The 55,389-nt window shown below is 71.1% G+C and carries 48 protein-coding genes, 3 tRNA genes and 2 pseudogenes (2 of these 53 only partly in view); 24 read left to right on the forward strand and 29 right to left on the reverse strand.

Features of this window, described 5'->3' with window-relative positions:
* A protein-coding gene (gene ubiG, locus QM699_RS15055) for a bifunctional 2-polyprenyl-6-hydroxyphenol methylase/3-demethylubiquinol 3-O-methyltransferase UbiG (protein WP_415011891.1) crosses the window boundary here: on the forward strand, positions 1–557 show its 3' portion. It extends 193 nt beyond the left edge of the window; only the last 557 of its 750 coding nucleotides appear in the window; its start codon lies beyond the left edge, outside the window; the stop codon is at positions 555–557.
* 12 nt (positions 558–569) lie between these two features.
* Here ubiG and QM699_RS15060 read toward each other — a convergent pair.
* From QM699_RS15060 to QM699_RS15075, 4 genes are all read right to left on the reverse strand, one after another.
* Positions 570–646, reverse strand: a tRNA-Pro gene (locus QM699_RS15060).
* A 46-nt stretch (positions 647–692) separates the two neighbouring features.
* Positions 693–1,160, reverse strand: a complete 468-nt coding sequence (locus tag QM699_RS15065) for a DUF192 domain-containing protein (protein WP_415011892.1) — start codon at positions 1,158–1,160, stop codon at positions 693–695.
* Complete coding sequence (locus tag QM699_RS15070) at positions 1,157–1,660, reverse strand: cold-shock protein (protein WP_415011893.1); 504 nt, start codon at positions 1,658–1,660, stop codon at positions 1,157–1,159. The genes QM699_RS15065 and QM699_RS15070 overlap by 4 nt, the downstream gene beginning before the upstream one ends.
* A 276-nt stretch (positions 1,661–1,936) precedes the next feature.
* Positions 1,937–2,887: a YihY/virulence factor BrkB family protein gene (locus QM699_RS15075; RefSeq protein ID WP_415011894.1), complete on the reverse strand. Its 951-nt coding sequence runs from the start codon at positions 2,885–2,887 to the stop codon at positions 1,937–1,939.
* Between the two features lie 95 nt (positions 2,888–2,982).
* Here QM699_RS15075 and QM699_RS15080 point away from each other — a divergent pair, with 95 nt between their 5' ends.
* Positions 2,983–3,360, forward strand: a complete 378-nt coding sequence (locus QM699_RS15080) for a type II toxin-antitoxin system VapC family toxin (protein ID WP_415012768.1) — start codon at positions 2,983–2,985, stop codon at positions 3,358–3,360.
* Between the two features lie 165 nt (positions 3,361–3,525).
* Here the strand turns inward: QM699_RS15080 and rpoD are convergent, their stop codons facing one another.
* From rpoD to QM699_RS15100, 4 genes are all read right to left on the reverse strand, one after another.
* The gene (gene rpoD, locus QM699_RS15085; RefSeq protein WP_415011895.1) at positions 3,526–5,634 is read right to left on the reverse strand and encodes an RNA polymerase sigma factor RpoD; all 2,109 of its coding nucleotides are present in this window, start codon (positions 5,632–5,634) and stop codon (positions 3,526–3,528) included.
* Positions 5,635–5,720: 86 nt separating this feature from the next.
* Entirely contained in the window at positions 5,721–7,733 is a 2,013-nt protein-coding gene (gene dnaG / locus QM699_RS15090; RefSeq protein WP_415011896.1) for a DNA primase, read from the reverse strand.
* A gap of 120 nt (positions 7,734–7,853) precedes the next feature.
* Positions 7,854–8,816: a calcium-binding protein gene (locus tag QM699_RS15095; RefSeq protein WP_415011897.1), complete on the reverse strand. Its 963-nt coding sequence runs from the start codon at positions 8,814–8,816 to the stop codon at positions 7,854–7,856.
* Between the two features lie 141 nt (positions 8,817–8,957).
* Complete coding sequence (locus QM699_RS15100; RefSeq protein WP_415011898.1) at positions 8,958–9,287, reverse strand: DUF6476 family protein; 330 nt, start codon at positions 9,285–9,287, stop codon at positions 8,958–8,960.
* On the opposite strand from QM699_RS15100, the gene QM699_RS15105 reads away from it, so the two are divergent.
* From QM699_RS15105 to QM699_RS15125, 5 genes are all read left to right on the forward strand, one after another.
* On the forward strand, positions 9,286–10,302 hold the full coding sequence (locus tag QM699_RS15105; RefSeq protein WP_415011899.1) for an RluA family pseudouridine synthase: 1,017 nt from the start codon (positions 9,286–9,288) through the stop codon (positions 10,300–10,302). The genes QM699_RS15100 and QM699_RS15105 overlap by 2 nt on opposite strands.
* Positions 10,303–10,361: 59 nt before the next feature.
* The gene (gene rpoH, locus QM699_RS15110) at positions 10,362–11,258 is read left to right on the forward strand and encodes an RNA polymerase sigma factor RpoH (RefSeq protein WP_415011900.1); all 897 of its coding nucleotides are present in this window, start codon (positions 10,362–10,364) and stop codon (positions 11,256–11,258) included.
* Positions 11,259–11,366: 108 nt separating this feature from the next.
* Complete coding sequence (locus tag QM699_RS15115; protein ID WP_415011901.1) at positions 11,367–12,638, forward strand: DUF763 domain-containing protein; 1,272 nt, start codon at positions 11,367–11,369, stop codon at positions 12,636–12,638.
* A complete protein-coding gene (locus tag QM699_RS15120; RefSeq protein WP_415011902.1) occupies positions 12,635–13,375 on the forward strand; it encodes an ABC transporter permease in 741 nt (246 codons plus the stop codon). Before QM699_RS15115 ends, QM699_RS15120 begins: the two co-directional genes overlap by 4 nt.
* Before the next feature lie 64 nt (positions 13,376–13,439).
* Positions 13,440–14,420 (forward strand): Hsp33 family molecular chaperone HslO, encoded by a 981-nt coding sequence (locus tag QM699_RS15125; RefSeq protein ID WP_415011903.1) that lies wholly within the window; start codon positions 13,440–13,442, stop codon positions 14,418–14,420.
* Positions 14,421–14,619: 199 nt separating this feature from the next.
* Here QM699_RS15125 and nth read toward each other — a convergent pair whose 3' ends face one another.
* The gene (nth, locus tag QM699_RS15130; protein ID WP_415011904.1) at positions 14,620–15,264 is read right to left on the reverse strand and encodes an endonuclease III; all 645 of its coding nucleotides are present in this window, start codon (positions 15,262–15,264) and stop codon (positions 14,620–14,622) included.
* A 151-nt stretch (positions 15,265–15,415) separates the two neighbouring features.
* Between nth and QM699_RS15135 the strand changes: the two genes are divergently transcribed.
* A complete protein-coding gene (locus QM699_RS15135) occupies positions 15,416–16,276 on the forward strand; it encodes a methylated-DNA--[protein]-cysteine S-methyltransferase (protein WP_415011905.1) in 861 nt (286 codons plus the stop codon).
* A gap of 77 nt (positions 16,277–16,353) precedes the next feature.
* Complete coding sequence (locus QM699_RS15140) at positions 16,354–16,989, forward strand: OmpA family protein (RefSeq protein WP_415011906.1); 636 nt, start codon at positions 16,354–16,356, stop codon at positions 16,987–16,989.
* A 438-nt stretch (positions 16,990–17,427) separates the two neighbouring features.
* On the opposite strand, the gene QM699_RS15145 is transcribed toward QM699_RS15140, so the two are convergent.
* Together QM699_RS15145 and smc are read right to left on the reverse strand one after the other, a co-directional pair.
* On the reverse strand, positions 17,428–17,748 hold the full coding sequence (locus tag QM699_RS15145; protein WP_415011907.1) for a TraR/DksA family transcriptional regulator: 321 nt from the start codon (positions 17,746–17,748) through the stop codon (positions 17,428–17,430).
* Between the two features lie 55 nt (positions 17,749–17,803).
* Positions 17,804–21,256 (reverse strand): chromosome segregation protein SMC, encoded by a 3,453-nt coding sequence (gene smc / locus QM699_RS15150; RefSeq protein ID WP_415011908.1) that lies wholly within the window; start codon positions 21,254–21,256, stop codon positions 17,804–17,806.
* 152 nt (positions 21,257–21,408) lie between these two features.
* Between smc and QM699_RS15155 the strand changes: the two genes are divergently transcribed.
* The 3 genes from QM699_RS15155 (at position 21,409) to QM699_RS15165 (ending at position 23,710) form a co-directional block, all read left to right on the forward strand.
* On the forward strand, positions 21,409–21,786 hold the full coding sequence (locus QM699_RS15155) for an HIT domain-containing protein (RefSeq protein ID WP_415011909.1): 378 nt from the start codon (positions 21,409–21,411) through the stop codon (positions 21,784–21,786).
* Between the two features lie 13 nt (positions 21,787–21,799).
* The gene (locus tag QM699_RS15160; RefSeq protein WP_415011910.1) at positions 21,800–21,949 is read left to right on the forward strand and encodes a hypothetical protein; all 150 of its coding nucleotides are present in this window, start codon (positions 21,800–21,802) and stop codon (positions 21,947–21,949) included.
* 177 nt (positions 21,950–22,126) lie between these two features.
* The gene (locus tag QM699_RS15165) at positions 22,127–23,710 is read left to right on the forward strand and encodes a glucan biosynthesis protein (protein WP_415011911.1); all 1,584 of its coding nucleotides are present in this window, start codon (positions 22,127–22,129) and stop codon (positions 23,708–23,710) included.
* Between the two features lie 39 nt (positions 23,711–23,749).
* Here the strand turns inward: QM699_RS15165 and QM699_RS15170 are convergent, their stop codons facing one another.
* Positions 23,750–23,959: a hypothetical protein gene (locus tag QM699_RS15170; RefSeq protein ID WP_415011912.1), complete on the reverse strand. Its 210-nt coding sequence runs from the start codon at positions 23,957–23,959 to the stop codon at positions 23,750–23,752.
* 382 nt (positions 23,960–24,341) lie between these two features.
* On the opposite strand from QM699_RS15170, the gene QM699_RS15175 reads away from it, so the two are divergent.
* Positions 24,342–25,049, forward strand: a complete 708-nt coding sequence (locus QM699_RS15175) for a methyltransferase family protein (protein WP_415011913.1) — start codon at positions 24,342–24,344, stop codon at positions 25,047–25,049.
* A 20-nt stretch (positions 25,050–25,069) separates the two neighbouring features.
* Here the strand turns inward: QM699_RS15175 and QM699_RS15180 are convergent, their stop codons facing one another.
* The 3 genes from QM699_RS15180 to QM699_RS15190 are packed head-to-tail and all read right to left on the reverse strand — an operon-like array spanning position 25,070 to position 28,389.
* The gene (locus tag QM699_RS15180) at positions 25,070–26,656 is read right to left on the reverse strand and encodes a cisplatin damage response ATP-dependent DNA ligase (RefSeq protein WP_415011914.1); all 1,587 of its coding nucleotides are present in this window, start codon (positions 26,654–26,656) and stop codon (positions 25,070–25,072) included.
* Complete coding sequence (locus QM699_RS15185) at positions 26,656–27,669, reverse strand: ligase-associated DNA damage response exonuclease (protein WP_415011915.1); 1,014 nt, start codon at positions 27,667–27,669, stop codon at positions 26,656–26,658. Before QM699_RS15185 ends, QM699_RS15180 begins: the two co-directional genes overlap by 1 nt.
* Positions 27,670–27,708: 39 nt before the next feature.
* The gene (locus QM699_RS15190) at positions 27,709–28,389 is read right to left on the reverse strand and encodes a winged helix-turn-helix domain-containing protein (RefSeq protein ID WP_415011916.1); all 681 of its coding nucleotides are present in this window, start codon (positions 28,387–28,389) and stop codon (positions 27,709–27,711) included.
* A gap of 129 nt (positions 28,390–28,518) precedes the next feature.
* Between QM699_RS15190 and QM699_RS15195 the strand changes: the two genes are divergently transcribed.
* Together QM699_RS15195 and QM699_RS15200 are read left to right on the forward strand one after the other, a co-directional pair.
* Positions 28,519–30,240: an ATP-binding protein gene (locus QM699_RS15195; RefSeq protein WP_415011917.1), complete on the forward strand. Its 1,722-nt coding sequence runs from the start codon at positions 28,519–28,521 to the stop codon at positions 30,238–30,240.
* Positions 30,237–30,947 (forward strand): response regulator, encoded by a 711-nt coding sequence (locus QM699_RS15200; protein WP_415011918.1) that lies wholly within the window; start codon positions 30,237–30,239, stop codon positions 30,945–30,947. The genes QM699_RS15195 and QM699_RS15200 overlap by 4 nt, the downstream gene beginning before the upstream one ends.
* Before the next feature lie 45 nt (positions 30,948–30,992).
* Here QM699_RS15200 and QM699_RS15205 read toward each other — a convergent pair.
* From QM699_RS15205 to dapF, 4 genes and pseudogenes are all read right to left on the reverse strand, one after another.
* Positions 30,993–34,077 (reverse strand): annotated as a pseudogene (locus QM699_RS15205) (efflux RND transporter permease subunit).
* A gap of 13 nt (positions 34,078–34,090) precedes the next feature.
* A complete protein-coding gene (locus QM699_RS15210; protein ID WP_415011919.1) occupies positions 34,091–35,197 on the reverse strand; it encodes an efflux RND transporter periplasmic adaptor subunit in 1,107 nt (368 codons plus the stop codon).
* A 117-nt stretch (positions 35,198–35,314) separates the two neighbouring features.
* The gene (gene mtaB / locus QM699_RS15215) at positions 35,315–36,565 is read right to left on the reverse strand and encodes a tRNA (N(6)-L-threonylcarbamoyladenosine(37)-C(2))-methylthiotransferase MtaB (protein WP_415011920.1); all 1,251 of its coding nucleotides are present in this window, start codon (positions 36,563–36,565) and stop codon (positions 35,315–35,317) included.
* Positions 36,562–37,428: a diaminopimelate epimerase gene (gene dapF, locus QM699_RS15220; protein ID WP_415011921.1), complete on the reverse strand. Its 867-nt coding sequence runs from the start codon at positions 37,426–37,428 to the stop codon at positions 36,562–36,564. The genes mtaB and dapF overlap by 4 nt, the downstream gene beginning before the upstream one ends.
* Before the next feature lie 328 nt (positions 37,429–37,756).
* Here dapF and QM699_RS15225 point away from each other — a divergent pair.
* From QM699_RS15225 to mdeB, 5 genes and pseudogenes are all read left to right on the forward strand, one after another.
* A tRNA-Lys gene (locus QM699_RS15225) sits at positions 37,757–37,832 on the forward strand.
* Between the two features lie 25 nt (positions 37,833–37,857).
* A tRNA-Lys gene (locus tag QM699_RS15230) sits at positions 37,858–37,932 on the forward strand.
* Positions 37,933–38,331: 399 nt separating this feature from the next.
* On the forward strand, positions 38,332–39,609 hold the full coding sequence (locus QM699_RS15235; protein WP_415011922.1) for a glycerate kinase type-2 family protein: 1,278 nt from the start codon (positions 38,332–38,334) through the stop codon (positions 39,607–39,609).
* 115 nt (positions 39,610–39,724) lie between these two features.
* A pseudogene (locus QM699_RS15240) lies at positions 39,725–40,189 on the forward strand (SRPBCC family protein).
* Between the two features lie 266 nt (positions 40,190–40,455).
* Positions 40,456–43,011, forward strand: coding sequence for an alpha-ketoglutarate dehydrogenase (gene mdeB / locus QM699_RS15245; RefSeq protein ID WP_415011923.1), 2,556 nt, complete (start codon positions 40,456–40,458; stop codon positions 43,009–43,011).
* Positions 43,012–43,203: 192 nt separating this feature from the next.
* Here mdeB and preA read toward each other — a convergent pair whose 3' ends face one another.
* The 6 genes from preA to rpmI all read right to left on the reverse strand — a co-directional run bounded on the left by preA (position 43,204) and on the right by rpmI (position 47,825).
* Positions 43,204–44,505, reverse strand: a complete 1,302-nt coding sequence (gene preA, locus QM699_RS15250; RefSeq protein ID WP_415011924.1) for an NAD-dependent dihydropyrimidine dehydrogenase subunit PreA — start codon at positions 44,503–44,505, stop codon at positions 43,204–43,206.
* A 20-nt stretch (positions 44,506–44,525) separates the two neighbouring features.
* A complete protein-coding gene (locus QM699_RS15255; protein ID WP_415011925.1) occupies positions 44,526–45,071 on the reverse strand; it encodes a DedA family protein in 546 nt (181 codons plus the stop codon).
* Positions 45,072–45,160: 89 nt separating this feature from the next.
* A complete protein-coding gene (locus QM699_RS15260) occupies positions 45,161–46,465 on the reverse strand; it encodes an NAD(P)-dependent oxidoreductase (RefSeq protein WP_415011926.1) in 1,305 nt (434 codons plus the stop codon).
* Between the two features lie 85 nt (positions 46,466–46,550).
* Complete coding sequence (locus QM699_RS15265) at positions 46,551–46,901, reverse strand: hypothetical protein (RefSeq protein ID WP_415011927.1); 351 nt, start codon at positions 46,899–46,901, stop codon at positions 46,551–46,553.
* Positions 46,902–47,249: 348 nt separating this feature from the next.
* A complete protein-coding gene (gene rplT, locus QM699_RS15270; RefSeq protein WP_415011928.1) occupies positions 47,250–47,612 on the reverse strand; it encodes a 50S ribosomal protein L20 in 363 nt (120 codons plus the stop codon).
* 12 nt (positions 47,613–47,624) lie between these two features.
* Complete coding sequence (gene rpmI / locus QM699_RS15275; protein WP_415011929.1) at positions 47,625–47,825, reverse strand: 50S ribosomal protein L35; 201 nt, start codon at positions 47,823–47,825, stop codon at positions 47,625–47,627.
* A 211-nt stretch (positions 47,826–48,036) separates the two neighbouring features.
* On the opposite strand from rpmI, the gene QM699_RS15280 reads away from it, so the two are divergent.
* Complete coding sequence (locus tag QM699_RS15280; protein ID WP_415011930.1) at positions 48,037–48,312, forward strand: DUF3572 family protein; 276 nt, start codon at positions 48,037–48,039, stop codon at positions 48,310–48,312.
* Between the two features lie 141 nt (positions 48,313–48,453).
* Positions 48,454–49,167 (forward strand): HAD family hydrolase, encoded by a 714-nt coding sequence (locus tag QM699_RS15285; RefSeq protein ID WP_415011931.1) that lies wholly within the window; start codon positions 48,454–48,456, stop codon positions 49,165–49,167.
* Between the two features lies 1 nt (position 49,168).
* On the opposite strand, the gene QM699_RS15290 is transcribed toward QM699_RS15285, so the two are convergent.
* Positions 49,169–49,459, reverse strand: coding sequence for a hypothetical protein (locus QM699_RS15290; RefSeq protein WP_415011932.1), 291 nt, complete (start codon positions 49,457–49,459; stop codon positions 49,169–49,171).
* 89 nt (positions 49,460–49,548) lie between these two features.
* The gene (locus QM699_RS15295; RefSeq protein ID WP_415011933.1) at positions 49,549–49,836 is read right to left on the reverse strand and encodes a hypothetical protein; all 288 of its coding nucleotides are present in this window, start codon (positions 49,834–49,836) and stop codon (positions 49,549–49,551) included.
* A gap of 252 nt (positions 49,837–50,088) precedes the next feature.
* Between QM699_RS15295 and QM699_RS15300 the strand changes: the two genes are divergently transcribed.
* On the forward strand, positions 50,089–50,823 hold the full coding sequence (locus tag QM699_RS15300; protein WP_415011934.1) for a L,D-transpeptidase: 735 nt from the start codon (positions 50,089–50,091) through the stop codon (positions 50,821–50,823).
* Between the two features lie 22 nt (positions 50,824–50,845).
* On the opposite strand, the gene rhaI is transcribed toward QM699_RS15300, so the two are convergent.
* On the reverse strand, positions 50,846–52,105 hold the full coding sequence (gene rhaI / locus QM699_RS15305) for an L-rhamnose catabolism isomerase (protein WP_415011935.1): 1,260 nt from the start codon (positions 52,103–52,105) through the stop codon (positions 50,846–50,848).
* A gap of 11 nt (positions 52,106–52,116) precedes the next feature.
* Entirely contained in the window at positions 52,117–54,219 is a 2,103-nt protein-coding gene (locus QM699_RS15310) for a bifunctional rhamnulose-1-phosphate aldolase/short-chain dehydrogenase (protein ID WP_415011936.1), read from the reverse strand.
* 209 nt (positions 54,220–54,428) lie between these two features.
* Here QM699_RS15310 and rhaS point away from each other — a divergent pair, with 209 nt between their 5' ends.
* A protein-coding gene (rhaS, locus tag QM699_RS15315; RefSeq protein WP_415011937.1) for a rhamnose ABC transporter substrate-binding protein crosses the window boundary here: on the forward strand, positions 54,429–55,389 show its 5' portion. 32 nt of this gene lie beyond the right edge of the window; 961 of the gene's 993 nt are visible here — the first part of the coding sequence; the start codon lies at positions 54,429–54,431; its stop codon lies beyond the right edge, outside the window.

Consider the following 55,389-nt stretch of genomic DNA (forward strand, 5'->3'; position numbering starts at 1 on the left):
TGCGGGTGCTCGACATCGGCTGCGGTGGCGGCCTGCTGTCCGAGCCGATGGCCCGCCTCGGGGCCGAGGTGGTGGGCGTCGATGCCGCCGCGCGCAACATCCCGGTGGCGCGGCTGCATGCGGAGCAGTCCGGGCTGGCGATCGACTATCGCCACGGCACCGCCGAGGCGCTGGCCGCGGCCGGCGAGGCGTTCGACGTGGTGCTGAACATGGAGGTGGTCGAGCACGTCGCGGATCCGCAGGGCTACCTGCGCGCCTGCCACGACCTGCTGCGGCCTGGCGGGCTGATGATCTGCTCGACGATCAACCGCAACCCGAAGAGCTGGCTGATGGCGATCGTCGGCGCCGAGCGGGTCATGCGCTGGCTGCCGGTGGGGACGCACGACTGGCGCAAGTTCATCACCCCGGACGAGCTGGAAGCGCTGCTGCGGGGGGCGGGGCTCGCGCCGGTCGACGCGAAGGGGTTCGTCTTCGATCCGCTGGGCTGGAGCTGGTCGGTGTCGGACCGCGACCTGTCGGTCAACTATGTCACCGCGAGCCTGCGGCCCGAGGCCTGAGCGGCGGTCGGCTGGTCGGGGCGACTGGATTCGAACCAGCGACCTGCGGTACCCAAAACCGCCGCGCTACCAGGCTGCGCCACGCCCCGATCTCCGCGCCATGTAGCCCGGCGAGGGCCCCCGGGGAAAGCGGAATCAGCCGTCGCAGCTCCAGGCGGCACCGTGGAGCGCCGGATTGCGGATCTCGGCGCCCGGCTCGACGCCAAGCTCGGCCGCGAGGCCGCCGTTGATCTCGAGCACGTACTGGATGTCGTTGCCGCCGAAGATCGGCGTCTCGTCGTGCGGCCGGGCGTTGGCGGCGATCCGCTCCAGCCGGCCCGCGGCATCGAAGAACAGCATGTCGAGCGGGATCAGCGTGTTCTTCATCCAGAACGCCACCGGCTGCGGCGTCTCGTAGACGAACAGCATGCCCGAGAACTTCGGCAGGCTCTCGCGGAACATCAGGCCCTTTTCGCGGGCATCCTCGGTCGCCATGACCTCGACATGAAAGCGCAGGGCGGCATCGGCATCGCGGAGGTCGAGCTGGTCGGCGGCACAGTCCGCCGCGCGTACCGGCCCCGCGGCAAGGATCGCCGCGACCAGCAGTCCGGCGAGACGGCTCATTCCTGCATCCGCAGCCGCGTCACGTAGTCCCAGCTGCGCACCTCGTAGACCATCGGGCCGCGCGGCCCCGCGGTGACGCGCACCGCCAGCACGTCGCCGGCCACGACCTCGCCATAGCCGTACTGCCGCAAGGTCTCCATGTGCAGGAACACATCCTCGGGCCGGCCATAGACGTTGACGAAGCCAAAGCCCTTGACCCGGTCGAACCACTTCACCCGCGCCGGCTCCAGCGGGCCGGCCGCGTCGCCGTCGGGCATCGGGATCTGGACCTGCGCGGCGACGGGGGCGGTGGGGACGATATCGAGCACTTCGATGGCCTGCCGGCCGCGGTCGGTCGTCTGCACACGAAGGGAAATTTCGGCGCCCTCGGCGACCGACGTGAAGCCGAAGACCCTCAGCACATTGCTGTGCAGGAGGATATCACCCTCCCCATCATCGCCCACGACGAAGCCGTAGCCTTTGGTCGTATCGAACCACTTAACATGACCACGCACAACCATGCGGAGGATTTCCGAGCTCACAGGCGCTCAGAGCGCCCAGTTACATTCAACGCAGTAGGGAACATTGTGGCACAGGATCGGTTGCACCCTCGGCACCGTAACGGTTTGGAGTATCAACGCAACCCGAAATTGGCGATTCTGCGCGAGGGACAGATGCTTTCAACCCTGGATTGCCACTTGCTCGTCAATCGTTTGTCCTGATCGGTCATCTCTCTGTCAGATGCCTGCCCGTTTCCCGCACGCGCCACGACCGGCACTTGCGCCGGGCGGTCGCGCTCAGGCGACGTGGTCGGCCACATACGCCCCGCGGTCGCCCATCGGACGCGGCCGCCCGGTGGTGGTGTCCATCTCGGTCTGCAGCTCCAGCTGGGCGTTCAGCTCGGCACCGAGCAGCACGACGAACGTGCTGGCGTAGAGCCAGAACAGCAGGCCGACGATCGCCCCGAGCGAGCCGTACGTCCGGTTGAAGTCGGGAAACCGCGCGAAGTACGCGGAGAGCGCGACCGAGACGGCGAGCCAGCCGACAGCAGCCATCACCGCGCCCACGGTGATCCACCGCTTCCGCGCCGGTGCCCGCCGCGGGGCGTAGCGATAGAGCGCGCCGATGATGAAGACGATTGCCGCCCCGAGGATCGCCAGCGGCGCCACCCGCGCCAGCGTCTGACCGACCACGCCGATGCTCGTGAAGTTCAGCACGGTAGGCACCGCCACGACGGCGAACAACGCCACGATCTCCACCGCGATGAACGCCAGGGTGAGCGCGAGCGATATCAGGTACTGCACGACGATGCTGCGGGTATCGACCTCGCGATAGACGACGTTCATTCCCTCCATCAGCGCGCTCACCCCCGCCCGGGCGCTCCACAGCACCAGGGCGAACGAGACGAGCGAGGCCACGCCGAGCTTTGCCTGCGGCGCGGCGAGCAGCGCGTCGACCTGCCCCTCGATGGCGGCGAACACCTCGGCAGGCAGCAGCGGCCGCGCCGCCTCCAGCGTCTCGGCCACGTGATGCGGATCGGCGACGAAGCCGTAGGCGGCGATCAGCGCGGCGATCGCGGGAAAGATCGCGAGGATGCCGAAGAACGCCACGCCCGCCGCGATGATCGACAGGTGGTCCGTGGCGATGCCCTGCCAGACGCGGACCAGCACCATCTTCCAGGCCGCCCGTCCCATCTCCGTCGGACGACGCGCCTTCCGGCCCGGAGCCTCGGCTGCACTGTCCTCCATCGACCCCTCCCTCGCGCTTCTCCCCGGGTCAATCGCACCGGCGACGAAGCGTTCCCGACCGGGTTGCACGGCGGCAGGACAGTTCTATAGTGGCAATGCCATGCCCTCGTGGCCCTGCTCCTTGCGGAGCCGGGGCAGATACCCTTGCCTTGGCGCTCGGCCGCGCAGCGGACGCGGCCGTGCCGGCCCCGTGCTATCTCGAGACGTGTATGCTGCTGACCGGCCGTGGTGGCGTGGACGGCCGTCCGGTCGTCGACGACCTTCTTGAAACGTTTGGTGTGCGGATTCTGCCCCTGACAGATACCCACGCCCGCCTCGCAGTCGACGCCTTCCTGCGCTACGGCAAGGGTCGCCATCCGGCCGCGCTGAATTTCGGCGACTGCATATCCTACGCAGTCGCACGGGCGGAGACACGGCCGCTGCTGTTCGCGGGGACAGATTTCTGCCAGACTGATGTGGCTCAGGCCATTTGAACGCAGAGCTTCCCGACGTCCTTCTCATTCAACGATGAGGCAGACAATCGGCTCGTTCCTTGCCGCCGCTCGCACTTGAGAGGCCATCAAGGAACTGACGGACCAGTGAGAAGCTGAGCACTTGAGGGTGAAGCCGGAGTTCCCCGCCCTCACCCTTCGCCTACCCTACTGATCCAGGAAGCTGCGCAGCTTCCGGCTCCGGCTCGGGTGCTTCAGCTTCCGGAGCGCCTTGGCCTCGATCTGGCGGATGCGCTCGCGGGTGACGCTGAACTGCTGGCCGACCTCCTCGAGCGTGTGGTCGGTGTTCATGCCGATGCCGAAGCGCATACGCAGAACCCGCTCCTCGCGCGGGGTGAGCGACGCCAGCACCCGGGTCGTCGTCTCCTTGAGGTTCAGCTGGATGGCCGAGTCCAGCGGCAGGATCGCGTTCTTGTCCTCGATGAAGTCGCCGAGCTGGCTGTCCTCCTCGTCGCCGATCGGCGTTTCGAGGCTGATCGGCTCCTTGGCGATCTTCATCACCTTGCGAACCTTCTCGAGCGGCATCTGGAGCTTCTCGGCCAGCTCTTCCGGCGTCGGCTCGCGGCCGATCTCGTGGAGCATCTGGCGGCTGGTGCGCACCAGCTTGTTGATCGTCTCGATCATGTGGACCGGGATGCGGATGGTCCGGGCCTGATCGGCGATCGAGCGGGTGATCGCCTGACGGATCCACCACGTCGCATAGGTCGAGAACTTGTAGCCGCGGCGATACTCGAACTTGTCGACCGCCTTCATCAGGCCGATGTTGCCTTCCTGGATCAGGTCGAGGAACTGCAAGCCGCGATTGGTGTACTTCTTGGCGATGGAAATCACGAGCCGGAGGTTCGCCTCCACCATCTCCTTCTTCGCCTGTCGGGCTTCCTTCTCGCCCTTCTGCACCTGGTTCACGATGCGACGGAATTCGGAGATGTCGACGCCGACGTACTGGCCGACCTCGGCCATCTCGTGGCGGATCTCGTCGGCCTTGTCGCGGAAGCGGCTGGTCAGCATGTCCCAGCCGCGCGAGCGCAGGGTGCCGACGCGATCGAGCCAGCCGGGCTCCAGCTCGGACCCGCGGTACTCGTCGATGAATTCCTGCCGGTTGATGCGCGCCTGGTCGGCGAGCTTCACCATGCCGCTGTCGAGCGCCATGATCTTGCGGTTGATGCCGTAGAGCTGGTCGACCAGCTGCTCGATGCGGTTGTTGTGCAGACGCAGCGAGTTCACCAGCTCGACGATCTCCGAGCGCAGGCGCTGATACTCGCGCTCCTGCTGCGAGGTGAAGCTCTCGTTGCGGTTCAGCGTCGCCGAGATCCGGTCGTCCTGCATCTCGGCAAGGCGGCTGTAGTCGGTGGCGATGCGCTCCAGCGTTTCGAGCACCTGCGGCTTCAGCGCCGCCTCCATCGCGGCGAGCGACAGGTTGCCCTGGTCCTCGTCCTCCTCCTCGTCCGGCTCGGGCTGCGGCTGCGGCGCCTCCTCCTCCTCGTCGGACAGGACGACATCCTCTTCCTCGTCCTCGTCACCGGCGCTTGCCGCGGCGGCGGGCCTTGGCGCCGGCTTCTGCGCGGCGGGGCGGGGCGGGGGCGCGGGCGCGGGCTCGGGCCGCACCTCCGGCGCGTCGGGCACGGCTGGCCCGACGATGTCGGTCAGCACGCTCTCGACGTCATCGGACTCCATCTGGCCCGAGAACGTCGTCTCGAGGTCGATGACGTCGCGCAGCATGATCGCCTCGTCCAGCAGCTCGTCGCGCCAGATGGTGATCGCCTGGAAGGTCAGCGGGCTTTCGCAGAGGCCCGCGATCATCGTGTTGCGCCCGGCCTCGATGCGCTTGGCAATGGCGATCTCGCCCTCGCGCGAGAGCAATTCGACCGAGCCCATCTCGCGCAGGTACATCCGCACCGGATCGTCGGTGCGGTCGAGCGCCTCGCCGCCGGCGCTGGTCACGGTGATCTCGCGCGAGCCCGAGGTCTCGTCGGCCGAGGGCGGCGCGTCGTCGCGGCTGCCCTCCTCGTCCTCGCCCTCCTCGTTCTCGACGACGTTGATGCCCATCTCGGACAGCATCGCCATGACGTCCTCGATCTGCTCGGACGTCACCTGATCCGGCGGCAGGACCTCGTTCAGTTCGTCATAGGTGATGTATCCGCGCGCCTTGGCGGTCGCGATCATCTTCTTGACCGCGGCCTGGCTCATGTCGAGCATCGGCCCCGACCCGTCGGTGGCGTCTTCCGGCTTCTTCTGCTCGTCGTCCTTGGCGGCCATCGACCAGCTCCATGTCACTGCGGGCGGGGGGCGCCCGGTCGGTTGCGGCTTCTTGCCTGCGAATCGGCGATTCGCAAGCCGGGGGTTCATCTTCGGCGCGGCTTGCGCGCCAGCAGGGCCTCGGAGGCCCGGATCACGCTCAGGAACTCAGGGCCCTCGAGCCCGGTGTCGGTCCCGTCGTCGGCGAACGGGCGGGTATAGGTCGCATGCTCGGCCTCGGCGGCGGCGCGCACCCGGAGGGTCAGGCCGTCGTCCGCGTCGGCCTCGACGTCGGCGGTCGCCTCGCGGACCTCGGCGGCGCGCCCCGACAGCGCGGCATGGCGATCGAGCTCTTCCTCGATCGCGCGCGCCACCAGCTCCGCCTCGGCGGTCGGCCGCAGGTGGGCGGCGGCGCCGAGCCGGCCGTTCAGCGCGAGCTCCGCGGTCGGATCCCTGCCGAGGCGCGCGCGAACCATGTCGGCGACCCGTGCGAGGTCGCCCGTATCTGGCGCGTCGGCGAGCGCAGACAAGAGGGCACGCCGAACCTCTTCGAGATCCGGGCACCGAAACGCCAGCCGCTCCAGCCGCGCCTCGAAGCGCAGCGCCACGTCGGGATGGTGGAGGCAGCCGGCGAGGATGACGCTCTCCCGCACCCGCTCCTCCGCCAGCCCGTCGGCGCCCTTGGCGAGCAGCGAGTTGCGCGTCGCGGGCACCGCGGGCGCGAACGAATACTGCGGCACGGCCTGATCGCCCCGGCCCCGCCCGCGCTTGCCGGCGCCGGCGCGAAGGCCGGGCTGGAACGGGCGGCCGGGCCGCACCTCGGCAGCCGGGCGCCCGGCGGGTGCGAAGAGGGCGGCGCGGCGCGCGCGGATCTCCGCCTCCCAGTGCGCCTTCAGCGTCGGGTCGGCGATCCGGCCGACATGCCCGCGCAGCCGCGCGTCGAGCGCCGCGCGCCGCTCCGGGCTGTCGAGCACCTGTCCCTCGGTCTCGCGGGTCCAGAGCAGGTCGACGACCGGCTTCGAGTCGGCCAGCACCGCCTCGATCGCCGCCTTGCCACCGGCCTTCACCACGTCATCGGGATCCTGCCCCGGCGGCAGGATGGCGAAGCGCAGGCTGCGCCCGGCGCCGAGATGCGGCAGCGCGAGGTCGATCAGCCGGTGCGCCGCATTCAGCCCCGCGGTGTCGCCGTCGAGCGCCACAACCGGCTCGGGCGCGAGCTTCCACAGCATCTCGAGCTGGCGCTCGGTGATCGCCGTGCCGAGCGGCGCGACCGCATGGGCGATCCCGGCGCGGGCCAGCGCGATCACGTCCATGTAACCTTCGGTCACGACCACCGTGCCCGCCTTGCGCGCAGCCGCCCCGGCCGGCCCGGCGTTGTAGAGCGTGCGGCTCTTGTCGAAGAGCGGGGTCTCGGGCGAATTGAGGTACTTCGGCTCCTGCCCCGGCGCGATGGCGCGCGCGCCAAAGGCGATCGCCCGCCCCCGTGCGTCGCGGATCGGGAACATGATGCGGTTGCGGAATCGGTCGTAAGCGCTGCCCTGGTCGGGCTTGCCCGCGAGGCCCGCCTCGACCAGCTTCCCGAGGTCAAACCCCTTGGCCTTGAGGTGCTCGATCAGCACGGTGCGCCCGTCCGGGGCATAGCCGATCTCGAAGCCCTCGATCGTCGCGGCGGCCAGCCCGCGCCGCTCCAGATAGGCCCGCGCCTCGCCGGCCCGCGCCCCGGTCAGCTGCGCGCGATAGAAGCGCACCGCCGCCTCCATCGCCTCAACCAGCCCGGTGTTGGCCGCCGCCCGCGCCGCCGCCACCGGATCGGCGGCCGGCATCTGCATCCCGGCATCGGCCGCGAGGCGCTCGACCGCCTCCATGAACCCGACGTTCTCGGTTTCCCGGACGAAATCGAGAACATCGCCCTTGGCATGACAGCCGAAGCAGTAGTAGAACCCTTTGGCGTCATCCACATGGAACGACGCCGTCTTTTCCTGATGGAACGGACAGGGGGCCCACCAGTCGCCGCGCGCGGCATTGCTCTTCCGCGGATCCCAGCTGACCCGCCGACCCGCTATCTGCGCCAGCGATACGCGGCCGCGAAGTTCGTCGACAAAACCCGGTGGGAGCTGCATCGGCGGAATATCCGCCTGCCCCCAGCGATTCGCAAGACTGATTCGCAAGTGATTCGGTTGATTCGACTTTTCTGGCCGAGCGACCTGCAAGAGCCGCCCGATCAGAGGGTTAACACCCGCTTAAGCGAGCAGGCTGTCCTGCGCGAAATGGATGTCCGCCGGCAAGATATCGGCGACCTGCGTGTCTTCCACGAAGATCGCGCCGCTGCCGTAGCCGATGCGCACGTCGTCGCCCGCCTGCGAGATGTGAAGGTCCGAAACGGAGTCGACGCCCGCGACACGCATCAGCAGGCTGTCCGTGCCGGACTGGAAGTCCGCCACCGTGTCGCGCCCGTCCCCACCGCCGAACTGGAAGACATCGGCGCCCGCGCCGCCGAGCAGCCGGTCCGATCCGGCCCCGCCGAGCAGCGTATCGTCGCCCAGCCCGCCGCGCAGCGCGTCGCTGCCGCCCTGTCCGGCCAGCCGGTCGTCGCCGGCACCACCGAACAGCCGGTCGTCCCCGCTCGCGCCGAACAGCCGATCCGCCCCGGTCAGCCCGGTCAGGACGTCGGCGATCTGGATCCCCGCCAGCACGTCCGCCTTCGCGGTCCCGACGATCGTCCCGTCGGCGGGCGGCGCCACGTCGCCGACGATCTCCTTCCAGTAGCCATAGCCGACCGCCTCGCTGCGGTCGATCCCGTCGGGCAGCGACAGCGCCGGAAAGCCGCCGGCGGCCTTCACCATCGCCCCGGCAAAGGCGTTGGAATTGGTCTGGAACAGCCGGTACGGATAGTCGTCGTCCGACAGCGCCTGCGCGTACTTGACGATGATCCCCCACGCCTCGTCCGCGGTGTGGCCGGGAAACCGCAGCAGCGTCGCATGCCGGTCCGCCGGGCTCTCGCCGTCGCGGGAGTCGGCGGACTCGTCGATCGGCACGTTGACCTCGATCTCCATCGGCCCGCCGTAGGGCAGCAGGTCGGTGGGGCCGGAGCGCACCACGTACTCCGCGCCGTTGTCGCCGCGGTAGACCAGATAGAGATGCAGCGTGTCGGTGACATCCCCGACCACGCGGAGCGGGTGTTCCTCGATATAGATCCGGGCCATGTCGTCCTCTCCTGCGCCGCTCTCGGCCAGCGCCGCGAGGGGAAACGCGGCGCGGACCGATCGGTTGCCCTGACGGCCGCCGGGGCAGACGCGGACGGACGCCCCGCACCGCGACCCGACGGCCGGCGTTCTTCCCCGGCGTCACTTCCCCGCCCTGATCTCCACCGCCGCCCGCTCCGCCCCGCTCGTGCGGTCCAGCACGCGGATCCGCTCCTGTCCCGCCCCGTCCACCGTCACCACCGCCACCCAGTCGGACCCGAGCGTCACCGCCCGCGCGCTCTCGCCCGCGGGCAGCCGCACCTCCGCCGGCAGGGCCACCGGCGCCGGCGCAGCCTGAAGCCGGATGACAAGCAGCAGGACGATTGCTATCACCCCCGCGATCAGCGTCGCGGTCAGCGCGAGCACCATCCGCCGGAGCAGGCGCAGGCGCGGCGGCTCCGGGCTTTCCTCAAGAGCAGCATCGCCCCGCATGTCCGACCCTCTCCAACAGATCCGCGTCACGCTGGAACGGGACGAGCGGCTTGACAAGGCGCTCGCCGCCGCCGCGCCCGAGCTGTCGCGCTCCCGCATCCAGACCCTCATCGCCGACGGCGCGGTCAGCCGCGACGGCGAGACCCTCGACGACCCGCGCGTCCGCCTCGCCCCCGGCACCGAAATCACCGTCACGCTGCCCGAGCCCGAGCCGATCTCGGCCGCACCCGAGGCCATTCCCCTTGAAATCGTCTACGAGGACGCCCACCTCATCGTCGTCGACAAGCCCGTCGGGCTCGTGGTGCATCCCGCACCCGGCGCGCCGTCGGGCACGCTCGTCAACGCGCTGCTCCACCATTGCGGCGGCACGCTCTCCGGCATCGGCGGACGCCTCCGCCCCGGGATCGTCCACCGCATCGACAAGGATACCTCGGGCCTTCTCGTCGTCGCCAAATCCGACGCCGCCCACCGCGGCCTCGCCGACCAGTTCCTCGACCATTCGATCGAGCGCCGCTATCTCGCGGTGGTCCACGGCCATCCCGATCCCGCCGAACCGCGGCTGCGCAGCCTCGCCGGCATCTCGTGGGAACCGGGCGGCGTGCTGCGGATCCAGGGCAACATCGGCCGCCACCCGGGGGACCGCAAGCGCATGACCGTGCTCACGAACGACGGCAAGCCGGCCGTCACCCGCGCCCGCCTGCTCGAGCGGTTCGACCGGGCGGCGCTGGTCGAATGCCGGCTGGAAACCGGGCGCACCCACCAGATCCGCGTGCACATGGCCTTTGCCGGCCACCCGCTCGCGGGCGATACCGTCTACGGCCGGCGGCGCGCCGACGGCGCCCTCGGCGCCTTCCCGCGCCAGGCGCTCCACGCCGAGACGCTCGGCTTCGTCCATCCGGTGACGGGCGAGCCGCTGCGCTTCACCTCGCCGCTGCCCGCAGACATGGAGCGGCTGCTCGACGACCTCCGTCACGAAAGCGACGGAGTAACGCAACCGGGACGTACATCGACCTGACTTCCGCCCTATACTGGGCCAAGCTCGCGGGGTTTCGGACAGTCCCCGCCAGGAGGACCATGGCTTACGACAAGCTTCCCGCGCCGTCCCCGGAACAGGGGCTTTCGCGGTACATGCAGGAGATCCGCCGGTTTCCGATGCTGGAGCCGGAAGAGGAATACATGCTGGCCAAGGCGTGGGTCGACCACGGCGACAGCGAGGCGGCGCACAAGCTCGTCACGAGTCACCTGCGCCTCGCCGCCAAGATCGCCATGGGCTACCGCGGCTACGGCCTGCCGACGGCCGAGGTGATCTCCGAGGCGAACGTCGGCCTGATGCAGGCGGTCAAGCGCTTCGACCCGGAGCGCGGCTTCCGCCTCGCCACCTATGCGATGTGGTGGATCCGCGCCTCGATCCAGGAGTACATCCTGCGCTCGTGGAGCCTGGTGAAGATGGGCACCACCGCCGCGCAGAAGAAGCTGTTCTTCAACCTCAGGAAGGCCAAGAACAAGATCGGCGCCATCGAGGAGGGCGAGCTGCGCCCCGAGAACGTGGCGAAGATCGCCCACGACCTCAACGTGCCCGAGGAGGACGTGATCTCGATGAACCGCCGGATGTCCGGCGGCGACGCGAGCCTGAATGCGCAGGTGCGCGGCGACGGCGACGGCACCGCCGAGTGGCAGGACTGGCTCGAGGACGAGGACGCAGACCAGGCGACCGCCCTTGCGGAGAAGGACGAGCTCGAGACCCGGCAGGGCCTGCTCCTCGAGGCGATGTCCGGCCTGAACGAGCGCGAGCGCCACATCCTGACCGAGCGCCGCCTGAAGGACGAGCCTGTGACGCTGGAAGAACTCAGCCAGGAATACGGCGTCAGTCGCGAGCGCATCCGGCAGATCGAGGTCCGCGCCTTCGAGAAGCTGCAGAAGAAGATGCGCGGCCTCGCCGCCGAGCGCGGCATGGTTCCGGCGGTCAACTGATCCCGGTCCGGACAGCCGACCGCGCGGCGGGGGCGGGCGCTCGGCCCCCCTCGACGCCGCGGCCGGGCGGGCCTAGCCTCCCGCAACCCAACCCCGGAGGCCCCCGCCATGCCGCGCCGCGCCGGCAGCGCCGATCTCCCGCTCCACGCTGGCCGGGTTCCGGCGTGGCTCGGCCAGCGGATGACCCGCCTCGGCGTGGTCATCACCGAAGCGATCCTGCTCGAATATGGCCGCGACGAGTTCCTGGCCCGCCTCGCGCATCCGTTCTGGTTCCAGTCGTTCGGCGCCGTCATGGGCATGGACTGGCACTCCTCCGGCATCACGACGAGCGTGCTCGCAGCCCTGAAGCGCGGCCTCGCGGCACGGCCCGACCTCGGCCTCACCGTCACCGGCGGCCGCGGCGCCGCCTCGCGCCGCACCCCGGACGAGCTTGTCGCCGTGGCCGAGCGCACCGGCCTCGACGGCGCGGCCCTGGCCCGCGCCAGCCGCCTCGTCGCCAAGGTCGACAGCGCCGCGATCCACGACGGCTTCGAGCTCTACCTCCACGGCTTCGTCCTCGCCGACACCGGCGACTGGGTCGTCGTCCAGCAGGGCATGAACGACGCGACCCGCACCGCGCGCCGCTACCACTGGCGCTCCACCGGCCTCGCGAGCTTCGTCGACGCTCCCCATGCCGCGATCGACGGGCCCAACGCCGGCAGGATCGTCAACCTCACCGACACCCGCGCGGCCGGCTCCCGCACCGCGCAGCTTGACCTCCTCGCCGACCTCGGACCCGATCGCCTGGCCCGCGAGGCGATCAAGCTCGACGCCGCCGGGCTCGCCGGAGCGGCCACGACGGCCCCCGCCCCGCCGCCCGGCGCGCCGTTCCTCCCCCACCTCGTGATGCCCGCCCACCACGACGTCCGCGACGGCGACGTCCTGCTCCGCCGCCTGCACGGCACGCTGGCTGCCGCCGCCGACCGTGGCCCGCAGGACTTCGCCGACCTCCTGCTCGTGCCAGGCGTCGGGCGGCGTACCGTCGAGGCGCTCGCCACCGTCGCCGAGGTGATCCACGGCGCCCCCTGCCGCTTCGCCGACCCGGCCCGCCACTCGCTCGCCCACGGCGGCAAGGACCGCCACCCATACCCGGTGCCGACCCGCGTCCTCGACCGCACCATCACCGTCCTGAAGCACGCCGTCGCCCGCGCCCGCCTCGGCGACGACGACCGCCTCGCCGCCATCCGCCGCCTTGACGCCCAGGCCCGCGCGCTGGAGGCGACGGCGACCGGCCCGAGCCTTGCCGCCCACATCGCCCGCGAGCGCGCCGCCTCGCCCGATCTCGGGGGCCGCAGCGTCTTCGGCTGGGAGCCCGCCGACGCCGGGCGGCACCGCCGATGATCGCCCTCCTCCGCCTCGCCACCCTCGGCCTGCTCATCGGCCTCTGGTGGCTCGCCGCCCACGCCGGCAGCGCGCTGATCCCGACGCCGCTCGCCACCGCCCGCGCCGCCGTCACCATGGCGCACGACGGCCGGCTCTGGACCGCGACGCTGCAGAGCCTTGCCGTCTATGCCGCCGGCCTCGGCCTCGCCGTCGTCGCCGGCATCGCCGCCGGGCTGCTGATGGGCGGCTTTCGCCTGCTCGGCAACACCCTCGAACTCTACGTCATGGCGCTCGCCGCCACCCCGCGGGTCGCCTTCATCCCGCTCATCATCGTGCTGCTCGGCCTCGGCTTCGAGGCCAAGGTCGCGATCATCTTCCTCGGCGCGGTGATGCCGATCGTGCTCAACACCTACGCCGGCGTGCTGAATGCCGACGGCGAACTGGTCGAGATGGCCCGCTCCGCCGGCGCCTCGCGCGCGCAGATCTTCCGCCGCATCCTGCTGCCCGGCGCGCTGCCGTTCATCGTCGTCGGCCTGCGCCTCGGCGCCACCATCGGCCTCATCAACACCGTGGTCGCCGAACTCTACACCGCCGTCCGCGGCCTCGGCGGCCTGCTCGCGATCTACGGCAACACCTTCCAGATGGCGCCCTACTTCGTCGTCGTGCTGGTGCTCGCCGCGATCGGCACCCTCGTCACCCAGGGCCTGCGCCGCGTCGAGCTGCGCATGGAGCGCTGGCGCTACGACGGGGGCTAGGCGGCGCGCGAGTTTGCACTCCGGCCCGGCAAGGCCTATCTCAGGGGCAACTCGGGAGATTTCCATGACACTCGCCGGACGCATTGCCTGGGACGACACCATCCTGCCCTTCCAGCTCGACCGCGCCGACGTCCGAGGCCGGGTCGCGCGCCTCGACTCCGTGCTCGAGACGATCCTCGGCCAGCACGCCTATCCCCCGGCCATCGCCGCACTCGTCGCCGAGGCGACGCTCATCACCGCGCTGGTCGGCCAGACCATCAAGCTGCGCTGGAAGCTCAGCCTGCAGGTCCGGGGCGACGGGCCGGTGCGGCTGATCGCCACCGACTACTTCGGCCCGACCGAGGAAGGCGCGCCGGCGCGGATGCGCGCCTATGCCGCCTTCGACCCGGACGCGCTGCCCGACAGCGTCGCACGCCCGTTCGACCTGCTCGGCGACGGCGTCTTCGCGATCCTGATCGACCAGGGCGCCGGCAGCGTCCCGTACCAGGGCATGACCCCGATCGCCGGCCAGTCGCTCGCCGACTGCGCCGAGACCTACTTCGCCCAGTCCGAGCAGCTGCCGACCCGCTTCGCTCTGGCCGTCGGCGAGGCGATCGCCCCGGGCGGCACCGCGCAGTGGCGCGGCGGCGGCGTCCTCCTGCAGCACATGCCCAAGGGCGCGCTCGAGGCAAAGCAGGACCCGACCGGGCCCGACGGCCTGCTCGCGGCCGAGGACATGCTCGACGGCAGCGATGCGGAGAACTGGCATCGGGCGGTGATGCTGCTCGAAACCGTCGAGGCGACCGAGCTGGTCGGCCCGCACGTCGGCGCCGAGCAGCTGCTGCTGCGGCTGTTCAGCGAGGAGGAGCCGCGGGTCTACGAGACGCAGGCGGTGCGCTTCGGCTGCACGTGCAGCCCGGAAAAGGTCGTGGCCTCGCTCGCGATCTACCCGGCCGAGGACATCGCCGCGATGACCACAGAGGCCGGCACCGTCACCGCCGACTGCCAGTTCTGCGGCGCCCACTACGAATTCGACCCCTCCGAACTCGGCATCCGCGAGGGGTGAGGGCGCCCGCCCCTTTGGTATTCATATAGGCAGAAACCCTATCGGGCAGTCGCAGGGGCCCCGCCAACAGGCGGGGAGAAAGAAAGACTCGCCGCGCAACGGCGCGGCTCCTGAGGGACGGGCCGCAACGGCGGCCTGTCACGTAGCGCCGGCCGAGCGGGAGCCCCAAGGGCTCCCCGAGGCCGGCGCTCCCCCCGGGTCAAACCGTCTTCTCCTCGAACGGACAGAGGTCGCGGATCAGGCACGCCGGGCACGCCGGCCGCCGCGCCTTGCAGGTGTAGCGCCCATGCAGGATCAGCCAGTGGTGCGCATGCAGCTGATAGTCCGCCGGCACATTGTCCTCGAGTGCCCGCTCCACCGCCACCACGTCCTTGCCGCGCGCGAGCCCCACACGGTTCGACACCCGGAAGATATGCGTGTCGACCGCCATCGCCGGCAGCCGGAACCACGTGTTCAGCACCACGTTCGCCGTCTTCCGCCCCACCCCGGGCAGGCTCGCGAGCGCCGCGCGCGACGACGGCACCTCGCCGCCATAGTCGTCGACGAGAATCTGCGACAGCTTCATCACGTGCCGCGCCTTGGAATTGAACAGGCCGATCGTCTTGATGTGGCCGATCAGCCCCGCCTCGCCGAGCGCCAGCATCTTCTCCGGCGTGTCGGCGACGGCAAACAGGCCCGCCGTCGCCCGGTTCACGCCCTTGTCCGTCGCCTGCGCCGACAGCGCCACCGCGACGAGCAGCGTGAACGCGTTCACATAGTCGAGCTCGCCCACCGGCTCGGGGTCGGCAGCATGGAAGCGGCGGAAGATCTCGCGGATCGTGGCATAGTCGAGCTGGTCCGGCATGACCCCGAGGCTTACGGCCCGCCCCCGCCGCCGTCCAGCGGCATCGCCGGACGGCAGCCCGCCCATGCGACATTGCGCAGCTTCCGGGTGGCGATCCCGCGCCCGTGGCCATACCTTCCACCGCGAAGCCGAGCCTTCCCGGAGCAACCCGATGTCGGATGACCTGTCGCACGCCTATCACTACGGCATCATCGGCCGCGCCATCGAGGCCATCGCCGCCCGCGCCCCCGGGCAGGCGCCGCTGCAGGACGTCGCCGCCAGCGTCGGCCTCAGCCCGGCGCACTTCCAGCGCGTCTTCAGCCAGTGGGTCGGCGTGAGCCCGAAGCGCTACCAGCAATACCTCGCGCTCGATCACGCCCGGCGGCTGCTGGCCGAGCGTCATACCGTGCTCGACGCCGCGCACCTCGCCGGCCTCTCCGGCGCCTCCCGCCTGCACGACCTGTTCCTGCGCTGGGAGGCAATGAGCCCCGGCGAGTACGCCCGCGCCGGCGAGGGCCTCGACATCGCCTTCGGCTGGTTCGCCACGCCCTTCGGCGACGCGCTCGCCATGGGCACCGACCGCGGCCTCTGCGGCCTCGCCTTCGCCGCCGAGACCGGCCGCGACGCCGCGATGGCCGACCTCCGCGGCCGCTGGCCCAGGGCCACCTTCCGCGAGGACCCCGCGGTGCTCGCGGCATGGGTGGAGGCCGCTTTCCGCGGCACCGGCGAGGCGCGGCTGCACCTGATGGGCGCCCCTTTCCAGATCAAGGTGTGGGAGGCGCTGCTACAGGTGCCCTCCGGCCACGTCACCACCTATTCCGACATCGCCACCGCCATCGGCCGGCCCACCGCGATGCGCGCCGTCGGCACCGCGGTGGGCCGCAACCCGGTCAGCTTCCTCATCCCCTGCCACCGCGCGCTCCGCAAGGCCGGCGGCCTCGGCGGCTACCACTGGGGCCTCGGGGTGAAGCGGGCCCTGCTCGCGTGGGAAGCGGCGCGCTACGAGGCGGAGCCGCTGGAGGGCGCGGCGTAAATCCGGGTTCCATCGGACTCTCCCGGCTGCTATCGCCTCCGGCGCCGGTCCTTCGCCGGCGTTTCGGGGACCTTCACATGCGCTTCCGCCTCACCACCCTTGCGCTCCTGACTTCCGCCGCAGCCCTTGCCGCCTGCACCAATCCGGACGGCACCCACAACCACAGGCAGACCGGCAAGGTCATCGGCACGGCGGCCGGCGCCACCATCGGTGCCGCCACGACCACCGGCATCGGCACCGTCGCGGGCGCCACGCTCGGCAACATCGTCGGCTCCGCCGCCGGCGCGCTGCTCGACCGCCAGCAGAAGGAACTGAACGCCGCCCTCGCCGACACCGGCGCGACGGTTGTCAACACCGGCACGACGCTCGTCGTCACGCTGCCCGAATCCGTCACGTTCGACACCGGCAGCTCGCGCCTGCATCAGGACTACGTCGACGAGATCGCCTTCATCGCCCGCAGCCTGCGCGAATATCCGAACTCGATCGTCACCGTCGTCGGCCACACCGACAACGTCGGCTCGACCAAGTACAACCAGGCCCTGAGCGAGCGCCGCGCCGCCGCCGTCGCCGAGGTGCTGACCCAGAACAACGTCCCCGCCACCCGCATCCACGTGGTCGGCATGGGATATCACCAGCCCGTCGCCTCGAACGACACGCCCGGCGGCCGCGCCCAGAACCGCCGCGTCGAGATCATCATCACCCCGACGCAGTAATCGGCGCGCCATGCCTTCCCCCGGCCGCCGCGCTTCAGGCGGTCGGGAACGGCACGTATGGCAGATGCACCGCCTCGGTCTTGTTTCCTTCGGGATCATGCAGGAACGCGGCGTAACAGTCGGCCGTGTAGTCGCGCAAGCCCGGCGCCCCTGCGTCGCTGCCCCCGCGGCCAGCCCGGCCGCGTGAAAGGCATCGACCGCCTCGCGGCTCGGCGCAATGAACGCGACATGCGCGCCGTTGCCGGCCGACGCCTCCCCCTCGGCGGCGCGGGTCGCCCAGAACTCCGGCCATTTCACCCCCCCAGGCACAGCCGAAGTCCTCGCTCATCACGCGCCCGCAGCCGAGCGCGCCAAGCGACGAATCGTAGAATGCGACCGCACGCGCCAGATCGCGCACGCCCACCGAAACGTGATTGGACGTCGGTCTTACCCCCAGTCCTACGCTTCTCTTGCGCAGTCGGCGCAGAGCGGCGCCGCCGGCACGAGGTCGAGCCGCCGCGCCTCGATCTCCTCGCCGCATTTGACGCAGATGCCGTAGCCGCCCTGACGGATCCGGTCGAGCGCGGCCTCGATCATGCGAATTTCCTGAAGGCCCGAGGCGCCGAGATCCTCGAGCACCTCCTCGTCCTCTCGCTCGGTCGCCTGCTCGGAGAAATTCTCGCTCGCCGGCTGCTCCAGCTCGCCCTCGATCCGCGCCAGCCGCCCGTGCAGCTCTGCCAGCCGTGCCTCGAGCGCCACCTTCCTGTCGTCGATCGCCATGATGCCGGTCCTCCCTGTCGCCGATCCTGCGGCAACCTCCGGGCGAGATCCAGCGTCAGGCGCTCTCCACCATCCGTTCCGCCGCGGCGAGGTCGACCGACACCAGCTGGCTCACCCCCTTCTCCGCCATCGTCACCCCGAACAGCCGGTCCATCCGCGACATGGTGACGGCATGGTGGGTGATGATGAGGAACCGCGTCTCCGTCCGCCCGGTCATGTCGTCGAGCAGGTCGCAGAACCGCGTCACGTTCGCATCGTCGAGCGGTGCGTCCACCTCGTCGAGCACGCAGATCGGCGCGGGGTTGGCAAGGAACACGGCAAAGATCAGGCTCAGGGCCGTCAGCGTCTGCTCCCCGCCCGACAGCAGCGACAGCGTCGAGAGCTTCTTCCCCGGCGGCTGGCACATGATCTCGAGGCCCGCCTCCAGCGGATCGTCGCTCTCGACCAGCACCAGGTTCGCCTCACCGCCGCCGAACAGGCTCTTGAACAGCGACCCGAAGCTCGCATTCACCTCTTCGAACGCCGCGAGCAGCCGTCCGCGCCCCTCTCGGTTGAGGTTGGCGATCCCCTGCCGCAGCTTGCCGATCGCCTCGTCGAGGTCGGCCCGCTCGCGCGCCAGCGTCTCGGCCTCGTCCTTCAGTTCCCGCGCGTCCTCCTCGGCCCGCAGGTTCACGGCGCCCATCCCGTCGCGTGCCCGGCGCAGCCGGTCGACCTCCGCATCGAGCGCCGCAGCGGCCGGGATCTGCTCCCCCGTCACCCCGAGCGCGCCCAGCACCTCCGCCGCCGAACGGCCGGTCTCGCTCTCCAGACGCTCCGTCGTCTCCGCCGCGCGCGCCTCCGCCCCCTCGGCCACCGCCTCGGCCCGCGCCCGCGCCTCGCGGGCCTCGCCCGCAGCCTTCTCGGTCGCCCGCGCCCGCTGGTCCGCTGTCCGAAGCGCCGTCTCCGCGACCGCCAGCGCATCCGCCGCCCGCCGCCGTCGCGCCTCGGCTTCCTCGTGCGACGCGGCCAGCTCCTCGCGCCGCGCGGCGAGCGCCGGGGGCCGCTCCCGCGCCGACTCGAGCGCGGCCGACGCCGCCTCCGCCCGGCGGTCGAGATCAGCGAGCCGCCCCGCCGCGCTCGCCTTGCGCGTCGCCCAGCTGCCGGCCTCCCGGCCGATCTCCGCCAGCCGCCGCGCCCGCGCCTCGCCCGCCCGCGCGATCTCCTCGGCCTGCGTCCGCCGCGTCAGCATGGTGATCCGCGCCGCCTCGACCCGCATCCGGCCCGCATCGACCGCCGCCTTCGCCTCGCCCGGATCGGCCAGCGCCGCCAGCGCCGCCGCGGCCTGCGCCTCGGCCTCCCGCGCCGCCGCCAGATCGTCGCGCCGCCGCGCCGCCGCAGAGCGCAGGCTCGCGGCCTTGCCCTGCAACGCCTCGACCGCCGTCTCGGCCCGCGAAAGCGCCCGCGCCGCCTCGCTCGCGGCCTGATCAGCCGCCCGGCGCGCCGCCCGCGCCGTGCCCTCCGCCGCGCTCGCCGCGGACAACCGCGCCGCCGCCGCATCCTTCGCCTCGGCGAGCGCGTCCAGCTCCGCCTCGGCCCCCTCCGCCTCGGCCCGCAGCGCCGCCAGCCGGTTGCGCTGCGTCAGCCGCTCCGCCGTCGCCGACGGCGCCGCCCCGGCCGCCAGCGCCAGGCCGTCCCAGCGCCAGAGATCGCCCTCGCGGCTCACCAGCCGCTGCCCGGGCCGGAGCCCCGGCTGCAACCGCGCGCCCTCGGCCCGATCCACCACGCCGATCGCCCCGAGCCGCCGCGCCAGCGCCGCAGGCGCCGTCACCTGCGCCGAGAGCGACACCGCGCCTGCCGGCAGCGCCGCCGCATCGAGCGGCGGCAGCGCGTGCCACCCCGATCCCGCCTCCGCCGCCGGGTGCGCCAGATCATCGCCCAAGGCCGCGCCGAGCGCCGCCTCGTACCCCGGCGCCACCTCCACCGCGTCGAGCATCGGCGCCACGTCCGACCTCGCCTTGGCAAGCAGCCGCTCGATCCCGGCCGCCTCGGCCCGGATCGCCCGCGCCGCCCCCTCGGCGGTCGCGAGCCGCCCCGCGAGCGCCGTCCCCGCCTCGCGCGCCGCCCCGGCCGCCTCCTCGGCACCCGCCAGCGCCTCCTCGGCCGCGGCCGCCTGCTCGGCCGCCACCTCCGCCTGCTCAACCGCCCCGGCCTGCGCCGCCTCCGCCGCATCGAGATCGCGGGCGGCCGCCTCAAGCGCGCCCTCCGCCGCCTCGAGCCCGCGGCCGATCTCCGCCGCCCGGCGCCCGGCATCTTCGCGCAGCCGCCCGGCCGCCTGATGCTCGGCGAGAAGCCGCGCCGCCGCCTCGGCCCGGGCGTCGGCCTCGGCCTGCACCGCGTCGAGCGCCGCCGCCGCCTCCTCCGCGGCCTCGCGCGCCGCCTCGAGCGCGGCCTCGTGCCCCGCACCGGCCTCCTCCAGCGCCGCCGCCTCGTCCGACAGCCGCCCGGTCGTCTCGACCGCATCGCGGTCGAGCGCCGCCTCGCGCTCCCGATCGGCGGCGAGCTGCGAAATCTGCGCCTCCAGCCCGGCGACGGCCCGCACCGCCTCGGCCGCCTCGCCGTCGATCCGGTCACGCTCCAGCACCAGCCGCTGCAGCACGGCGCCGGCAATCGCATCCTCCTCGCGCAGCCCGGGCATCGCCGCCTCGGCGGCCTCGCGCGCCCGCGCCGCCTCGGCCGCCTCGGTCTGCGCGACGCCCGCCGCCCGCGCCGTGGCGGTCAGCGTGGCCGACGCCGCCGCCCGCGCGCTGTCGGCGTCGTGCCAGTGCCGCCAGAGCAACATCGATTCCGCCCGCCGCAGCGCCTCGGCAATCTCGCGATAGCGCTGCGCCGCGCGCGCCTGCCGGGCCAGCGTGCCGAGCTGCGCCTCCAGCGCCTCCAGCACGTCGCCGACGCGGGCGAGGTTCACCTCCGTCGCCTTCAGCTTCAGCTCGGCCTCGTGCCGGCGCTGGTAGAGGCCGGAGATCCCCGCCGCCTCCTCCAGGATCCGCCGCCGCGCCTTCGGCCGGGCGTTGATCAGCTCCGAGATCTGCCCCTGCCGCACCAGCGCCGGAGAGTGCGCGCCGGTCGAGGCATCGGCGAACAGCATGGCGACGTCGCGCGCCCGCGCCTCCTTGCCGTTGGCGCGATAGATCGACCCCGCCTCGCGCACGATCCGGCGCACGACGACCAGCTCGTCCTCGTCGTTGAAACCGGCGGGCGCGGTGCGCGCGCGGTTGTCGATGGTCAGCGTCACCTCGGCATGGTTCCGCGCCGGCCGGCCGCCGGAGCCGTTGAAGATCACGTCCTCCATGCCGTCGCCGCGCATCGCCGAGGCGCGGTTCTCGCCCATCACCCAGCGCAGCGCCTCGAGCAGGTTCGACTTGCCGCACCCGTTCGGTCCCACGACTCCCGTCAACCCCTGGTTGATGACGAGTTCGGTCGGATCGACGAAGCTCTTGAACCCGAGCAGGCGCAGGCGGGTGAAATGCACCGGTCGTCCGCTCCTGTCGCTGCCCGGGCGCGGAGGATCCCAAGGGGGTGACTCCCTGTCAACTCGAAATCGAATCAGCCGCCTCCCCCTTGACCGCGGCGCCGGTTCGCCGTTGGCTCCCTGACCACGGCTGCAACCGGGGGACGAGCGGCATGGCCTACGACTACGACGACAGCAACATCTTCGCCCGAATCCTGCGCGGCGAGATTCCGAACGACACGGTGGCCGACACCGAGCACACCCTCGCCTTTCGCGACATCCGCCCGCAGGCGCCGGTGCATGTGCTGGTGATCCCGAAGGGGGCTTACGTCACCTACGACCACTTCGCCGCCGCCGCGAGCGAGGTCGAGATCGTCGACTTCACCCGCACCGTGGCGCGCCTCTGCACCGAACTGGGCGTCGCGCCGGGCGCTGGCGGCGCCGGCTGCCGCCTGCTCGCCAACTGCGGCGAGGACGCCCATCAGGAGGTGCCGCACATGCACCTGCACATCCTCGCCGGCAAGCCGCTCGGCCCCATGCTCTCGGTCTGAGGAGACACCCGCCATGGCCCGATGGACACTGGCGCTCGCCCTCGCCGCCGCCCTGCTCACTGCCGGCTGCAGCGGCGACAAGGGCCCCTACCGCGCTCCCGGCCAGAAGTCCTGCGATGACGGCGGCTCCGGCGGCGTCCTGATCGACGGCATCTGCCTCTGAACCGGCCCTTCCGGCTTTTTCTCGGCGCGAAATACTCCCGCCGGAGGCTCCCGCACCGCGTACCCCGCGCACCGGCGGGGAGACGGGCGGGACGCCGCCCCTTTCCCCCGCTTGAGGCCCGGGCGAGCCGGCGATAGCATCCGGCCGCAATGCGATCCGACAGCAGGAGCCTCCCGGATGAGCTTGCGCCCCACCCGCCGCCAAGTGATGGCCACCGCGATCGTCGCCGGCACGCTGCCGGTGCTGCCGAGGCCCGCGGCCGCCGAAGATCCGGACATGGGCAAGGCCGCGGCCTTCTCCTTCGACCAGGTGCGCCAGATGGCGCGCGACCTGGCGAAGAAGCCCTACGCCGCCCCGGAGGTGCCCGACGCGGCGCTGCTCGAAACCATCGACTACGACCTGCACAACAAGATCACCTACCGCCCCGACCGCACCCTCTGGGGCGACGTGCCGGGGGCGGCGAAGGTCCGCTTCTTCCACCCCGGCCGCTACTTCAAGGAGCCGGTGGCGATCTACGCCGTCGCCGACGGCAAGGCGCGCGAGATCGAGTTCTCGCTCGACCTCTTCGACATGCCCGCCGACCACCCGGCGCGGCAGCTGAAGCACGCGGGCTTCGCCGGCTTCCGGGTGATGGACCCCGACCAGCAGAACGACTGGCTGGCGATCCTCGGCGCCTCCTACTTCCGCACTTCCGGCTATTCCGGCCAGTTCGGCCTGTCCGCCCGCGGCCTCGCCATCGACTCGGGCGGCCCGGGGCCGGAGGAGTTTCCCCGCTTCACCAAGTTCTGGCTCGAGCAGGCGCCCGATGGCGGCATCGTCATCACCGCCCTGCTCGAAGGTCCGCGCGTGACCGGCGCCTACCGCCTCGACACCCGGCACCAGCCGGGCAAGGGGGTGTTCCAGACCATCGACGCCGACATCTTCCTGCGCGGCGACATCGACCGCCTCGGCATCGCGCCGCTCACCTCGATGTTCTGGTACGGCAAGAACAACCGCTTCGTCGGCCCGGACTGGCGCCCCGAAATCCACGACAGCGACGGCCTCGAGATGTGGCTCGCCTCGGGCGAGCGCATCTGGCGCCCGCTCAACAACCCGCCGCGCGTCATGGCCAACGCCTTCGGCGCCGCGAGCGTGAAGGGCTTCGGCCTCGGCCAGCGCGAGCGCAGCTTCGAGCAGTACCAGGACGACGGCGTGTTCTACGAGAAGCGCGCGTCCGCCTGGATCCAGCCCAAGGGCGACTGGGGCCCCGGCTCGGTGATGCTGATCGAGCTGCCGACCAACGACGAGATCCACGACAACATCGTCGCCTTCTGGAATCCGGGCGATCCGGCCACCGCCGGCAAGGAGTTCAACCTCAGCTACACGCTCGACTGGGTGAACGACTCGCCGCCGCAGGCCGTTGCCCGGTTCATCGCCACCCGGGTCGGCGCGGGCGGCGTGCCCGGTCAGGTGCGCCCGCCCAACACGGTGAAGTACGTGCTCGACCTCGACGGCAAGGGTCTCGAGGGCCTCGACCGCTCCAGCGGCGTGACGGCGGTGGTGGAGGCGAGCCGCGGCACGCTCGGCCTCGTCTTCGCCTTCCCGATCGCCACGACCGACCGCTGGCGTGTGACCTTCGACCTCGACTTCGGCGACGAGCCGGGTGACGAGCCGATCGACCTCCGCCTCTTCCTCAGCCACGAGGGGCAGGCGATGTCGGAGACGTGGATCTACCAGGCGTTCCCGTCGCAGTTCCGCGCGCTGCTCGCCGAGCACGCCTGAGCGGGAGGGCCGGCAGAGCGGCGGCGCAGGCCCCGCCGCTCAGTTGGCGAGCGGCTCGACCGACGCGGTGGACCGCACGATCCGCTCGGCCACCGACGCCCAGAACGACCGTTCCGCCGCCGGCAGTCCCGGCTGGTCAGCGGCGGAGCGCGCCTGCATCAGCGCGGTCTCGCCATACGCCTCCAGCAGGAGCGAGGCCCGCTCCCTGATCTTCCGCCCGTAGGCGATGCGCTCCTCGAGCGGTGCCATGGTTCAGGATCTCCCCGTAAGTGTCGGGATATTGCCGGCTTTACCTCTTCTTTACAAGTTCGTGTCGCGCTCAAGGTGAATCGCCTGCCCGGAGCTGTCTCGAAACGGCAACGCCCGCCGCGACTCCGGGTGATTCGCCGCTCCGCAGACGCCGCACTGGTCAGTTCGCCGCCGTCCCGGCGCGGCGACCGCCTGCGTCAGCCGGAAGCGGCCCGGCAAGCAACGGAATTTGCGTGATTTCGCCGCATTTTCGGCTCATTCAGGTATGGCACGCGCAGCTTTGCTGATCGCGGCAACACCGTGCCTCACCACTTGATCGCAATCCCTGCGCGGCCACATACTCAGGATCAACAAAAACAAGACTCGAGAGCAGGAGCACACGATGTTTCTCAGCGAAACGATGCGCCGGTCCCCACATCCGGGTTTCTGGCGTTTGCTGGGGTTGCTCGCGTTCGTGCCGCTGGCCTTCCTTGCGGCCACGCGGGCCGAGCCGATCGAGGCGCAGGTCGGCCCCTTCTGGGGGGAAGTCTACGAGACGGCGTGCATCCTCCTGGTGATCGCCGGACTCGGCGTGCGCGCCGGCCTCGCCGGCTGCCACCCGCTCGCCCGCGACGAGCTTGATGCCAGCGGCTTCTACTCGATGACCCGCAATCCGGTCTATCTGGCGAACAGCCTCATCATGGTCGGGATCATCCTCTATACTCAGGATCTCGTCCTCGGCGTTGCCTGCGCGCTCTGGCTGGCGGTCTACTACGAGCGCACGATCCTCGCCGAGGAGGCCCGGCTGTTCCGCCGCTTCGGCATCGCGTTCGTCGGCTGGGCCAGCCTGACGCCGGTGTTCCTGCCGCGCCTCGCCGGCTGGCGCCCGCCGGCTGCCCCGCTCAACCTGCGGGCCATCATGCGCCGCGAGCCAATGATCTGGTTCGGCGCCACGGCGGCGATGGCGGCGATTGCCACGGTGTCGGACATGTTCGGCGACGAGCCGATGGACGACACGGGCCTGATGATCCTCGTCGCTGCGGCGCTGGTCGGTGCCGGCATCTCGCTCGTCAGCCGTCAGGCGGGATTGCTCGACGATCCCGATCTCTGAGGCCCGCAGCGCTGCTGCCGCTAGTCCGGCAGCAGCGCCTCCAGCGTTTCCAGCGTATCCGCCTCGGCCGGCGGCTTGTCCCAGCGCAGCCGCGCGATCCGGGGAAACCGCATGGCGACGCCGGATCGGTGACGGGTCGAGCGCGCCAGTCCCTCGAATGCCACCTCGAGCACCAGCCCGTGCCCGGGCTCGGCACGGACGGCACGGACCGGGCCGAACCGCTCGGTGGTGTTCGAGCGCACCCAGCGGTCGATCTGGCCCAACTCCTCGTCGGTGAACCCGAAGTATGCCTTGCCGACCGGCGTCAGGCTGCCGTCGTCGGTCCACAGGCCGAAGGTGTAGTCGGAATAATACCCCGACCGCTTGCCGTGGCCGCGCTGGGCATACATCAGCACCGCGTCGATGACGTGCGGGTCGCGCTTCCACTTGAACCACAGCCCCTTCGGCCGCCCCGGCACGTACACCGAGTCGCGCCGCTTCAGCATCACGCCCTCGATCACCGGATCGGGCGGCGCCGCGCGCAGCCGCGCCAGATCGTCCCACCCGGCCATCGGCAGCAGCGGCGAGACATCGACGCGCCCGGGGTCGAGCCCGGCCACCAGCGTTTCCAGGGCCGCGCGGCGCACATCGAACGGCTCGGGGCGCAGGTCCCGCGGGCCCGCGTGCAGCAGGTCATAGGCGCGCAGGTGGGCGGGGTAGCGGCGCAGCTGCGCCACGCTCACCGTCTTGCGGTTCAGCCGCTGCTGCAAGTCGGAAAACGTCGCGATGCTGCCATCCTCGCGCCGCACCAGCAGCTCGCCGTCGATCGCGGCGTCGAAGTCCAGCGCGTCAACCAGATCGGGGAACGCGCCGGAGATATCGTCGCCGGTGCGCGAGTAGAGCCGGCGCCCGCCCGCGTCGCTCACCGCCTGCACCCGGATGCCGTCCCACTTCCACTCCGCGACGAAATCCGCCGGATCCAGCCGCTCGAGGTCGCGCTCCTCCAGCGGATGCGACAGCATCACCGGCCGGAACGGCGCGCAGACGGCCGGGGCGGGCTTCCCGGCCGTTCCGGCCAGCCACGCGAACAGCGGCTCGCAGGGCGGGGAGAGGCCGTGCCACAGCTCCTCGATCTCGGTCACGTCGACCCCGCCGAAGTCGGCCAGCGCCTGCTTCGCCAGCCGCGCCGAGACGCCGACCCGCAGGCCCCCGGTCACGAGCTTCAGCAGGGCGAACCGCTCCGATCCGTCCAGCCGGTCGAGCAGGCGCTCCACCACCTGCGGCGCCTCGCGTCGCGAGGCCGCGCGCAGGGCGTCGACCACCTCGCCGAGCCGCGGGTCGGCCACCGGCCCGGTCGGGTCCGGCCAGACCAGCGCCACCGTCTCGGCCAGATCGCCGACGAAATCGTAGGACAGCGCAAACAGCTCCGCGTCGATCCGGCCGGTCGCAAGCGCGCGCAACAGCGCCGGCTTCACCGCGTCGAGCGTCAGGTCACGGGTGATCGCCGCGATCCCCCAGCCGCGATCTGGGTCCGGCGTGGTGCGCAGATAGTCGACGATCAGCCGCAGCTTGCCATTGCGCGCCGGCGTGAAGGCGAGGCGTTCGAGCAGCTCGGCGAAACGGCGCATCAGTCCTCCGCCTCGTCCTCGTAGCCCACGAGGTGCAGCGGCCGCGCCGCCCGCCCGTGCAGGCTGCACCAGCGCACCAGCCCCTCCTCGCGCCCATGCGTCACCCACAGCTCGCCGGGATCGAGCTCGTCGATCGTCGCGGTGAGCTCGGCCCAGTCGCAATGGTCCGAGACGATCAGCGGCAGCTCCACCCCACGCTGCCGCGCCCGGGCGCGCACCTGCATCCAGCCGGAGGCAAAGCCGATCAGCGGATCGGCAAACCGCCGCACCCAGGCGCCGGCAAACGCCGAACTCGGCCCGAGGACGATCTGTCCGGCAAAGTCGCGCCCGCGCCCGGGCGCCACGGTGGCGTCGGGCAGCTCGCCGAGGTCGATGCCGCGGCTCGCGTAGTAGTCGCAGATCCGCCGCAGCGCGCCGTGCAGGAAGATCGGCCCGGCGTGCCCGGCGGCCCGGATCAGCGCGATGAGCCGTTGCGCCTTGCCGAGGGCGTAGACCCCGACGAGGTGCGTGCGCTCGGGAAACTGCGCCAGCGAGTGCAGGAGCTTGCCCGCCTCGCCGAGCGGATCGGGATGGCGGAACACCGGCAGGCCGAACGTCGCCTCGGTGATGAACACGTTTCCCCGCACCGGCTCGAAGGCGGCACAGGTCGGGTCCGGCGTGCGCTTGTAGTCGCCCGCCGCGACGATGCGAAAGCCGGCGCGCTCCACCGCGATCTGCGCCGAGCCGAGTACGTGGCCGGCCGGGTGGAACGCCACCGTGACGCCGCCGACCTCGATCCGCTCGCCATAGGCCGCCGCCTGCGTCGCGCCGGCGAGGCCCGCGCCCATGCGGATCGCCATGATGTCGAGCGTCTCCCGCGTCGCCAGCACGGCACCGTGCCCGGGCGTCGCATGGTCGGAATGCGCGTGCGTGACCAGCGCCCGCGCCACCGGCCGCACCGGGTCGATGAAGAAGTCGCCGGGCGGGCAATACAGCCCCTCCGGGCGCGGCACGAGGAGATCGGCGGGGCGCATGACTCTGGTGTAGGGCGCCCGCCGCCCGCGTCCAACGGCTCAACCCGGAAAGACGTAGCCCATGCCCCGGACCGTCTTGACGAGCTGCGGGTGCTCCGGGTCCGCCTCCAGCTTGCGGCGCAGGCGGGTGACGCGGTGGTCGATCGAGCGATCGTTGCTGTCGTCGTCGCGCGGCGGCGCAAGGCGCATCAGGTCGTCGCGCGACAGAACCTTGCCCGGGTTGGTGGCGAATGCCGCGACGAGATCGACCTCCATCGGGCTCAGCTCGACCAGCCGCCCGCTCCGGTCGAGCAGGCGAAAGCCGCGCAGGTCCAGCCGGTAAGCCCCGAACGGCAGCCCCTCGCCCCCGGAACCGGGCCGGCGGCGGCGCAGCACCGCGTCGATGCGCGCCGCCAGCTCGGGCAGCACCACCGGCTTCGCGATATAGTCGTCCGCGCCGATCTCGAGCCCGACCACCCGGTCGACGAGATCGCCCGCGCCGGTCAGCATCACGATCCCCGGGTCGAGCCGCGCGCGCAGCAGCCGCGCCAGCTGAAGCCCGTCCTGCCCCGGCAAGCCGACGTCGAGCACGAAGAGCGCGGGCGGCGCCCCGGCAGCGAGCAGTCGTTCAAGCCCCTCGCCATCGGCGGCCATGACCACCTCGTGCCCGATCGAGCCGAGGTAGTCGGCGAGCATCTCCCGCACCGCCTCCTCGTCGTCGACGACCGCGATCCGCGCCATCCCCGCTCCCCGACCTCCGCGATCCTTGATACAATCCCCCGCGAAGCTTGGCAAAGCCGCGCCATCGCTGGACGGCGCGCGCAGTGCAAAGGGCGCCCGGGGGAAGCCGCTCCCGTGGAGGGGAAGGCGATGGTCGCACTGCAGCAGGCGCCGGCACCGGACGACATTGCCCGGCAGGACCGGATGGAAGCCCGGACGATCCGCGCCGCGGCCCTCGGGCTCCTGCTCACCATCGCGGCGTGCGGCGTCTTTGCCGCCCGCGCCGACGCCCGCGCCGCCCTGCCCTACGGCCTCATCCTGCTCGCGGCCCTCGCCGCGATCTGGTGCGCCGCCCGCGCCGTGCGCCGCGGCGTGCTGCGCGTCCGCCTCGCCGAGGCGCGGCTGCGCGCGATCAACGCCGCCAACCCCGTGCCGATGAACATCGCCCGGCTCGACGACCGCAGGCTCCTGTTCGTCAACGAGCCGTACCATCGCCTCTACGGCCTCGAGGCCGCCGGTCTCGACGGCTTCGACCGCGACACCCTCTATCCCGACCCGGCGACGCGCGACTGGCTCTATGCCGAGATGGCGGCCGGGCGCGAGGTGACAGACTTCGAGGTGACGCTCCGCCGCGCCGACGGCAGGGAGGTGCCGGTGTCGCTCACCTCGCGCCCCATCGTCTTCGAGGGCGAGCCGGCGATCGTCACCACGTCCGTCGACCTGACCGCGCTGCGCGCCGCACAGTCGGAGGCCGCCCGCTCGCGCGAGGCGCTGCACCAGAGCGAGAAGCTGACCGCCCTCGGCGCCCTGCTCGCGGGCGTCGCGCACGAGCTCAACAACCCGCTCTCGGTCGTCGTCGGCTACTGCTCGATGCTGCGCGAAACCGAGATCGACGGCGCCACCCGGGCGCGGATCGAGAAGATCCACGCCGCCGCGGAGCGCTGCGCGCGGATCGTCCGCACCTTTCTCGCCATGGCGCGCTCGCGCCCGGAGCGCCGCGAAGCGGTGGCGCTGGGCGAGGTGGTGTCGGGCGCGCTCGACCTCGCCGCCTATGGCCTGCGCGGCGCCGATGTTGAGGTGAGCGTCGACATGCCGCCCGGCCTCGCGGCGGTCCATGCGGATGCAGATCAGCTGCACCAGGTGGTGGTGAACCTCGTCGTCAATGCCCAGCAGGCGCTCATCGGCGCGGCGCGGCCGCGGCGGCTGACGCTCCGCGCCTGGGAAGAGGCGGGCGTGGTGCTCGAGGTCGCCGACAACGGCCCCGGCATGACGCCCGCCGTCGCCAAGCGCGCGTTCGAGCCGTTCTTCACCACCAAGCCGCAAGGGTTGGGCACCGGGGTCGGGCTCTCGGTCTGCAACGGCATCGTCGAGGCGCACGGCGGCCGCATCGAACTCGACACCGCCCCGGGCGCCGGCGCGCGGTTCCGCCTTTACCTTCCCCGCTCCGCGCAGGGGGCGACGCCGCGGCCGATCGGCGCCGCCTCCGCACCCGGCCGCGGCCGGGTGCTCGTCGTCGACGACGAGCCGGAAATCGCGGCGCTCCTCGCCGAACGGCTGGCCTGCGACGGACTCGGCGTCGCCACCGCGTCGAGCGGCCGCCGCGCGCTCGCGACGCTCGCCGCGGGCGGCATCGACCTGGTGGTGAGCGACCTCAGGATGCCGGACATGAACGGCACCACGCTCGCCCGCGAGATCCAGCGCCGCTGGCCGGCGCTGGCCGGGCGCATCCTGATGATCACCGGCGACTCCTTCGGCAGCGACCTCGGCGCACGTGCCGACGGCATCGGCCTGCCGGTGTTCGAGAAACCGCTCGACCTCGCCGCCCTCGCCGCCGAGGTGCACCGCCGCATCTCCGGGGGCGCGCCGGAATGACCCGCGCGCGCGTCCTCGTGGCCGACGACGAACCCGACCTGCGCGCGATGCTGGCCGATTACCTCGACATGCAGGGGTTCGACGTCTCGACCGCCGCCGATGCCCCGGAGCTTGGCGCCCGGCTGGCCGCCGGGCCGGTGGACGTGATCGTGCTCGACATCAACATGCCGGGTGAAACCGGGCTCGCCGCGCTCGCCCGTCTGCGCGCCGCCGGCCTCGCCGCCGGCGTCATCCTGCTGACCGCGGCCGGGACGCTCGAGACCCGCCTCGACGGGCTGCGCGCCGGAGCCGACGACTTCATGGAAAAGCCGTTCGAGCCACGCGAACTGCTGGCGCGGATTCGCGCCGTGCTGCGCCGCCTCGAACCGTCGCAGCCCCCCGCGCCCGATGCCCCGGCGCCCGCGGTACGCATGGGCCGCTGTAGCTTCGACCCGGTCGGGCGCTGCCTGCGCGATGCCGAGGGTCGCAGCATCGCGCTCACCGCGATGGAGTTCGACCTGCTCGACGTTTTCGTCCGGCATCCCCGGCAGATCCTCAGCCGCGCCCGCCTCGCCGAGCTGGCCCACGGCCGGCCGCTCGAACCGGGCGACCGCTCGATCGACATCCGCGTCACCCGCCTGCGCGCCAAGATCGGCGAAGCCGCCCGCGCCAGCCGGACCCTGCGCACCGTCCACGGCGAGGGCTACCTCTACGATCCCGACGCGTGATTCGCGTCGAAGCGGGCGGCACGGATCACCGACGCGCTGACGGCTTCACGCGTGGTGCGGCTCCTCGCCCCCACCCGCGTGCTCGTGCCCGACCCGCACCGCATGATGCTCCGGCGAGATCAGCGTGTAGAACATCGGCACCACGAACAGCGTGAAGCCCGTCCCGACCAGCAGGCCGGTGAAGATGACCAGACCCATCGAGTACCGCGCCGCCGCGCCGGCGCCCTCGGCGATGATGAGCGGCACCACCGCGAGCACCATCGCCGCCGTCGTCATCAGGATCGGCCGCAGCCGGATCTTCGCCGCCGCGACGATGGCGTCCCGCTTCGAGAGCCCATGCTCCTCGCGCTGCTGGTTGGCGAACTCGACGAGCAGGATGCCGTGCTTGGTGATGAGCCCGATCAGCGTGATGAGCCCGACCTGGGTGTAGATGTTCAGCGTCCCGAGGCCGAGGTTCAACGGCAGCACCGCGCCGAAGATCGACAGCGGCACCGACATCAGGATGATGAACGGATCGCGGAAGCTCTCGAACTGTGCCGCCAGCACCAGATAGATGACCACGATCGCGAGGGCGAAGGCGATGAGGATGGTGTTGCCCTGCGACACCTCGAGCCGCGACTGATCGGCGTAGTCGATGAAGAAGCCCTCGGGCTTCACCTCGTTGATGATCCGCTGGATCTCGGCCAGCCCGTCGCCGGTCGTCACCCCGGGCAGCGGCAGCGCCGAGATCGTCGCGGAGTTGAGCTGGTTGAACTGCTCGATCGCCACCGCGTTCGCCGCGGTCTCGATCTTCACCAGCGAGCTCAGCGGCACCATCTCGCCCGTCGCCGCGCGCACGAAGAACTGCCCGAGGCTCTCGGGGTTGTCCCGGAACTGTCGCGGCACCTGGGTGATGACGTCATAGCTGTTCGAAGTCGCGGTCGAACTGCCCGATCGACCCGCCGCCGACCAGCAGGCCGAGGGTGTTGCCGATGTCGCTCACCGGCACGTTCAGCGCCGCCGCCCGCTCGCGGTCGATGGTGATCCGCACCTCGGGCGAGTCGAAGGACATGGAGTTCTGCACGACGATGAAGCGCCCCGACGCCTTCGCCTTGGCCTTCACCTGATCGGCCACCTCGACCACGCGCTGCGGATCGTGGATCGACTGGATCACCACCGAGATCGGCAGGCCCCCGCCCGCCCCCGGCAGGGTCGGGGGCGCGAAAACGAAGGCCTCGACGCCGGTCTGCTCGCCGAGCCGGCCCTGGATGTCCTGCTGGATCTCCTTCTGCGACCGGCTGCGGTCGGCCCAGTCCTTCATCACCCAGATGTAGAAGCCCGAATTGGTCTGCCGGTTGACGCCGGCGATCGAGAACTCGGTATCCACCTCGTCGATGCCGCGGGTCAGCTGCGAAATCCGGTCGGTGTAGAGCTGGGTGTAGTCGAGCGTCGCATAGCGCGGGCCGTTCAGGATCGCGAACAGCGCGCCCTGATCCTCCTCGGGCGCCAGCTCCGAGGTGGTGTGCCTGAACATGAACACCGTGACGCCGAGCAGCGCCACGACCATGAGCAGCGTCACCGGGCGATAGTCGAGCGAACTCGACACCCGCCGCTCGTACCAGTTCGCCACGCGATCGAAGGTGCGGTCGACGAACGCCTGGAACCGGCTGACGTTGCCGTGGGTGAGCAGCCGCGCCGACATGGTCGGCGTGATCGTCAGCGCCACGACGCCGGACAGGATGACCGCGCCGGCCAGCGCAAAGGCAAACTCGCGGAACAGCGCGCCGGTGAGCCCGCCGGTGAAGCCGAGCGGCGCCAGCACCGCCGCGAGGGTGAGCGTCATCGCCACCACCGGCCCGGTGATTTCCTTCATGCCGGTGATCGCCGCTTCGAGCGGCGGCAATCCCTCATCGATGTGCCGGTGGATGTTCTCGACCACGACGATGGCGTCGTCGACCACCAGCCCGATCGCCAGCACCATGGCGAGCAGCGTCAGGAGGTTGATCGAGTAGCCGAGCGCCAGCAGCACCACGCAGACGCCGATCAGCGACAACGGGATCGTCGCCACCGGCATCAGCACCGAGCGGAACGAGCCGAGGAACAGCAGGATGACGACGACGACGATCGCCACGGCCTCGGCGATGGTCTTGAACACCTCGTGGATCGACGCCGAGATCGTTTCGGTCGAATCGTAGACCAGCTCGATCTGCATGCCCTTCGGCAGCGAGGCGTTGATCGCCGGCAGCTCCTTCACCACCGCCGCGGCGGTGTCGAGCGGGTTGGCCGCCGGGGTCGGGAAGACACCGATGAACGTCCCGGGCTTCGAGTTGAAGGTGACGACCTCCTGCCGCTCGTCGGCCGCCAGCTCGATCCGCGCCACGTCGCGCAGCCGCACCACGTTGCCGTCCTCCGAACGCAGCGGCAGCGCGCCGAACGCCTCCGGCGTCTGCAGCGTCGTCTGCATGTTGATGTTGTGCAGGACGTACTCGTTTTCCGTCTTGCCCGGCGCGGCGAGGAAGTTCGACGCCTGGATCGCCTGCAGCACCTCGGTCGCGGTGACGTTCCGCGCCGCCAGCTGCAGCGGGTCGATCCACACCCGCATGGTATAGTTCGACGCGCCGATGATCTGGATCTCGGCGACGCCCTCGATCGTCGACATCCGCGGCCGGATCACCCGCTCGAGGTATTCGGTCAACTGTTCCGGCGTCATGTTGGGGCTGAGCGCCGCGAGGTACATCAGCGCGAACTGCATGCCGGTGCCCTTGACGATCACCGGATCGTCGGCCTCGTCGGGCAGCTCGCCGCGCACGCCCTGCACCTTGGAGAGCACCTCGGTCAGCGCCACGTCCGGGTTGGACCCGAGCTTCATGTGGACGCTGACCACGCTCGCCGAGGGCGTCGACTGCGACGTCACGTAGTCGATGTTCTCGGTCGTCGCCACGGCGGCGGCGATCGGTGCGGTGATGAAGCCCTGGATCAGGTCCGGCTGCGCGCCACGGTAGGTGGTGGTGATCGTCACCACCGTCTCCTCGACCTCCGGGTACTCGCGCACCTGCAGGTTGACGATGCCGTAGATGCCGACCAGCAGGATAAACGCCGCCAGCACCGTCGAGAGCACGGGCCGGCGGATGAAGAGCTCGCTGAAATGCATCGCCGCGCCGCCTTCAGTTGGCCGCCGCGGGCAGCGGGTTGACCGTGTTGTCGATCTTGACCGCGGCGCCGCTGGTCAGGCGGTTCTGGCCCGCGCTCACCACCTCGTCGCCGGCCGCGATGCCGTCGGCGATCTCGACCAGCTGGCCGGAGCGGCGGCCGGTCTTCACGAACACCTGCTCCACGGTCTGCTTCGCCTGGTCGCCCTCGCCCTGCGTCCGCACCACGAACACCGAGTCGCCGTAGAGGTTCGAGGTGACGACCGTCTGCGGCAGCGCCATCACCCCCTGCTCCTCCGGCAGTTCGACCCAGACGCGGATGAACTGTCCGGGGTTCAGCCCCGCGCCCGGATCGTCGAGCTGCGCACGCACCGTGACGAGGCGGCTGTTCGGGTCGATCTTCGGCTCGATGGCGATGATCTTGCCGCGGATCTGCAGATCGCCGACCTCGCTGGTCGCCGACACCGGCATGCCGATCCTCACCATGGGGATCTGCTGCTCCGGCAGCGAGAAGTCGACCCGCATGTTGTCGAGATCCTGCAGGGTCGCGAGCACGGTGCCGGCCGAGACGAACTGGCCGACGTCGATCTGGGCGATGCCGATCACGCCGCCGAACGGTGCCTCGATGCTCTTCTGGTTCATCACCGCGGTCAGCTTCAGCACCTGCGCCTGCGCGCTCGAGGCGCTGGCCTGCGCCACGTCGAGGTCGTTGATCGCGGTGACGCCGCGCTCGCGCAGCGTGCGCTGCCGCTCGAGCTGGGTCTGTGCCAGCTCCAGCTCGGCCTGCGCCGCGGCGAGATCGGCCGCCTCGACCGCGTCGTCGATCTGCACGAGCCGCTGGCCGGTCTCGACCTTGTCGTTGGCGTTGAACAGGATTTCCTTGACGATGCCGCTGGTCTCCGAGGCAAGGCTCACGCCCTGCGCCGCCCGCGCGGTGCCGATCGCCTCGATCCCGGGCTTCCAGGTGACGGGCGTGGCCTCGACCACCGACACGGCAACCGGCGGTGGCGTCATGTTGGCAAAGTACTGGCCAATCATCTTCGCGACGAAGAAGTTGTACCCGACAATCCCGCCGACGATCACAACGAGGACGACGATCGCAATAAGCAAGCGCCTCAGCATGCGGAATGGTCTCCAGATCCCCCGCCGCGCAAACGGCCAACCGCACGGCACACCGCCGCACAAGATCGTGAGAAAGCAGGCAAAGTCAACCCTGCTGGCTTGCGGCCTGACGTCGGGTCAGGCTGCCTCGGCGACCAGCAGTCCGGCTTCGCGCCCGGTGATGAGCGCCGGCACCACGGCGCCCGGGCGCCAGGCCCCGGCAAGCCGGGTCTGGGCAAACCCCTCTGTCCGGCCGAGGTCCGGCTTCTCCATCAGCAGCTCGACCCGCCGCCCGGCCATCTCGGCCAGATGCGCCTCGACCCGCGCGGCGCCGAGCGCGCGCAGCCGCCCCGCCCGCTCGCGGATCGCCTCACCGGCGACCTGCGGCATCCGCGCCGCCGGCGTGCCCGTGCGCGGACTGAACGGGAAGACGTGCAGCCACGTCAGCCCGCACTCCTCGACGAGGCGCAGCGAGTTCTCGAACATCGCCTCGGTCTCGGTCGGAAAGCCCGCGATGATGTCGCCGCCGAACACCACCTCCGGCCGCGCCGCGCGCACGCTCTCGCAGAAGGCGATGGCGTCGTCGCGCAGGTGCCGGCGCTTCATCCGCTTCAGGATCAGGTTGTCGCCCGCCTGCAACGACAGGTGCAGGTGCGGCATCAGCCGCGCCTCGCCGGCGATCGCCTCGAGCAGGCGCGGATCGGCCTCGACCGAATCGATCGACGACAGCCGGAGCCGCGGCAGACCGGGCACCCGCGCGAGAATCCCGGCCACCAGATCGCCGAGCTTCGGCGCCCCCTCGAGGTCGGCCCCCCAGCTCGTCACGTCGACGCCGGTCAGCACCACCTCGTTGAAGCCGCGGTCCACCAGACGGGCGACCTGCTCGACCACCGTTGCCGCCGGCACGCTGCGCGAGTTGCCGCGGCCGTAGGGAATGATGCAGAAGGTGCAGCGATGGTCGCAGCCGTTCTGCACCTGCACATAGGCGCGCGCCCGCGTGCCCAGCCCGTCGACGATCGGCGCCGGGCTTTCGCGCTCGGCCATGATGTCGCCGACGTCCACGCCCGCCTCACCGCCCTTCAGCCGCGCCCAGGCGTCGGGCCGCAGCTTCTCGGCGTTGCCGAGCACATGGTCGACCTCCGGCATCGCCGCGAACGCGCCGGGATCGGTCTGCGCCGCGCAGCCGGTCACCACCACCTTCGCGCCCGGATTCTGCCGCGCCAGCCGACGGATCTGCTGGCGCGCCTGCCGCACCGCCTCGCCCGTCACCGCGCAGCTGTTCACCACCACCACGTCGCCGACACCGGCCGCCTCGGCGAGGCCCTTCATCGCCTCGGTCTCGTAGGCGTTGAGCCGGCAGCCCATAGTGGCGAAGACGGGCGGCTTCATGCCAGCGCCGCCAGGAAGTCGTGCGACAGCCGCCCCTCGAACACCAGCGCCGTTGGCCCGGTCATCCAGACGCCGTCGTCGCGCCAGTCGACGCGCAGGTCGCCCCCGTCGAGGCGCACCGTCACGCCGCGCTCCGTCAGGCCGCGCCGCGCCGTAACCACCGCCGCCGCGCAGGCGCCGGACCCGCAGGCGAGCGTGATCATCCCGCCGCGTTCCCACACCCGCATCCGGATCGTCTCGCGATCGAGGATCTGCACCACCTCGACGTTGGTGCGCCGGGGAAAGAGCGGATCGTGCTCGACCCGCGGCCCGAGCGCGGCCAGATCCACCGCCTCGGCATCGGGAACCACGAAGACGCAGTGCGGATTGCCCATCCCCGCCGCCCCGGGCCGAACCCTGAGCGGCGTCTCGATCGGCAGCGCGTCGAGGTCAACGTCGCGCGCCAGCGGGATCGCCCGCCAGTCGCTGACCGGCGCCCCCATGTTGACGCGCGTCAGCCCTCCCCCGGCGTCTTCGGCCCGCAGCACGCCGCGGCCGGTGCGCAGCTCCACGGCCGCGAGCCCAGACTCCGCCATGAGCAGCCGCGCGGCGCAGCGGGTGGCGTTGCCGCAGGCATCCGCCTCGGTGCCGTCGGAATTCCAGAAGTCGATCTCGGCCGCGACGCCCGCGCCATTGCGGATCACCGCGAGCTGGTCAAAGCCCACGCCGCGGTGCCGGTCGCCGAGCGCGCGCGCCAGCGCAGGCGTCATCGCCTCGCTGCCCGCCCGGGCGTCGAGGATGACGAAGTCGTTGCCGAGCCCGTGCATCTTGAGGAACCGCAGGTCCCGGGGCTGGCGATGCTGGCGGTGGGATTCGCCGTCCATGGAGGCGGGTTATAGGAGAACCCGGCGCCCCGGGCCAGCCTCCGGCGCGACCGGCCCCGCAGTCGCTGCACGAGCATGGTCGCTGCCGTCCGGCGTCCGGCGGGACAGCTGATTTCCGTCCGTCGACGGACGCCGACGGACGACGGACGCGTACCTCTTACGTTCTCCTCAACCAAACCGCGCTTCCGGCCTTGACGGGGCCGGCGTCTTCCGTCATTAGGGCCGCGCTGTGCAGGCGAAAGCTTCGGGAAACAGCCACATTTCGGGGGATGGGACGGCGATCCGGGTTGACCGGGAAGGCCGCTCCGCATAGGTCTCCCGGCCTAGTGGGCCCGTAGCTCAGTTGGCAGAGCAGCTGACTTTTAATCAGCGGGTCACAGGTTCGAATCCTGTCGGGCTCACCAGGTTGAAGGTCTCGCTGGCAGAGTCGGGCCCGTAGCTCAGTGGTAGAGCAGTTGACTCTTAATCAATTGGTCGAAGGTTCGAATCCTTCCGGGCTCACCAGCGAAAACTGACCCACCCACCCGAGATGCGGCGGGCGCGCCGCCCGGCGGCCAGCGCCGTCATCCGCCGCGGCTGCCCGGCGGGTGCGGAGGCGGGGCGGCGGAGCATGGCGGATGTCCCCCTCTGACGAAAAGTCGGACGAGGCCGATAGGCCGCCCAGCGCGCCGGCCTACCGTCCCCCCAACGGGCATCAAGGAGCGCTGCCGGTCCCAGGTTGCATCCCGACGCTGCGCTTCCCGGCCGCGCCCCCCCATGCCGAGCGCCTTGGCGAGCAGGCCCCACCCGCGCTAAGGCTGCGCGAGAGGGAGCAAGACCAATGCCTGCACGACCCTGCCGACTGCCACCACCGGACGTGCCCGCCGCCAGCCCGCGCCGGGCGTTGCGGGCGGGATCGCCGGCATGAGCCCGGACGATCGCGCGCTCCTCTCCCGGCTCTTTGATGCCGCGGTGCACGCGGCTGACCCGGAGACGGCGCTGCGCCGCCACCTGCCGGCACGACCTGCCGGGCGAACCGTGGTCATCGGTGCCGGCAAGGGCGCGGCCCAGCTCGCGGCGGCGTTTGAACGCCTCTGGGACGGCCCGCTCGAAGGCGTCGTCGTCACGCGCTACGGCTACGGCTGCCCGACCGAGCGCATCCGCGTGCTCGAGGCGGCGCATCCGGTGCCCGACGCCGCCGGCATCGACGCGGCGCGCGCGCTCTTCGACGCGGTGCGCGACCTCGGGCCCGACGATCTGGTGGTCGCGCTCGTCTGCGGCGGCGGGTCGTCGCTGCTGCCGAGCCCGCCCGGGCCGCTCGGCCTCGACGACGAGGCGGCGCTCAACCGCGCGCTGCTCGCCTCCGGCGCGCCGATCTCGGTGATGAACGCGATCCGCAAGCACGTCTCCGGCATCAAGGGCGGCCGCCTTGCCGCGGCGGCGTGGCCGGCGCGGGTGGTCAGCCTCGTGGTCTCCGACGTGCCCGGCGACGATCCCGCACAGGTCGCCTCCGGCCCCACGGTCCCCGATCCGCTGTCGCTCGCCGACGCCCGCACCCTCGTCGCGTCCTGGCGCATCGCGCTGCCGCCCGGTGCCGCGGCGTGGCTGCAACGCCCGGAGGCCGCGGCGCCCGATCCCCGCGACCACCGCTTCGCGCGAAACGAGGTGCGGGTGATCGCCTCCGCCCGGCTGTCCCTCGAGGCGGCGGCAGCGGCGGCGGAAGCCGCCGGCCTGCCGGCGGTGATCCTCTCGGACGCCATCGAGGGCGAAGCGCGCGACGTCGGCCGGGTCCATGCCGCCATCGCCCGCGAGGTCGCGGCGCGCGGCCGCCCGTTCGCCCGGCCGGTGGCGATCCTCTCCGGCGGCGAGACGACGGTCACGCTGCGCGGGGCGGGCGGGCGGGGCGGCCGCAACAGCGAGTTCCTGCTCGCCTTCGCCATCGCCGCCGAGGGCACGGACCTCGCCGCCCTTGCCGCCGACACCGACGGCATCGACGGGTCCGAGCCGAACGCCGGCGCCTTTGCCGACGGCACGACCGCCGCCCGCCTGCGCGCCGGCGGCCTCGACCCGGTCGCCTGCCTCGGCGGCAACGACGCGTGGACCGCTTTCGACCGGCTGGGCGATCTCTTCGTCACGGGCCCGACCGGGACCAACGTCAACGACTTCCGCGCCATTCTCGTGCGGCAACGCCTCAACACTTAGCCGATTGGCAAAGCTTTCGCGTGACGCCGCCCGGAACCGCGATTAGTCAGAGAGATGGCTAAACATGCGATCGACCTTCGCCCCGAAGGACCCGACGCGCCGCTGAGCGTTCCAGCTGCTGGAGGACCCCGCGACCGACCTGAGCTTCACCCGCACGCTGGCGGTGCCCCGGGCGCTGATCTGGGAGTGCTAGACCGACCCGAGGCACATCCCGCACTTCTTCGTGCCCGCGCCGCACAAGGTGACGTCGGTCGACCTCGACCTGCGGGTCGGCGGGCGGTTCAACACGACCTTCGAGGTCGACGGCACCAGATGGAGAACACCGGCGTCTACCTCGAGGTGGTGCCGGGCGAGAAGCTGGTCTTCACCGACGCCTACGCCGAGGGATGGAAGCCGGCGCCGGAGCCGTTCATGACCGCGATCCTGCTCCTCGCCGACGCCCCCGGCGGCGGCGACCTACACGGCCATCGCCCGCCACCGCTCCCCCGAAACCCGCGCCTCGCACGAGGCCATGGGTTTCTTCGACGGCTGGGGCACCGTCGCCGCCCAGCTCGAGGCCTGCGCGCAGGACCTCGCCTGAACGACTTCCCCGGCCGCACACGTCGCACCGTCGACGCCACGCGCGAGCTCGCTGGCTAGCGTCGCCGGCGCGTCCTGATGCAATCTCGTCGCCGACGCGGAGCGCCCGACTCGGCTCGAACACACTTCTGGAGGAGTGGGAGATGAACTCGTACGCGAAGATCGAAGACTCCCGGAAGATCGACGACGACCCGACCGAGACGGCGGACTGGCTCGACTCCCTCGAACTCGCTGCTGCGCAACGGCGGGCCCCAGCGTGCGCAGTTCGTGCTGAGCGCGCTGGAGCGCAAGGCGAAGGATCTCGGCGTCGTCGCGGACTCGCTGCCCTACTCGCCGTATCGCAACACCATCTCGCTGGACACGCAGCCGCCCTATCCCGGCGATATCGAGATGGAGACGCGGATCACGGCGATCATGCGCTGGAACGCGCTCGCCATGGTGATGCGGGCCAACAAGGCGTATGGCGAGCTCGGCGGCCATGTCGCGAGCTATGCCTCCGCCGCCGAGATCTTCGAGCTGGGATTCAACCACTTCTTCCACGCCGCGACGGCCGGCCACGGCGGCGATGTCGTCTATTTCCAGCCGCACTCCGCCCCCGGCGTCTATGCGCGCGCCTTTCTCGAAGGTCGCCTGACCGAGGACCAGCTGAAGCACTATCGGCAGGAGATCGGCGGCCCCGGCCTCTGCTCCTACCCGCACCCCTGGCTGATGCCGGACTTCTGGCAGGTTCCGACCGGCTCGATGGGCATCGGGCCGCTCAGCGCCATCTATCAGGCGCGCTTCATGCACTATCTGCGCGATCGCTCGCTGGCGGATACCGACCGGCGCCACGTCTGGGGCGTGTTCGGCGACGGCGAGATGGACGAGCCGGAGTCGATGGCCGGCCTGTCGATCGCCGCGCGCGAGAAGCTCGACAACCTGACCTTCATCATCAACTGCAACCTGCAGCGGCTCGACGGGCCGGTCCGGGGCAACGGCCAGATCATCCCGGAGCTGGAACGGCTCTTCAAGGGCGCCGGCTGGAACGTCATCAAGGTGCTCTGGGGCTCGGAATGGGACCACATCTTCGCGCGTGACACCAACCACGCCCTGCTCCGGCGTTTCGCCGAGACCGTGGACGGCAAGTATCAGACGCTCGGCGCCAAGGATGGCGCCTACAACCTCGCGAACTTCTTCGAGGAAGACCCGGAGGTCCGGGCGCTGGTCGCGCACATGTCCGACGCCGACATCAACGCGCTGAAGCGCGGTGGCCACGATTTCCGCAAGCTCTTCGCCGCGTTCCAGGCGGCGAAGGCCACCCAGGGCCGGCCCACGGTCATCCTGACCAAGACCAAGAAGGGCTACGGCATGGGCGGTGCGGGCGAATCCCGCATGACCGCGCATCAGGCGAAAAAGCTCGACGTGGAGGCCCTGCTCGCGTTCCGCGACCGCTTCGCCCTGCCGCTCAGCGACGCGCAGGTCGAGAAGCTCGAGTTCTATCGCCCCGCCGAGGACGGCGCGGAACTGACCTACCTGCGCCAGCGCCGCAGCGCGCTCGGCGGCTACCTCCCCGCCCGCCGGCGCGAGGCCGCCCCGGTCGCGGTGCCCGCCATCGCCAGCTACGCCGACTTCGCGCTCAAGGCCGACGGCAAGGAGATCTCGACCACCATGGCGGTGGTGCGGATGTTCGGCGGCCTTCTCAAGGACAAGGCGCTCGGCCCGCGCATCGTGCCGATCGTCGCCGATGAGGCGCGCACCTTCGGCATGGCGAACATGTTCCGTCAGGTCGGGATCTATTCCCCCGTCGGCCAGCTCTACGAGCCGGAGGATGCCGGATCGATGCTCTACTACAAGGAGAGCGAGACGGGGCAGCTCTTGGAGGAGGGCATCACCGAGGCGGGCGCCGTCGCGTCCTGGACCGCCGCGGCCACCTCCTACAGCGTGCACGGCACGGCGATGCTGCCCTTCTACATCTACTACTCGATGTTCGGGTTCCAGCGCGTCGGCGATCTGATCTGGGCGGCCGCCGACCAGCGCGCCCGGGGCTTCCTGATCGGCGCCACCGCCGGCCGCACCACTCTGGGCGGCGAGGGCCTGCAGCATCAGGACGGCTCCAGCCACGTCCAGGCGGCGACGGTGCCGAACTGCCGCGCCTACGATCCGGCCTTCGCCTACGAGATGGCGGTGATCCTCGACCACGGGATGCGGGCGATGCTCGAGGAGCAGCGCGATGAATTCTACTACATCACCGCGATGAACGAGAATTACGCCCAGCCGTCGCTGCCGGCGGGCGTCGAGGCGGATATCGTCAAGGGCATGTACCGCTTCGGGAGCTTCGGCCCCGGGGGCACGGCGCAGGTCCGGCTCGTCGGCTCCGGCGCGATCCTGCCGGAGGTGATCCACGCGGCGCGGATGCTCGCGGACGACTGGAACGTGCGCGTCGAGGTCTGGTCGGCGACCAGCTTCTCGGAGCTGGCGCGGGACGCGCGGGCGGTGGAGCGGTCGAACCGCCTGCACCCCATGGCCGAGCCGGCGGTGTCCCATGTCGGCACCTGCCTCGCCGGCCCCGCGCCGATCGTCGCCGCCTCGGACTACGTGCGGGCGTATCCGCAGCTGATCGCGTCCTACGTGCGTGCGCCCTTCACCGCACTCGGAACCGACGGCTTCGGTCGCAGCGACACGCGGCAGGCGCTGCGCGCCTTCTTCGAGGTCGACCGCCACGGCATCGCTGTGGCCGCCCTCGCCGCGCTGGTTTCCGGCGGGACGATCACGCCCGCGCAGGTGGCGGACGCGATCGCGCGCTATGGCATCGCCGCCGACGCGGATGCGCCGTGGACCGTCTGACCGGCGCCCGATCTCCGGTACGGGCACTTCCGGGCGACCAAGACCGCCGCCGCACCGGCCTCGGGCATCGTTGGAGAGCGAAGAACGCCGCGACGTCTCACGCAGCCGAGGCTCTGAACGCCCCCCGGCGCGCGTCCGGTCGCGGGTGGAGCCGTCCACCACGCGGCCGGCGCGGGCGGCGGGATCGGGCGACTACTCCGCGGCCCGCGCCATCGGGTTGTTCGGGTGGCTCGTCCAGTTGGCATAGTCCGCGCTGACCGGCTTGCCCGTGCGCTCGTCCAGCATCCCCGGTTGCAACTGCACCATGTCGATGCAGCCCTCCACCGGGCAGACGTTGACGCAGAGGTTGCAGGCGACGCATTCGTCGTCCTTCACCTCGAACACCCGCCCCGGCTTCATCGCGATCGCCTGATGCGAGGTGTCCTCGCAGGCGGCATAGCAGCGTCCGCACCGGATGCAGAGCGCCTGGTCGATCCGCGCCTTGGCCACGTAGTTGAGATTGAGGAACTGCCAGTCGGTGACGTTCGGCACGGCGCGGCCGCGGAACGCCGCGAGGTCGGCGTGTCCCTTCTCGTCCATCCATGCCGACAGCCCCGCCGTCAGCTCCTCGACGATCCGAAAGCCGTAGGTCATCGCCGCGGTGCAGACCTGCACCGTGCCCGAGCCGAGCGCCATGAACTCGGCCGCGTCGCGCCAGGTGGTGACACCTCCGATGCCGGAGATCGGCAGGCCGCGGGTCTCGGCGTCACGGGCGATCTCGGCCACCATGTTGAGCGCGATCGGCTTCACCGCCGGGCCGCAATAGCCGCCATGCGATCCCTTGCCGTCGATGGAAGGTTCGGGGCTGAAGCTGTCGAGGTTGACCGAGGTGATCGAGCTGACCGTGTTGATGAGGCTGACCGCGTCCGCTCCGCCCGCCCTGGCCGCCCGCGCGGGCTTTCTGATGTCGGTGATGTTCGGCGTCAGCTTCACGATCACCGGCATCCGGGTCGCCGCCTTGCACCAGCGCGCCACCATCTCGATGTATTCCGGCACCTGCCCCACGGCAGAGCCCATGCCGCGCTCGCTCATGCCGTGCGGGCAGCCGAAATTCAGCTCCACCCCGTCCGCCCCGGTCTCCTCGACCAGCGGCAGGATCGAGCGCCAGCTCTCCTCGTCGCAGGGCACCATCAGGCTGACGACCATCGCGCGGTCGGGCCAGTCGCGCTTCACCGCCTTGATCTCGCGCAGGTTCACCTCCAGCGGACGGTCGGTGATGAGCTCGATGTTGTTCAGGCCGAGCAGCCGCCGGTCGGCCCCCCAGATCGCGCCATAGCGCGGGCCGTTGACGTTGACGATATGCGGGTCGAGCCCCAGCGTCTTCCAGACGACGCCGCCCCATCCGGCCGCAAAGGCGCGCCGCACGTTCACCTCCTTGTCGGTCGGCGGGGCGGAAGCGAGCCAGAACGGGTTCGGCGAGCGGATCCCGACGAAGTCGCTGCGCAGATCGGCCATGGCTCAGTTCTCCTGCAGGATCAGGCGCCGCCGGTCAGGGTGCGCCAGAGGCTTCCGAGTAGCGCGCCGCCGATCTCGCCCGACTTCGGCGTCAGGTAGGCCCAGGCGAGGGCGCCGGGGACGTTGGCGAGCTGGAACGCGAGCAGGCGCATCGCCGAAGCGCCGGCGAGGATGAAGGCGACGGAGCGCAGCGGCCCGATGAAGTGCGCGGCGAGCACCGCCGGCGTGCCCCAGCGGGCGAACGCCGCGCGGCCGCGATCCACCAGCGCGGGGTCGCGGTTGAGCGGCCAGGCGGCGAACACCGCCGGCCCGAACCGGCGCCCGATCGCGAAGGACAGCGTCGAGCCGACGAGCGCCCCGGCGGATGCGCCGACCCAGATCGGCCAGAACTCGAGCGCGTCGGCCGCGATCAGCGTGCCGACCCCCGCAAGGATCACCGTCGAGGGGATGAACAGCGAGACGAAGGCCACCGTCTCGAGGAAGGCGAAGGCAAAGGCGAGCGCCCAGGCCCATTCGCGATGCGTGCTGACGAACTCGATGACGGACTGGACAAAACTCTCGAACACGCTCGACCCCTGCCGTGGCGCACGGAAGGGGAGATAAGCTCCGACCGCCGCCGGCACAATCGGCCCGCGCCCGACCGGAGCCGCTCCGCCTAGCGCCCCGCGAGCGTGGCATGGATGTCGAGCGCGGCGTCGCGGCCCTCCGCCACGGCCGTCACCGTCAGGTCGTCGCCGCCGGAGGCGCAGTCGCCGCCGGCCCACACGCCGGCGAGGCTGGTGCGGCCCGGGCCGGTGACGACGATCTTGCCGCCATCGAGCGCGATCTCGCCCGGCACGGCGCCGAGCGTCTGGCCGATGGCCGTCAGCACCTCGTCAGCGTGGATCGTGAAGCTCTCGCCGTCCGGCCGGGCGAACTCGACAAGCCCACCGCTGCCATTCAGCCTCAGTCCGACCGGCGTCGCCCCGGTGACGAGGCGCACGCCATTGGTGGCGGCCAGATCCTGTTCGTAGACGCTGGCCGACATGTGCTCCCGGCCGCGGCGATAGACGATCGTCACCTCGTCGGCGCCGAGCTTCTTCGCCTGCACGCCGGCATCGACCGCGGTCATGCCGCCGCCGATCACCACAACCCGCCGGCCGACCGGCACGGCGTCGAGATCGGCTGCCTGCCGCACCTCGGCGATGAACTCGACCGCCGGCCGTACCCGCGCGCCAGCGGCGGCAAGCCCGAGCGCCCGCACGCCGGTGAGGCCGATGCCGAGGAACACCGCGTCGAACGCCGCCCGCAACCCGTCGAGCGTCACCGTCTCGCCCAGCCGCTCGCCGGAGCGCAGCGTGATGCCGCCGATCCCGAGCAGCCACGCGACCTCTTCCTGGGCGAAGCCGTCGACGCTCTTGTACGCGGCGATGCCGAACTCGTTGAGGCCCCCGGGCTTCGGCCGCGCGTCGAGCAGCGTCACGTCGTGCCCGAGCATCGCCAGCCGGTGGGCGCAGGCGAGGCCAGCCGGTCCGGCGCCGACCACGGCCACCCGCCTGCCGGTGGGCGCGGCGCGTTGGAACGGCTGCGGCCGGGACAGCGCGGTATCGGTGGCGTGGCGCTGAAGCCGGCCGATCTCCACCGGCTTGCCCTCCGCGGCCTCGCGCACGCACGCCTCCTCGCACAGCGTCTCGGTCGGGCAGACCCGGGCGCACATGCCCCCGAGGATATTCTGGCCGAGGATCGTGCGCGCCGCCGCCTCCGGCTGGCCCGCCTGGATCTGCCGGATGAACAGCGGCACGTCGATCGAGGTCGGGCACGCCGCGGTGCAGGGCGCGTCGTAGCAGAAGTAACAGCGATCGGCCGCGACGAGCGCCTCGTGCGGCGTGAGGGGCGGCGCGATGTCGGCGAAGTTCTCCCCGAGGACCTGCGGGGACAGCCGTCCGGCGACGATGCCCGGCGTCTGCGGACTGGGTGCCATGGACCTCTCCAATTCGTCTCGGAGAAGGCTGGCACGCGGCCGTGCATTCCGCAATCGGGATCTTCGGCGGCCGGTGAACGCCGCCTCAGGGCAGCTCGATCCGCGTCACCTGCCCGGTGGTCGGACTGAAGTCGCAGGTGTAGGTGAACGCCGTCCACTGCCCGACCTGCGGCGCATACTGCCCGCCGCCCGTCACCTTGGTCTGCCCCCCGGCCGTCTCGGTCACGGACACCTGGTCCTCGAGCGCCTGCACCTCCACCGCATCGGGATGGCGCGCCTGTGCCGCGGCAAGCGCCGCCGCCTCGCAGGCCGCCAGCGCCTCGGCATCCCGGGCGCGCGAGGCCGGGGCCGGATCGGCGGCGGCACGGGCAAGCACCGGGCCCGAGGCGACGAGGCTCGCCGCGAGCAGAAAGGCGTTAACCAGCACAGCGGGCATCTCGGGACCTTCGTCTCAAAAGGCCGCAACGTCCCGGCCTCGGGCTGGTTCCCCTCGGCGGGTCCACGCTAGCCCCCACTGCGTCGAACTGGTGGAACCGTCATGCACAAGCACCTGATCGCCGCCGTCGGAGGCCGTCGCTCCGCTCGGCTGTACCTTCACCGAGGTCAGCAAGGAGACCGACAACCGCTTCGAGATCAACGACGCGAAGTGCACGGCCGGCCATCACGGCTTCAGGATCGACGGCACGTATCGCATCGTCCCGATGGACATCGACAACTGACGCCGGACACGAAAAGGCCCGCCCCTTTCGAGGGCGGGCCAAATTTTGGGCAACGTCGCGCGCGATCAGGCCAGCGCCGACTTCGCCTGGTCGACGATCGAGTTGAACGCCGCCGGCTCGTGAACGGCGAGATCGGCGAGGACCTTGCGGTCGACCTCGATCCCGGCCTTGGTCAGGCCGTCGATCAGGCGCGAGTAGGTCAACTCCACGTCATACTCGCGGACCGCGGCGTTGATCCGCTGGATCCAGAGCGCGCGGAAGTTCCGCTTGCGCACCTTGCGGTCGCGCGTCGCGTACTGCAGCGCCTTGTCGACGGCCTGCTTCGCGGTGCGGTAGTTGGTGGAGCGGGCGCCGTAGTAGCCGGCGGCCTGCTTGATGATCTTGCGGTGACGGGCGTGAGAGGTCACGCCACCCTTGACTCGGGACATCTCTCAGGCTCCTCAGCGGGCGTAGGGCATGTACGACTTCACGATCTTCTCGTCCGGTGCCGAGAGGGTCGTGGTGCCGCGGGCCTGGCGGATGAACTTGGTGGACCGCTTGATCATCCCGTGCCGCTTGCCGGCCTGGGCGGTGACGATGCGGCCGGTGGCCGTCACCTTGAAGCGCTTCTTGGCGCCCGACTTGGTCTTCATCTTGGGCATTTCGGGTCTCCTTCGCGAGCACGCGTTCAGACAGCGACTCGGCAGCCCTGATCGGCCGGCCGCTGCGGTTTGGAAGGCGGGCTTATAGGGGTGCACGCGCAGCGAGGCAAGGGGCTTGCGGGCCGGAACGGGATGCGGACGAAAGGAACTTCGCCCGGCCCGCCGAAGCCCCTAGAGTGCCGGCCCCGACCCCCGTGGAGATCGCTGCCGCATGCACACCGACAAGGCCGCCCGCGTGGCGGAGGACGCGCTCATCTTCCTCGCCGGCCGGCCGGAGCTGCTCGAGGCCTGCCTCGCCCAGAGCGGGCTCGACGCCGCCGACCTCCTCGCGCGCGGCCGCGAGCCCGAGCTGCTCGGCTTCCTCCTCGACTTCCTGTTGCAGTCCGACGCCTGGGTCGCGGACTTCGCCGCCGCGGCCGACCTGCGCCCGGAGGACGTGGCCCGCGCGCGGGCGGTGCTCGACGGCGGGACGCAGGACTGGACGTGACGCCCCGCCGGGGGGCCACCCGCCTTACGAGGCGCGAGAGAGTCGTCGCGCGGTCACGCGAAGGCGGGCGAGCGCACGGCCTTGCGCAGCGGCGTTGCTTCGTGGCAACCGGACGGGACCGCGCGCGAGGGAGCAGGCGAGATGACTGAGGCGGTCGACCCGCGCACGATCCGGGGGCTCGTCTTCGACAAGGACGGCACGCTCTTCGACTTCCATGCCACCTGGTCGGTCTGGGCGAGCGGCCTCATCGAAAAGCTGTGCCACGCCAGCCCGGGCGCGGCCGACGACCTCGCCGGGCGCCTCGGCTACGACCGCGCGGCGCGGCAGTTCCTGCCCGAAAGCGCGGTGATCGCCGGGACCATGGAGGTGGTGATCGACGCAATCCGCGCGACGCTGCCCGGGCTCGACGAGGCACCGCTTCGCCGGATGATCCTCGCCAGCACGGCCGCCGCCGACCAGATCGAGGTGACGCCGCTCCTGCCGCTGCTCGACCGGCTCATCGCCGGCGGGAAGACCCTCGGCCTTGCCACCAACGACAGCGAGGCGCCGGCCCGTGCCCACCTCGCGCGCGCCGGTGTGCTCGACCGCTTCACCTTCGTTGCGGGCTACGACAGCGGCCACGGCGCCAAGCCGGCGCCGGGCATGCTCACGGCGTTCTGCGCCGCCACCGGCCTCGCGCCCCGCGCCTGCGCGATGGTCGGCGACAGCATCCACGACCTCGAGAGCGGCCGCGCCGCCGGCATGACGGCGGTCGCGGTGCTGACCGGCGTCGCCACCCGCGCAGAGCTTGCGCCGCATGCCGACGTGGTCCTGCCTTCGGTTGGGGCCCTGCCCGAGTGGCTCGGGCTCGCGTGAGCTATTCCTGATCGAGCGCCGCCGCGGCGGCGTCCTCCAGCGGCCGGTCGGCGTCGTCGCCGCAGGCGTCCGCCACCTCGTCGGCCCAGTTCTCGGCCGCGTCCTGATCCGACGGGTCGATCTCGTCGCCGAGCGGCTGGACGGTGGCAAGTGCGGCGACCTGCGCGGCGAGGTCGAGCTTGCGGAACTCGCCGCAGGTCTTCACCCCCGGCCCGGTGTCGAGCGGCGCCAGCGTCTGCGCCCCGGCCGGTGCCCCGAGCACCAGCGCCAGCCCCAAGATGATCCGCCGCATGTCCGCCCTCCGAAAGCCCCGGGCCGACCTAAGCCGAAACCCGACCGGAGATCCACGGGGGAGTTCCGGCTGTTCGGAAGGGCGGCTCGCTAGCAGTCGGCCGGCGCCGTAGTCGTCCCTCCGAGGTCAAGCCCGGTCGCCGTCGGCGGCTGCCACGTTCGCGACTCCGCCACCGCGCCCTGACCGCTGGTGCCGATGTGCGAGCCGCCGGTGCCCCCGGTCCAGCCGGTATTGCCGGCGTTGCCCGGCGCCGAACCGTCGCTGCCCGGCTCCGGCAATGTCGCGGGCGCCGTCGGGCAGCCGGTGTCGCTGTCGGCCGCGACGGGTGGCGCGAGAGCGGTGAGGCTCGCTGCGAGCAGACTGATGCCCCTCCACATCCCGCAATCTCCTTCCTGACGTCGATCGAAACGGGTGGCAGGGCCGCGAGGTTCCTGCGCCATCGTCCGAAGGGAGAAGGCGCGCACAATTGTGGACAATTCGCGGCCGCGATAGACTGACGCACGTGAGGCCTTCAGCAAACCACAAGGGTTCGGGGCCTAACGGAGGCATGTCGAGCTGTTCTGGTCCGTCGCGGCGCTGAAGACGCCGGCGGGCGCGTTGCGTGATCGTTGTCTAGGAGTTGAGTCGACATGAACGCCAGATCCTGCGTCGCCCTGCTCGCCGCGGCGGTCGCGCTCGGGGCCTGTGCCGGCGTCCCCGCCACCGGCCCCACGCTGACCGAAGCTGCCGCGACGCCGCCCGCCCCCACTCCCGCCGCCGCGCCGGAGGCCGCGCGCGCCGCCACCCCGGCGCCGGCTGTCGTCGTGGAAAAGCCCGCGCCCGATCCGGCGCTCGTCGCGATGTACGCGTCGCGCAAGGACGGCGACAAGACGCTGCCCGCGATCGACGTCGCGGCGTTTCACCGCGAGCTGCTGCGCAACGAGGTCGACTATCAGACGACCGAGGCGCCGGGCACCGTCGTCGTCGATCCCAAGGGGCCGTTCCTCTATCTCGTCGAGGAGAACGGCAAGGCCATGCGCTACGGCATTGCCGTCGGACGCGAGGGCTTTGGCTGGAACGGCTCGGGGACCATTGCGCGACGGGCGAAGTGGCCGACGTGGACCCCGCCGCCGGAGATGATCGCCCGCGACCCGCACGTGCGGAAGTGGGCCGACGGCCAGCCCGGCGGCGTCACCAATCCGCTGGGCGCGCGCGCGCTTTACATCAACTTCGGCGGCTCGGACTCCGGCTATCGCATCCACGGCACAAACACGCCGAAGTCGATCGGCTGGGCGGCCTCCTCCGGGTGCTTCCGGATGCTGAACCAGGACGTGATCGACCTCTACGACCGGGTGAAGGTCGGCGCAAAGGTCGTCGTGCTGTAACCGCGCGCGGGCGGTGGCGGGGCTAGACGATCCCGCCGCTGCCCCCCGCCACCGCCGGCCGCTCCGCAGCGACCTTCGCGCGATAGCCGGAGCGACGGTAGGCGGCGACCGGGTCGATCTCCGCGCCCTTCTCCAGCCGCGCGAGAGCAAGGATCGGCTCCACATCCGTCCGGAACGCCGCCTTCAGCGTCTGCGCCGCCATCAGCGCGTCGTTCTCGTCCTGATACCCCGCCAGCGCCTGCCGATCGACCAGCGACGCCTGCAAGTAGGCGCGCTCGATCTCCATCGCGCTGGTCATCAGGCTCTCGATCGGATCGGTCACGTTGTGGCTCTGGTCGATCATGTGCGCGGGATGAAAGCCGTCGACCCGGCCCTCCGCATCCACCAGTTCGTTGAAGACCAGAAACAGCCGGAACGGATCGACCGACCCGGCGTCGAGATCGTCGTCGCCGTACTTCGAGTCGTTGAAGTGGAAGCCGCCCAGCTTGCCGAACTGGATCAGCCGCGCGACGATCATCTCGATGTTGACGTTCGGCGCGTGGTGCCCGAGGTCGACGAGGCAGAACGCCTTCGGCCCCAGCTCCTGCGCGATCAGGTAGTTGGTGCCCCAGTCCTGCACCACCGTCGAATAGAACGCCGGCTCGAACATCTTGTGCTCGGTGAAGAGCCGCCAGTCGTCGGGCAGGCCGGCATAGACCTGAGCCATCGCCTCGAGATAGCGCTCGAACTGCCGCGTGAAGCTGCTCTGCCCGGGGAAGTTCGAGCCGTCGCCGACCCACACGGTCAGCGCCTTCGACCCGATCGCCTCGCCGATCGCGATGCACTCCAGATTGTGCTCGACCGCCTGGGCCCGCACCTGCCGGTCGCTGTGCGACAACGAGCCGAACTTGTAGCTGAGCGGCTGGCCCGGAGCGTCGGAGAACGTGTTGGAATTCATCGCGTCGAAGCCGAGGCCCAGCTCCGCCGCCTTCTGGCGCAGCGCCGCGGGATCGGCCTTGTCCCACGGGATGTGCAGCGACACCGTGGGCGTCGCCCCGGTCAGCCGGGCGATCACGGCGCAATCGTCGAGCTTGTCGAAGATGTGCCGCGGCTCGCCCGCCCCCGGGAAACGGGCAAAGCGCGTGCCGCCGGTGCCGACGCCCCAGGACGGCACCGCGACGCCGAAGGCCGCCGCGCGCCGCTTCAGCGCCTCGATCTCCACGCCCCGCCGCGCCAGCCGCTCGCCCAGGGCCTCGTAGTCACGCCGCAGCTCGGCTTCGCCGCGGGTTTCCTGAACCGTCATCATCCCCTCCCTCAGCGCGTGAACGCCTGGACGTTGCCGGCGTCGACGTTGACGATGTTGCCGGTCGACTTCGACGAGGCGTCCGAGGCGAGGAAATACGCGGCCTCGGCGATGTCCTCGGGAAACACCGACCGCTTCAGCAGCGAGCGCTGGCGGTACATCTCTTCCAGCCCGTCCTTGTCGGTCTTGTAGGTGGCGGCGCGCTGCTCCAGCCACTCGCCCTCCCAGATCTTCGAGCCGCGCAGCACGGCGTCGGGGTTCACCACGTTCACCCGGATGCCGGCCTCCGCGCCCTCCAGCGCGAGGCAGCGTGCGAGGTGCAGCTCCGACGCCTTGGCGGTGCAATAGGCGGCGGCTCCCGGCGAGGCGGCGAGGCCGTTCTTCGAGCCGATGAACACCACCGACCCGCCGATGCCCTGCGCCCGGAACAGGACGAACGCGGCCCGCGAGACGAGGAAGTACCCCGTCGACAGGATCGCCATGTTCTTGTCCCAGAGCGCCAGCGTCGTCGCTTCGATCGGGGCCGACGAGGCGATGCCGGCATTGGAGACGAGGATGTCGATGCCGCCGAACCCCACGCTCGCGTCGGCGAAGGCCGCCGCCACCGCGTCCTCGGACGTGACGTTCATCTCCACCGCCTGCACCACGTCGGCGCTGTGACGCGCCGCCAGCGCCGCCCTGGTCTCGCCGAGCGCCGTCGCGTCGATGTCGGCGAGCACGACGCAGGCGCCCTCGCGCAGGTAGCGGTCGGCGATCGCCGCGCCGATGCCGCCGGCGCCGCCGGTGACGAGCGCGATGCGGCCCGCGAGGCTCTTCGGCTTCGGCATCCGCTGGAGCTTCGCCTCCTCCAGCAGCCAGTATTCGATGTCGAACGCCTCCTGCTCCGGCAGACCGCGGTACGCGCTGACCACCGAGGCGCCGCGCATGACGTTGATGGCGTTCACGTAGAACTCGCCCGAAATCCGCGCCGTCGCCTTGTCCCTGGCGAAGGTGAGCATCCCGACGCCCGGCACGAGATAGACCACCGCATTCGGATCCCGCAGCGCCGGGCTCGTCGGCCGCCTGCACCGCGCATAGTACGCCGCGTAGTCCGCCCGGTACGCCTCGACCGCCGCGGGCAGGCCCGCGAGCGTCGCGTCGACGTCCGGCGCGGCGGGGTCGAAGTCCACCACCAGCGGCCGGATCTTGGTGCGCAGGAAGTGGTCCGGGCAGCTGGTCCCGAGCGCGGCGAGCGGCGCCATGCCGGTCGCGTTGACGAACTCGAGCACCGCCGGCTGGTCGTCGAAATGCCCGACCATGCGCGCATCCTTCGACACCAGCCCGCGGATCACCGGCATCAGCCGCGCCGCCACCGCCCGCCGCTCGTCTGCCGGCAGCGACCCGACCCGCGCGCCGCCGAACGCCTGCACGCCGGCCGTCCGCGCGTCGAGCCAGTCGATCGCCCGGTTGATGACCGCGATCGTCGTCTCGTAGCAGCTCTTCGCGTCGTCTCCCCAGGTGAACAGCCCGTGGCTCTCGAGCACCACGCCCTTCGCCTGCGGATTCTCCCGGCAGAAGGTTTCGAGCCACAGCCCCAGCTCGAATCCCGGCCGCTTCCATGGCAGCCAGCCGATCTCGCCGCCGAAGACTTCGGCCGTCAGCGCCTTCGAATCCTTCGAGGCGGCGATGGCGATGATCGCGTCCGCGTGCATGTGGTCGACGTGGGCGCGCGGCACATAGGCGTGCAGCGGCGTGTCGATCGAGGCCGCCCGCGGGTTCAGGTTGAACGTGCAGTGCGGCAGCAGCCCGACCATCTCGTCCTCGAACGCGAGCCCGCGGTAGATGCCCTTCAGCGCCTGCAGCTTCTCCATGTAGAGCGTCGAGAAGCCGTCGAGCTTCATCGTGCCGACGTCGCCGCCCGACCCCTTCACCCACAGCACCTCCACCTCGGCGCCGGTCAGCGGATCGGTCTCCATCACCTTGGCCGAGGTGTTGCCGCCGCCGTAGTTGGTGATTCGCTTGTCGGCGCCCAGCAGGTTCGAGCGATAGAGCAGCCGCTCCGGCTCGGTCATCCCGGCAGCCTTCTCGTCGTCCCAATGGTTTGCGAGGTGCCTGTCGGCCTTGGCGTCGAGCATGAGGTCTCCTCCCCGGGTACGCCGATCCGCCCGGCGCTTTGACGCGAAAATTGCGCGCCAGGGGGCCAATGTCAATCACGTCCAATCATGCTGCAGTGCAGAACGATCACTGATGATCGAAGATGATTGACACACCGTTCGTGCCACGTCATCGTGAGCGAAATCGGACGAGCAGATCCAACAGACGACACCCCGGGAGGTCCTGACCAATGAAATTCGTGCAGACCCTGCTTGCCTCGGCCGCGCTGGCGACGGCGCTGATGGCTCCGGCGCACGCGGCCGACCAGAAGCGCATCGCGCTGGTGGTCAAGGCGCTCGGCATCGGCTTCTTCGAGGCCGCCGCGAAGGGCGCCCAGGAGGCGGCCAAGGAGCTCGGCGACGTCCAGATCATCTATACCGGCCCGACCGACACCACCGCCGAGGGCCAGATCGAGGTCATCAACTCGCTGATCGCCCAGAACGTCGACGCCATCGCCATCTCGGCGAACGACCCCGACGCGGTGGTCCCGGCGCTGAAGAAGGCGATGCAGCGCGGCATCACCGTCATTTCGTGGGACTCCGGCGTCGCCCCCGAAGGCCGCGAGATGCAGCTCAACCCGTCGTCGAGCCCGCTCATCGGCAACATGATCATCAAGCTCGCCGCCGACAACCTGCCCGACGGCGGCGACGTGGCGGTGCTGTCGGCCACCACCACCTCGACGAACCAGAACACCTGGATCGCCGAGATGAACAAGGTTCTGCCGAACTATCCCAAGATCAACGTGGTGGCGACGGTCTACGGCGACGACCTCGCCGACAAGTCCTATCGCGAGGCCCAGGGCCTGATGCAGACCTACCCGGACCTGAAGGCGATCATCGCCCCCACGTCGGTCGGCATCGTCGCCGCGGCGCAGGCGGTGGAGGACGCGGGCAAGATCGGGCAGGTGAACGTCACCGGCCTCGGCCTGCCGTCGGAAATGGCCGGGCACGTCGAGAGCGGCGCCTCGAAGTCGTTCGCGATCTGGAACCCGATCGACCTCGGCTATTCCGCGACGATGATCGCCTACAACCTCGCCACCAAGAAGGCCGAGGCGAAGCCCGGCGGCGAGATCCCGATGGGCCGCATGGGCACGGTGAAGCTCGACGACAAGACCGAAGGCGCGATGGCCGATCCGTTCGTCTACGACAAGT

Source organism: Amaricoccus sp. (assembly GCF_047602525.1).
In the GTDB taxonomy this organism is placed as follows: domain Bacteria; phylum Pseudomonadota; class Alphaproteobacteria; order Rhodobacterales; family Rhodobacteraceae; genus Amaricoccus.

What these genes read in the sequence shown, in the direction of transcription:
- QM699_RS15065 (WP_415011892.1), bottom strand. Translation starts at nt 1,160, where the DNA reads ATGAGCCGTCTCGCCGGACTGCTGGTCGCGGCGATCCTTGCCGCGGGG.
- QM699_RS15070 (WP_415011893.1), bottom strand. Translation starts at nt 1,660, where the DNA reads ATGGTTGTGCGTGGTCATGTTAAGTGGTTCGATACGACCAAAGGCTAC.
- QM699_RS15075 (WP_415011894.1), bottom strand. Translation starts at nt 2,887, where the DNA reads ATGGAGGACAGTGCAGCCGAGGCTCCGGGCCGGAAGGCGCGTCGTCCG.
- QM699_RS15080 (WP_415012768.1), top strand. Translation starts at nt 2,983, where the DNA reads ATGCCATGCCCTCGTGGCCCTGCTCCTTGCGGAGCCGGGGCAGATACC.
- rpoD (WP_415011895.1), bottom strand. Translation starts at nt 5,634, where the DNA reads ATGGCCGCCAAGGACGACGAGCAGAAGAAGCCGGAAGACGCCACCGAC.
- dnaG (WP_415011896.1), bottom strand. Translation starts at nt 7,733, where the DNA reads ATGCAGCTCCCACCGGGTTTTGTCGACGAACTTCGCGGCCGCGTATCG.
- QM699_RS15095 (WP_415011897.1), bottom strand. Translation starts at nt 8,816, where the DNA reads ATGGCCCGGATCTATATCGAGGAACACCCGCTCCGCGTGGTCGGGGAT.
- QM699_RS15105 (WP_415011899.1), top strand. Translation starts at nt 9,286, where the DNA reads ATGTCCGACCCTCTCCAACAGATCCGCGTCACGCTGGAACGGGACGAG.
- QM699_RS15100 (WP_415011898.1), bottom strand. Translation starts at nt 9,287, where the DNA reads ATGCGGGGCGATGCTGCTCTTGAGGAAAGCCCGGAGCCGCCGCGCCTG.
- rpoH (WP_415011900.1), top strand. Translation starts at nt 10,362, where the DNA reads ATGGCTTACGACAAGCTTCCCGCGCCGTCCCCGGAACAGGGGCTTTCG.
- QM699_RS15115 (WP_415011901.1), top strand. Translation starts at nt 11,367, where the DNA reads ATGCCGCGCCGCGCCGGCAGCGCCGATCTCCCGCTCCACGCTGGCCGG.
- QM699_RS15120 (WP_415011902.1), top strand. Translation starts at nt 12,635, where the DNA reads ATGATCGCCCTCCTCCGCCTCGCCACCCTCGGCCTGCTCATCGGCCTC.
- QM699_RS15125 (WP_415011903.1), top strand. Translation starts at nt 13,440, where the DNA reads ATGACACTCGCCGGACGCATTGCCTGGGACGACACCATCCTGCCCTTC.
- nth (WP_415011904.1), bottom strand. Translation starts at nt 15,264, where the DNA reads ATGCCGGACCAGCTCGACTATGCCACGATCCGCGAGATCTTCCGCCGC.
- QM699_RS15135 (WP_415011905.1), top strand. Translation starts at nt 15,416, where the DNA reads ATGTCGGATGACCTGTCGCACGCCTATCACTACGGCATCATCGGCCGC.
- QM699_RS15140 (WP_415011906.1), top strand. Translation starts at nt 16,354, where the DNA reads ATGCGCTTCCGCCTCACCACCCTTGCGCTCCTGACTTCCGCCGCAGCC.
- QM699_RS15145 (WP_415011907.1), bottom strand. Translation starts at nt 17,748, where the DNA reads ATGGCGATCGACGACAGGAAGGTGGCGCTCGAGGCACGGCTGGCAGAG.
- QM699_RS15155 (WP_415011909.1), top strand. Translation starts at nt 21,409, where the DNA reads ATGGCCTACGACTACGACGACAGCAACATCTTCGCCCGAATCCTGCGC.
- QM699_RS15160 (WP_415011910.1), top strand. Translation starts at nt 21,800, where the DNA reads ATGGCCCGATGGACACTGGCGCTCGCCCTCGCCGCCGCCCTGCTCACT.
- QM699_RS15165 (WP_415011911.1), top strand. Translation starts at nt 22,127, where the DNA reads ATGAGCTTGCGCCCCACCCGCCGCCAAGTGATGGCCACCGCGATCGTC.
- QM699_RS15170 (WP_415011912.1), bottom strand. Translation starts at nt 23,959, where the DNA reads ATGGCACCGCTCGAGGAGCGCATCGCCTACGGGCGGAAGATCAGGGAG.
- QM699_RS15175 (WP_415011913.1), top strand. Translation starts at nt 24,342, where the DNA reads ATGTTTCTCAGCGAAACGATGCGCCGGTCCCCACATCCGGGTTTCTGG.
- QM699_RS15180 (WP_415011914.1), bottom strand. Translation starts at nt 26,656, where the DNA reads ATGCGCCGTTTCGCCGAGCTGCTCGAACGCCTCGCCTTCACGCCGGCG.
- QM699_RS15185 (WP_415011915.1), bottom strand. Translation starts at nt 27,669, where the DNA reads ATGCGCCCCGCCGATCTCCTCGTGCCGCGCCCGGAGGGGCTGTATTGC.
- QM699_RS15190 (WP_415011916.1), bottom strand. Translation starts at nt 28,389, where the DNA reads ATGGCGCGGATCGCGGTCGTCGACGACGAGGAGGCGGTGCGGGAGATG.
- QM699_RS15195 (WP_415011917.1), top strand. Translation starts at nt 28,519, where the DNA reads ATGGTCGCACTGCAGCAGGCGCCGGCACCGGACGACATTGCCCGGCAG.
- QM699_RS15200 (WP_415011918.1), top strand. Translation starts at nt 30,237, where the DNA reads ATGACCCGCGCGCGCGTCCTCGTGGCCGACGACGAACCCGACCTGCGC.
- QM699_RS15210 (WP_415011919.1), bottom strand. Translation starts at nt 35,197, where the DNA reads ATGCTGAGGCGCTTGCTTATTGCGATCGTCGTCCTCGTTGTGATCGTC.
- mtaB (WP_415011920.1), bottom strand. Translation starts at nt 36,565, where the DNA reads ATGAAGCCGCCCGTCTTCGCCACTATGGGCTGCCGGCTCAACGCCTAC.
- dapF (WP_415011921.1), bottom strand. Translation starts at nt 37,428, where the DNA reads ATGGACGGCGAATCCCACCGCCAGCATCGCCAGCCCCGGGACCTGCGG.
- QM699_RS15235 (WP_415011922.1), top strand. Translation starts at nt 38,332, where the DNA reads ATGAGCCCGGACGATCGCGCGCTCCTCTCCCGGCTCTTTGATGCCGCG.
- preA (WP_415011924.1), bottom strand. Translation starts at nt 44,505, where the DNA reads ATGGCCGATCTGCGCAGCGACTTCGTCGGGATCCGCTCGCCGAACCCG.
- QM699_RS15260 (WP_415011926.1), bottom strand. Translation starts at nt 46,465, where the DNA reads ATGGCACCCAGTCCGCAGACGCCGGGCATCGTCGCCGGACGGCTGTCC.
- QM699_RS15265 (WP_415011927.1), bottom strand. Translation starts at nt 46,901, where the DNA reads ATGCCCGCTGTGCTGGTTAACGCCTTTCTGCTCGCGGCGAGCCTCGTC.
- rplT (WP_415011928.1), bottom strand. Translation starts at nt 47,612, where the DNA reads ATGTCCCGAGTCAAGGGTGGCGTGACCTCTCACGCCCGTCACCGCAAG.
- rpmI (WP_415011929.1), bottom strand. Translation starts at nt 47,825, where the DNA reads ATGCCCAAGATGAAGACCAAGTCGGGCGCCAAGAAGCGCTTCAAGGTG.
- QM699_RS15280 (WP_415011930.1), top strand. Translation starts at nt 48,037, where the DNA reads ATGCACACCGACAAGGCCGCCCGCGTGGCGGAGGACGCGCTCATCTTC.
- QM699_RS15285 (WP_415011931.1), top strand. Translation starts at nt 48,454, where the DNA reads ATGACTGAGGCGGTCGACCCGCGCACGATCCGGGGGCTCGTCTTCGAC.
- QM699_RS15290 (WP_415011932.1), bottom strand. Translation starts at nt 49,459, where the DNA reads ATGCGGCGGATCATCTTGGGGCTGGCGCTGGTGCTCGGGGCACCGGCC.
- QM699_RS15295 (WP_415011933.1), bottom strand. Translation starts at nt 49,836, where the DNA reads ATGTGGAGGGGCATCAGTCTGCTCGCAGCGAGCCTCACCGCTCTCGCG.
- QM699_RS15300 (WP_415011934.1), top strand. Translation starts at nt 50,089, where the DNA reads ATGAACGCCAGATCCTGCGTCGCCCTGCTCGCCGCGGCGGTCGCGCTC.
- rhaI (WP_415011935.1), bottom strand. Translation starts at nt 52,105, where the DNA reads ATGACGGTTCAGGAAACCCGCGGCGAAGCCGAGCTGCGGCGTGACTAC.
- QM699_RS15310 (WP_415011936.1), bottom strand. Translation starts at nt 54,219, where the DNA reads ATGCTCGACGCCAAGGCCGACAGGCACCTCGCAAACCATTGGGACGAC.